Raw genomic sequence first — 53,893 nt, 5'->3', positions numbered from 1 at the left:
TCGTCGAAATGATCAGTGAAGCCGAACAGGCCTTGCTTTCCCTCTTGCGCGCCAATGCGCGGGCCTCGACCGCCGAGCTGGCGCGGCAGCTCGGCGTGTCGCGCACCACGGTGCAGAGCCGCATCGAACGGTTGGAGCAGCGCGGCATCATCACGGGCTATGGGGTCAGGCTGTCGCCGGACTACGAGCAGGGCCTGGTCAAGGCGCATGTGCTGCTCACCGTGACGCCGAAGCTCGCCGACAAGGTGGTGCGCAGTCTCGAGGCGATGCCGCCGGTGCGTACCGTGCATTCGGTGAGCGGCAATTTCGACATGATCGTCATCGTCGACGCGCCGTCGATCCGCGATCTCGACGCGCTGCTCGACAGGATCGGCGCGATGGAGGGCGTGGAGCGGACATCGTCGTCGATTATCCTGTCGACGCGGGTGGACCGGTAGCGCCAAATCTTCCCCCTTCAGAGGAGCGCTATCGCACCGGAGTTTTGAGCGGCTGGCTGGGGTTATACAGATGCGTAAGGCGCCCCAGGGTGGGAGGGTCCCGCCTCAGGTCACCGGCGTTCGCACCGCGGGAAGGCTGACGGTCACGCCAAGACCGGGATTGCGATCCTCGAGCGTTATCGCGGCGCCATGCAGGTCGGCCACGGCCTTGACGAGGCTGAGCCCCAGACCGCTGCCCGGCGTGGTGCGGCTGGCATCCAGCCGGTAGAGCCGGCGGAACACTTTTTCGCGCTCCTCGGCGGGAATGCCCGGGCCGTTGTCGCGGACGTGGATGAGGACATGGCCGCCTTCGCCGGTCACGGAAAGCTCGATCGCGGTGCCCGGCGGGCAGTGTCTCAGCGCGTTCTCGACCAGATTGGCGAGCATCTGCATCAGCAGGTCACGGTCGCCGTGCACATACCATTTCGTGCCCGGAACGACTGTCGTCGACAGGGATTTGCCGTCGTCCTCCGCGACATCGGCATAAACCTCGCCGATGGTCTCGACCACCGGCCCGACATCGAGATCGACGAAGCGCGCCTTGCGGGCGCCGGCCTCGATCTGGGCGATGCGCAGAAGCGCGTCGAAGGTGCTGTTGATCTGCTGGCTTTCGGCGCGGGCGTCGATCAGCTCGGCGGCGATGTCCTCCCCCGACACCGTCTTGTCGGCAGCGGATTCCAGGATCATCTGCAGCCGGTTGAGCGGCGTCTTGAGATCATGGGCGATGTTGGCGCTCACCTCGCGCATGCCGTCGACCAGGGCCGACAGCCGCTCAAGCGCCGCATTCACCTGGGCCGAGACGGCGTCGATGTCGTCGCCGCTGCCGATCAGGGGTATGCGCGCGTCGAGCCGGCCATGCGAGACGTCGTCCATGGTGTTGGCGATGCCGTCGAGGCGCCGCTGCACGCGCGAGGCAAGCACGGCGCCGCCGCCAACCGCCAGAACGGTGATGAACAGCGTCGCCCAGCCGAAGCTCATCAACACGATCCGTTCGAGATCCTCGGTTTCCGAAAGCGAGAAGGCGACCGTCAAATTGTTGTCGCCGACCGTACCGGAATAGGCGCGATACTCGGTGCCGGGCGGCACGCCCGGCAAGTCGACGGCGAACACGGAAAAGCCGTCCGGCAGGCCGGAGGCGGTGAAATCGCCCGCGAGGCGGTTGCCGCCCTTGTCGGTGAGCGAAAAAATCTCGTCCTTGTCCTGGCTGAACTGGGCGTGGTCCCTCACCGCGCTGGTGAGGTCCTCCTCGTCGCTCTCGGAATAGGTCGCCGCGATGAGCGAATAGGTCTCCTTGATCGACTGATCGAGCTGCCTGGCGAGCGAGGCGCTCATCAATTGATAGACGACCGCGCCGGACAGGATGAAGGCCAGCAGGAACAGGAAGGCGAAGGTCAGCGCCAGCCTGAACGGCGTGCTGCGCAGCAGGCGGGAGCGTGCCTCGCTCATCCCAGATCCATGACCGATGCGCCGATCCCGGAGCCGCGCATGCGTCCAAACCTCCCGCGGCAATTCCAGGAAAAGCCTATAGCGCATTTCCATCCGGAATTGCGTGAAAACGGAGAGTTAAAGCAGGTCGTAGAACCTATCAAACGCCGAACCGCTTCAAGTCGGAACATGCAGGCTGTAGCCGGTGTTGCGCACGGTGTGGATCAGCGGCACGTCGAACGGCCTGTCGACCTTGGCTCTCAGCCGGCTGATATGCGTTTCGACGACGCTGGTCTTGGGGTCGAAATGAAAATCCCAGACGCGCTCCAGGAGCATGGTGCGGGTGATGACGCGGCCCTCGCCGCGCATCAGCACTTCGAGCAGGCTGAATTCGCGCGGCTGCAGGTCGATCGGCTGGCCCTGCCGGGTTACCCGGCGCTGAATCAGGTCCATCTCGAGATCGGCGACGCGCAAAGCCGTCTTCTGCTCCTGCGCCGCCGGACGGCGGCCGAGCGCGTTTATGCGCGCAAGCAGCTCGGAAAAGGCGAAGGGCTTGACCAGATAGTCGTCGCCACCCGCTTCGAGACCCTCGACGCGGTCGTCGACGCCGCCGATCGAGGTCAGGAAGATGGTCGGCGTGCGGATGCCGGCGGCGCGCACCGCCTTGATCATCGACAGGCCGTCGAGGCCGGGCACCATGCGGTCGGCGACGATCACGTCATAGGCGTTGCGTGTCGCTGCGAACAGGCCGTCATGACCGTCGCGCAGCAAATCGCAGACATGGCCGGCCTCGGTCAGTCCCCTGACGATATAGTCGGCGGTTCTCGGATCGTCTTCAACAAGCAGAAGTCGCATCGCTGTCCTTGCCGCCTCAACCTCACCGGCATGGTAGCGCCGGCTGCGGCTTTTCTTGGCTGGCTTCTATGTCCTCGTTTGGCCCGGTTCCGGAGGGAAATCCCGCGCCACCCGTTGATGGAATTGCTCTAACCATCTGTTTTTACGCGTTGCCGGGGCGAAGGCCGCAACACATTTTTGCGAGAAGTGCTTTAATCGAGCAGGGCCTGTTCGTCCTCATCGATCAGCCTCTTCAGCGTCATGTAAAGAACGATGATCACGATGCAGCCGAGGAAGGTCAGGCTGGTGGAGGTGGTGCCGAAGCCCATGCCGCCATACGCCACCGGCTGCGACAGCAGGTCGCCGAAGGATGCGCCGAACGGGCGGGTCAGGATATAGGCGAGCCAGAAGGCGAGGGTGGCGTTGAGGCCAAGGAAGAACCAGGCGAGGGTAATCGCCGCGATCACGCCGCCGAAGATGAGGCCGGTGGCGAGATAGCCCAGGTCGAAGCGTTCGGCCACCAGATCGCCGGCGGCCGTTCCGAGCGAAAAGGTGAAGAGGATCGCCAGCCAGTAGAAGATCTCGCGCCGGGTGGTGAAGATGGTGTGGATCGAGAGCGTCTTTTCGCTGGCGTACCAGGCGACGAAGGTCAGGGCGAGGGCGACCGAGAAGACGATCGTCGTCGTCTCCAGCCGCACGCCGAAATTGTCGACGAGATTGTCGGCGACCAAGGTGCCGACGATGCTGATCAGCACGACCGCCAGCCAATAGGCCCAGGGCACGTAGCGCTTCCGCGCGAATTGCAGGGCGAGCGCGACAACCAGGACCCCGGTCATGATGAGCGAGGTGACGGCGAGGCCAAGGCCGAGATTGACGGCCAGATAGTCGGCCGCGGTCTCGCCCATGGTCACCGCCATGATCTTGATCAGCCAGAAATCGAGGGTGACGTCCGGGACCCGGTTCAACTCGGAATCGTGTTCAAGGACTGTCGCGGTCATGGCGATGTTCATTCCGGTCTCTCCGACGATCCATTTGCCGCCTGAAAATCGCATTTGGCGGCGATCGACAGGCTAGGCAGGCGAATTCACCGCAGCCTGTCCGCGCTCTTACAAATTCGTAAGGTCAGCCAAAAACACCCGCCGGCCCTCGCCATCACGTGACAGAGAAGCTAGAGAAGCCTTGGTGCCCCCGCGGCGCCGGAGCGGTGAGAAAGAATGGCCTACACGTCCCTCAAATCGGCGCCGAAAGCGTTCGACCAGCACAAGCGCCTGATCGTCGTGCAGGTGGCCGCCGTCCTTGCCGTGATCCTGCTTTTGTTCAGCAAGCCGGCGCTGGCCGAAGGGTCGAAGGGGCATGAGATCGTCGAGACGATCGGTTTTCTGATGGTGCTGGCCTGCTTCCTCGGCCGGCTCTGGAGCATCCTGTTCGTCGGCGGCAGGAAGAATGACGAGCTGATCGTCTCCGGCCCGTTCTCGATGACCCGCAATCCGCTCTATTTCTTCTCGACCCTCGGTGCGGCCGGTACCGGGCTGATGTTCGGTTCGGCGCTGGCGGCCATCGTGCTCGGCCTGGCGAGCTTCCTCGTCTTCCGTTTCACCGCGCGCAAGGAGGCCGAATATCTCGCCGGCAAGTTCGGCGCGGCTTACGCGGCCTATGCCGAGCGCACGCCGTCCTTCTGGCCGAACCCGCTGCTTTACCGCGACGAGGCGCAGTGGCTGTTTTCGACGAGCGCGCTGCGGAACACGTTCCGCGACGGCCTCTATTTCCTGGCTTTGTTTCCGATCATCGAGGCTGTCGAGTATCTGCGCCTCAGCGGAGACCTGCCGACGCTTTTCACGGTCTATTAGGTTCCCGGCGCGGGTTTGACTGGCGGCTATATGTTTGCCGGCAAGCGCCATACCTTGGAGATTGGCTGAAACGCCCATCGCGATCGTCATCCTATGGCGGAGCAAGGAGCGAAGCGACGCGCGCAGACCATAGGATCATGCCATTACCTTGAAGCGTCACAACGGTGCAGAATTCAGCCTCGGTGCATTCCACGGCTGAGGGCACGGCATGGATTCCAGGGTCTCCGCGACGCCGCTTCGCGGCTGCTCCGCCCTGGAATGACGAAGCTGCGAAGCTTCCGCCAATCTCCAGCGTTACGCGATCACCGCGCCTTACTGCGCGCGGCGCGGCGCGTGCTCTCCAGAAGAATTGCCAGGCAACCGGCGAGAAGCAGGACGCCGCCGACGAGCGGCGGCAGCGCCAGCAATTTCACCGCGGCGGTGATCAGCGCGATCAGGATCAGCGCCAGCAGCGCCAGGCTGCCGTCGTCGACGAACATGCCGATCAGTTCCTTGAAGACGAGACGGATCACGCTCATCGGGCAACTCCTTGCGTGGCCGCCGGGTAAGTGCCGCGCAGCCAGCGAACGATGGCGAAGGATGCGGCGGCAATGACAACGAAGATGGCGAGCAGCGCGAGGTCCTCGCCCGGCCATTCAGCGCCGAGGCCTTCGCCGGTCCAGAACACGCCGAAACTGGTCAGCATCAGCCCGACCATGAATTTCAGCGAATTCTCAGGCACGCGCGCCAGGGGCCGGTGCACGGCAAGGCCGATCAGCATCACCAGCACGAAGGCTGCCAGCGCGCCGAGGCCGGCATAGAGCGTCTGGCCATGCGCGGCGCCGACGGCGATGACGATGAACACCACTTCGACGCCCTCGAGCAGCACCGCCTTGAACGACGCGACCGCCGCCAGATAGTCGGCGCGGCGGTCGGCGGCCTGCCGCTGTAGCGCCGCCGTCTCCCTGGAAAAGGCCTGTTCCTCGTCATGCAGCGCGATGACGCCGGCGCTGCGCAGGATCGCTTTGCGCAGCCAGCGCATGCCGAACAGGATCAGGAGCACGCCGACGACGAATTGCAGGACGGTGATGGGGACGAGGGCCAGCAGCGGCCCGAAGACGAGCACCAGGGCCGCAAGCAGGGCGAGCGCCAGCGCCGCGCCCGTCAGCGCCGGGCGCCAGCTGCGGGTCACGCCGACGGCGAGCACGATGGTGAAGGCTTCGACGACCTCGACGAAGGAGGCCAGGAAAGAGGCGGTCACGGTGGACAATATGGGCGTCAGGCCATGCATCAAGGGCATCGTCCAGTGCTGGGGAATCATCGGGTGACGGGAACGATACAGCGCTCCGACGGCGGCGAGAATGGCAAGCATGAGCCGATCCCGTTCCGCTCGAAGCGAGGCGGGGCCGAACATTTCGAGGACCTCATTGACGGTCTGTATCCATTCGGTGTCCGTTGTATAGCGGCGCTGCCCTGGCTATCTGCTGGTGCAACAAGGAGTTCAAGCGGTCGATGGGCCGCTCCAGCAGGAATGGAGCCATGAAGAAGATCGGATTTCTGTCGTTCGGGCATTGGTCGCCCTCGCCGCAATCGGGGACGCGCTCGGGCGCCGACGCGCTGCTGCAGTCGATCGACCTCGCGGTCGCGGCCGAGGAGCTCGGCGCCGACGGCGCCTATTTCCGCGTCCACCATTTCGCCCGGCAGCTCGCCTCGCCGTTTCCGCTGCTGGCCGCGGCGGGCGCCAAGACCAAGCGCATCGAACTCGGCACCGCCGTCATCGACATGCGCTATGAGAACCCGCTCTACATGGCCGAGGATGCGGGCGCGGCTGACCTGATTGCCGGCGGGCGTCTACAGCTCGGCATCAGCCGCGGCTCGCCCGAGCAGGTGATCGATGGCTGGCGCTATTTCGGCTACGTGCCGGAAGAGGGCAAGAGCGACGCCGACATGGCGCGCCGGCACTCGGAGATCTTCCTCGACCTGCTGCGCGGCGAAGGCTTCGCCCAGCCGAACCCGCGGCCGATGTTCCCCAACCCGCCCGGCCTGCTGCGCCTTGAACCCTTCTCGGCCGGCTTGCGTGACCGCATCTGGTGGGGCGCGGCCACCGACGCAACCGCGGTATGGGCGGCCAAGCTCGGCATGAACTTGCAGAGCTCGACGCTGAAATTCGATGAGACCGGCGAACCGTTGCATGTCCAGCAGGCCAAGCAGATAAGAGCCTACCGCGCTGCCTGGAAGGAAGCCGGGCATGCCAGGGAGCCGCGCGTCTCGGTCAGCCGCAGTATCTTTGCCCTCGTCAACGACATGGACCGCGCCTATTTCGGCGGCAGCGAGGGCGAGGACCATTTCGGCTATATCGAGCCCGAGAAGCGGGCCGTCTTCGGCCGCACCTATGCCGCCGAGCCGCACAAACTGGTCGAACAGCTCAAGGAGGATGAGGCGATCGCCGAGGCCGACACGCTGCTGCTGACCGTGCCCAACCAGCTGGGCGTCGATTACAACGCCCATGTCATCGAGTCGATCCTGAAGCATGTCGCGCCGGCGTTGGGCTGGCGGTGAAGCTCAATCCAGCCGCGGCCAACGAGGCCGCGGCCGGAAAATTTTCGGCATTCGAGAATCCTTTTCGGTAACCATCGCGTCTTGGCAAGGCGAGGCTTTTGCCGGGCGGACTCCGCCGGCCGCGAAAAGGAAAGACAAATGATATTGGTGACAGGCGCGACCGGCTTGAGCGGTCAGATGATTGTTCGTGAGCTGGCACTGGGCCGTGTGCCGGCCAAGGCGCTGATAAGAAGCATGGGCAAGGCGTCGGCCATCGGGCTCGACAAGCTGCCGGGTATCGAAACTGTCGAAGGCGACATGCGGGCAGGCGACGACGTCAAGGCAGCGCTTGACGGTGTTTCGCGGGTGCTGCTGATCTCATCGGCGTCGCAGGACATGCGCGAAACGCAATGCAATTTCATCGACCTGTGCCGGCAGGCCGGTGTTCAGCATGTCATCAAATTCTCCGGAGCGGAATCCGGGATCGGGTTCGATCCGGCCAAATTTCGCTTCACGCGCATGCATGAAGAGATCGAAGACCACCTCGAAGGCTCGGGTCTGGCGTGGACGCATCTGCGGCCGTCACAGTTCATGCAGGTCTATCTCAGGGAGGCCGCGGCCATAAGCCGGGATGGCGAGTTGCGTCTGCCCTTTGCCGATATCGAGCTCGCGCCAGTGGCCATCGAGGACATCGCGAAAGTCGCTTGCCGGCTGCTGCGGGAGGGAGGCCACGAGAGCGAGAGCCTGGACATGACCGGTCCGGAAGCGCTGACGATGAACGAAGTGGCCGGACGGATATCGGCCGCGACGGGAAGGCCAGTCAGATACGTCGCGATCGGTTGGGACGAACGCCGCAGCGCGTTGCTCGGCGGCGGCGCTTCCGCCGATTTTGTCGATGCGCTTTACGAACAGTTGCAAGAGCGTCTCAGTCGGCCGAGGTCCCGCGTCCACCTCGCAACGCACGACGCCTTTGGTGTCCAGCCGACCAGTTTCGCGGAGTTCGCCCGGACCTATGCTCGGGCCTTTTCCGGATAGGCTTCACGAACTCACCTTCAACCCAACCACGCCAAGAATGGTCACCGCCGCAAAGGTCAGCCGCACTGCATCGGTGCTCTCGCCGAACAGCACGATGCCCGCGATAAGCGAGCCGACGGCGCCGATGCCGGTCCATACCGCATAGGCGGTGCCGAGCGGCAGGACGGTCAGCGCTTTGGTCAAGAGCGCGATGAAGACGACCAGAAGCACCAGCGAAACGGCGGCCCAGAGCGGTTCGGTGAAGCCGGCCGATTTCTTGGTCGCGAGCGCCCAGGCGACGTCGGTGACGCCGGAAACGACGAGCAGCAGCCAGGCCAGCGAGGGGCTCATGCGAGCCTCCCAGCGAAATCGGCGGCAAGGCGCCGCACTTCGGCTTCGGTTCGCCTGACGCCGGCTTCCATCGCTTCCGGGTGGCCGATGGTCGGCGAGACGTGGACGATGGCCGCGTCCTTCAGCCCGATAAAGGCGAGCGCGGTGCGCAGATAGGGCGTCGCCAGATCCGGCCGGCCGTAGCTCGGGCCTTCGGTGAAGTCGCCGGAGGTTGCCATCAGCGCGGCGGTCGGCCGGGCGCTGAGCAGCGGCGTGTAGCCCGTCGCCGGATTGAAGGAGAAGCTCAGGCCTGGCTGCGTGACCAGGTCGAACAGATGTTTCAGCCGGTAGGGAACGCCGAGATTCCACATCGGCGTAGAGATCAGGATCGCGTCGGCGGCATCAAGCCGCGCCACGTAATGGCCGATCAGTTTCCAGGCGCGGTTCTGCGCGTCGGTCAAAGGCGTGCCGGAAAGCCTGGCGTATTTGGCGTCGATCGCAGCGCCGTCGAAACTCGGCAGGATGGCGGTCCAGATGTTGAAGTGGTCGACTTCCACCTTCGGCAGCCGCTCTTTCAGCTGCCCGAGGAAATTCTTGGCGGCCTTGCTCGACCAGGAGCGATCGGCGCGCGGCGAGGCCTCGATATGCAGGATGCGGCTCATGTCTTTCTCCTGAGCAGGCTGGTTCGTTTCCGCAGCGCGATATATGTTCGCACCCACGCGAGTGCATTGAGCAATTTTGCTATCCCCATTCGCATGGATGCGAAGATGATCGACTATGACGATGTGCGGCTGGTGGCGGCGATCGCTGCGGCGGGCGGGGTGCGCGGCGCGCAGGTAAGGCTCGGCATCCATATCGCGACGATCTACCGGCGGCTGAGGGAGCTGGAGAAGCGCACCGGCGGCATGCTGTTCGAGCGTCTCGGCGACAATCTCGTGCCGACCGGCAGGGCGGAGCCCTTCCTCGATGCGGCGGAAGAACTGCGCGACCGCCTCGCCGAGGTCGAGCGGCGCGTGGCGGCGCAGGACGACCGGCTGGTCGGGCCGCTCAATGTGACGACCGCCGATACGCTGCTCGACATTGCCTGCGCCTGCCTGAAGTCCTTTGGCGAGGCCCATCCCGGCATCGCGCTGTCGCTGGAGGTGAACAACAGCTTCGCCGATCTCGGCCGGCGCGAGGCGGACATCGCCATCCGCCCGACGCTGACGCCGCCCGAAACGCTGGTCGGACGGCGCGTGGCGCGGTTTTCCTACGCCGCCTATGCCGGGAATGAATCGTCGGAAGGATGGATCGGCTTCGACGCGACCTTGTCCGCCCTGCCGGCGGCGCAGTGGCTGAAGGCGAACGTCCGGGAGGACGAAATCGGGCTGAGGGTCAACAGCCTCACCGCTGCGGCTGCCGCCGCCGAGGCCGGCTGGGGCAAGGCGCTGCTGCCCGACTATCTCGGCGCGGCGCGGCGGTTGTCGCCCGCAGGCGAGACCATCGAAGAGCTCGCCTCGGAGCTGTGGGTGCTCTCCCATCCGGATCTTAAGGGCAATCCGAGGGTGCGGGCGTTCAGCGACTTTTCGGCCAAGTGGCTGAAGACGCGGCTGAATATGGCCAACCCCCCAACCGGGGGGCCCCGATATTGACACCTGGCAAAGTCCGGCTCTACTTTGGCGCGTAATCGGTTACGTAACCGATTACGGCTCAATCAAGTGGAGGAGACTAATGAGCAAGATTTCGAACATGCACGGGCTTGGCCCGTTCTCGCGGCGCCAATTCCTGAAGACCAGCGCGCTTGCCGCCGGCGCGCTCGCTTTGCCGATCGGCCAGGTTTTTGCGGCCGACAAGCCAAAGGTCGGGCTGGTGATGAAGTCGCTGGCAAACGAGTTCTTCAAGCAGATGCAGGCCGGCGCGGAGGACTATGCGGCGAAGAACAAGGACAAGTTCGATTTCGCCGCCGTCGGCATGAAGGACGAGCGCGACTTCGCGGCCCAGGTCGACGCGATCGAGAACTTCATCACCCAGAACTACAACATCATCGTCGTGGCGCCCGCCGATTCGAAGGCCATGGTCACGCCGATCGCCAAGGCGCTGAAGGCCGGCATCAAGGTCATCAACATCGACGTGGCGCTCGACACCGAGGCCAAGAAGAAGGCCGGCATCGACCTCGCCTTCTTCGGCCCGGACAACCGCGCAGGCGCCAAGCTCGCCGGCGACGCGCTCGGCAAGGCGCTGGGCAAGGGCGGCAAGGTCGTCATTCTCGAAGGCAACCCGGAAGCCGACAACGCCAAGGAGCGCAAGCTCGGCTTCGATGATTCGGTGAAGGAGTACGGCCTCGACCTGCTCGATTCAAAGACCGCGCATTGGGAGACCGAGGAAGCCAACACGCTGATGACCAACTTCCTCACCCAGCATCCCGACATCCAGGGCGTGATGGCGGCGAACGATTCGATGGCGCTCGGCGTCGTCAAGGCGATCGACGCGGCCGGCAAGTCGGGCCAGATCAAGGTCGTCGGCTTCGACAACATCCCGGCCGTCGGCCCGCTCTTGAAGAGCGGCAAGATGCTGGCGACCGTCGAGCAGTATGGCGCGCAGATGGCGGCCATGGGCATCGACTACGGCCTGCGCGAGCTTGCCGGCGAGAAGTTCTCCGGCTGGGTCAAGACCGACATCAAGCTGATCACCGCATGAGGCGAGCGAGCCGCCGGGACTCCCTTCCGGCGATCCGCTTCGTCCCGCTCGTCACCGCCGCCGACAGTTCCGGCGGCGGTGGCGAAGCGCCGCTATCGCCGCGGACATGAGCGATTTAGGATTCCGCCTGCCCATGGATGCGATTCTATCCCTTGAAGGGGTTGGAAAGATCTTTCCCGGCGCCGTTGCGCTGAGCGACGTGTCGCTCGCGATCGCGCGCGGCGAGACCCACATCATCCTGGGCGAGAACGGCGCCGGCAAGTCGACGCTGATCAAGCTGCTCGCCGGTATCTACCAGCCGGATTCGGGCACGATCGTCTTCAACGGCCAGCCCTACCAGCCGAAGACGCCGCATGACGCGCAGCAGAGCGGCATCCGCATCGTGCACCAGGAACTGAACCTGCTGCCCTATCTCAGCATCGCCGAGAACCTGATGCTGGAAAGCCTGCCGCGCCGCGCCTTCGGCATCGTCGACCGCAAGGCGCTCAACAGCCGCGCCGTGGCGCTGCTCAAGGAAGTCGGGCTCGACATCGATCCGCGCATACGCGTCGAGGCGCTGGGCGTGGCGCAGATGCAGCTGGTCGAGATCGCCAAGGCGCTGAGCTACGATTCGAAGCTCCTGGTGCTGGACGAGCCGACGGCGACGCTGACGCCGCCCGAGATCGAGCGGCTGTTTGCCATCATCAAACGGCTGAAGGCCCGGGGTGTCACCATCATCTACATCTCGCACCGGCTGCACGAGGTGTTCGAGATCGGCGACCGGGTGACGGTGCTGCGCAACGGCCGGCTGGTCGCGACCCGTGATCTCCACGGCCTCACCGTGCCCGACCTCGTGCGCATGATGATCGGCCGCGACATCGCCGACGAATATGGTTTCGATGACACGATCGTTCCGGGCAAGGTGGCGCTCAGCGTTGCCAATCTGAAGCGCGACGCTTCCACCCCGGAGATCTCCTTCACTGTCCGCCATGGCGAGATCCTCGGCGTCGCCGGGCTGGTCGGCAGCGGCCGCACGGAAGCCATGCGCGCCTTGTTCGGCGCCGACCCGAAGCTCGACGGCATCGTGGAGATCGACGGCAAGCCGGTGGCGATCGCCGCGCCCAAGGACGCGGTGCGGCACGGCTTGAGCCTGCTCACCGAGGACCGCAAGGGCCAGGGCCTGCTGCTCGACATGGCCGTCGACAAGAACATCACCATCACGGATCTCGGCAAGGTCTCACACAACGGTCTGCTCAACCGCAGGGCCGAGGCCGTGGCAGCCAACGATCTGGTCGGGCAGCTGCGCGTCAAGGCAAGCTCGATCGAGCAGGCGGTGCGCAACCTTTCCGGCGGCAACCAGCAGAAGGTGGTGCTGGCCAAGTGGCTGTTCCGCGGCACCTCGACGCTGATCCTCGACGAGCCGACGCGCGGCGTCGATATCGGCGCGCGGCGCGAGATCTACCAGCTGCTGTGGATGCTGGCGGCGCAGCAGAAAGGCATCGTCATGGTGTCGTCCGACCTGCCCGAGTTGATGGGCATGTGCCACCGCATCATCGTCTTTTCCAAGAACAGGATCGTCGGCGAGGTGCCGCGCGCCGAATTCGACCAGGAGCGTATCCTGTCGCTCGCCTATCAGGAGTATGTGCGACCATGAGCGAGACGTCCGAGATAATCGTTTCGGCGCCTGTTTCCCCCGGCCGGGCGAAATTCCTGCGCTTCCTGGTGCGCGATGCCGGGGTGCTGCTGGCGCTTGTGCTGATCACGCTGTTCTTCTCGGCCACCGCCCCCTATTTCGCCACCTCCGGCAACGCGCTGAAGATCTTCGTGCAGATCGCCATCAACACGGTGCTGGCCGCCGGCATGACCTTCGTCATCCTCACCGGCGGCATCGACCTTTCGGTCGGCTCGGTGCTGGCGCTCTGCACGGTGGTCGGGGCCACCGTGATGATAAACGAGAGCCTGTCGCCGGCCGTCGCGATCACGCTGGCGCTGCTCGCCTGCATGGCGACGGGGGCGGCGTGCGGCTTCCTCAATGGCTGGATCTCGACGCGCTGGAAGATCCCCTCCTTCATCGTCACGCTCGGCATGCTCAACATGGCCGCCGGCGCCGCCCGCGTCGTCAGCGACAATTCGACCATCACCGGCCTGCCGCAGAGCTTCGTCGATTTCGGCAACCTCATCATCGGCGGCTTCCTGCCGTCGATCTTCCTGGTGGCGGTGCTGGTGATCGCGGCCGGCTGGTTCGTGCTGCGCTTCACCGTCTTTGGCCGCATGATCTTCGCCGTCGGCACCAATGACGAGGCGGTGCGACTGTCGGGCCACAATCCGGATTTCTACAAGGTCGCCGCCTTCACCATCAGCGGGCTCACCGCCGGCATCGCGGCCATGGTCTATCTGTTGCGCCTCAACATCGGCAGCCCGATCGCCGGCGTCGGCTACGAGCTCAACGCCATCGCCGCCGTCATCATCGGCGGCACCAGCCTCAGCGGCGGCAAGGGCTCGATCATCGGCACGCTGGTCGGCGCGTGCATCCTGCAGGTGCTTTCCACCGGATTGCAGCTGCTCGGCGTCGGCGACAATTTCAAACCCATCGTGATCGGCCTTGTCATCGTGCTCGCGGTCATCCTAGACGCGTACCGGGAGAGGCTGCTGCGGAGGATCCGCTAAGGGGCACCAGGGGCTGAAGGCCATGACGACGATTGCTGATGTCGCACGCCACGCGGGGGTGTCCGTCGCCACCGTCTCGCATGTGATGAACCATACGCGCCATGTCGAGCCGGAAACGGCCGAGCGCGTGCGCGCCGCGATCGCGGCCCTGCGCTACAGCCCGAACTCGGTGGCGCGGAGTCTCAGGCGCGGCGAGACCAAGACCATCGGCCTGCTGCTGCCCGACAATTCCAACCCGTTCTTCGCCAGCGTCGCGCGGCAGATCGAGGATGCCGGATTCGTCTCCGGCTACACGGTGATCCTGTGCAACTCCGACGGCAATGCCGAGAAGGAGGAGCGCTATCTCTCGGTGCTGATGGCCAAGCAGATCGACGGGCTGATCTTCGCCGGCTCGTCCGACCACGCGCGCGTGTTCGCCCGCCTGCTGCCCAGCGTGCCGGCGGTGCTGCTCGACCGCGAGATCCAGTCGGTCAATGTCGATTCGGTGCTGGTCGACCACGACCATGGCGGCTATCTCGCCGGCAAATACCTGGCCGGGCTCGGCCACAAGAAGATCGGCGTCATCGGCGGGCCACGCGATTCCAGCTCCAGCCCGGCCCGCCTGCGCGGCTTCGCGCGGGCGCTTGGCGAGGCAGGCCTCGAGCTGCTGGCGTCGTCGATCGTCGATTCCGACTATCATTTCGCCGGCGGGCGCCTGGCGATGGAGCAGCTCATGGCCCAGGCGCCCGACATCACGGCTCTGTTTGCCTGCAACGACCTGATGGCCATGGGCGCGCTGACGGTGCTGCGCTCGCGCGGATTGCACGTTCCCGACGACATGTCGATGATCGGCTTCGACGACATTCCTTATGCCGTCACCACCTGGCCGCCGCTGACGACGATCGCGCAGCCGGTGGAGAAGATCGGCACGCGCGCCGTGAGCCTGCTGCTCGAGCGGCTGGGCGAACCGGCAGCGCCGTCAAGGCGCGAGGTGCTGGCGCCGGTGCTGGTCGAGCGGGAAAGCTGCGCGGCGCGGGAGTAGGCGCAAGCATTATCAACGCTGGCGCTGCCCCCTCTCCGTCTACGTTCATTTTCTGTGAGTGGCGTGACTGATCGGGCGGAGGCTTGATGGCGAGGTGGTTCCCCCAATCCGTCGCTGCTTCGCAGCGCCACCTTTCCCCCCTCCGGAGGGAAAGGAAGGGAGCCTTGCTGGACGAGCGTTGACGGCAAAAGGCTCGGCGCCCTTCCTCTACCCCGTCGATCGGGGGAGAGGTGGCTCGGCGAAGCCGAGACGGAGTGGGGGTCGACCAGCGCGATTGTCTCGCGCTGTTTGAAGCCGCCTCGGCGACAGGCCTCAAGCCGCTGGCTGTATGGCCGCCCTCTCCAGCATGCCGAACAGGTCGCGCGGCTCGTCGGGGTCGGCGAGCAAATCGAGCTCTTCATAGAGGCCGGTGGCCTGAAGCTGATCGCGGACATAGCGCAGCGCGGAAAAATCCTCCGTGGCGAAGCCGACGGAATCGAACAGCGTGATCTGCTCGGGCGCCTTGCGGCCCGGCGCCTGGCCGGTCATCACCCGCCACAGCTCGGTCACCGGATGGTCGGCGTCGAGCTGCTGGATCTCGCCCTCGATGCGCGTCTGCGGCGGGAACTCGACGAAGATGTCGGAGCGCAGAAGGATGTCGCGGTGCAGCTCGGTCTTCCCGGGGCAGTCGCCGCCGACGGCGTTGATGTGGACGCCGGAGCCGACCATGTTGTCGGTGAGGATGGTGGCGTACTGCTTGTCCGCCGTCACCGTGGTGATGATGTCGACGCCTTCCACCGCATCCTGCCCGGTCGGGCAGATGGTGATGTCGAAGCCTTTGCCGGCCAGGTTGCGGGCGCATTTTTCCGAGGCCGAACGGTCGATGTCGTAGAGCCGCAGCTTGTCGATGCCGAGCAGGGCCTTGAAGGCGATGGCCTGGAACTCGGACTGGGCGCCGTTGCCGATGATGGCCATGGCTTGGCTGCCCTTCGGCGCCAGATATTTGGCGGCGACCGCGGAGGTGGCCGCCGTGCGCAGCGCCGTCAGGATGGTCATTTCGGTCAAGAGCATCGGATAGCCGGAGCCGACATCGGCAAGAACGCCGAAGGCGGTGACCGTCTGGCGGCCCTCGCGCATGTTCTTCGGGTGGCCGTTGACATATTTGAAGCCGTACATCTTGCCGTCGCTGGTCGGCATCAATTCGATGACGCCGTCATGGCTGTGCGAGGCGACGCGCGGCGTCTTGTCGAACAGCTCCCAGCGGCGGAAATCCTCCTCGATATAGCTGGCCAGCTCGGTGAGGAAGCGCTCGACGCCGATGGCGAGCACGAGCTTCATCATGCGGTCGACGCTGACGAAGGGGACAATGGCGAGGCGCGAAGGCTGGGTCATGATCAGAGGCTTCCGGAATGGCTGCGGGTCGGGCGGTCCATGATGCGGCGGCCCATCAGGCTGGCGGTAAGATCGACCATCAGGGTCGCGGTGCGGCCGCGCTCGTCGAGGAACGGGTTCAATTCGACAAGGTCGAGGCTGGAAACGAGGCAGCTGTCGGACAGCATCTCCATCACCAGATGCGCCTCGCGGAAGGTGGCGCCGCCCGGCACCGTGGTGCCGACGGCCGGTGCGATCGAGGGGTCGAGGAAATCGACGTCGAGGCTCACATGCAGGAGGCCGTCCTCCTGCTCGACGCGGGCCAGGAAGGCGCGCAGCAGCGGGGCGATGCCGTGCTCGTCGATGGCGCGCATGTCATGCACGGTGACGCCGGCCTCCGCGAGCGCGCGGCGCTCGGCCGGGTCGACGCTGCGCAGGCCGATGGCGCAGATGCGGGCGGGGTCGACCGCTTGCGGCAGATCCGGGAAATAGCCCTTGAAGCCGGCCTGGCCGCTGGCATAGGCGAGCGGCACGCCATGTAGATTGCCGCTGGTGGTGGTGTCGAGCGTATGGAAATCCGGATGCGCGTCGAGCCACAGCACGAAGAGCGGCCGGCCGCGTTTGGCGGCGCGGCGCGCCACACCGGATACTGTGCCGGCGGAGATCGAATGGTCGCCGCCGAGGAAGATCGGCATGGCGTCCCGCGAAGCGGCGTAGGCGGTTTCGGCGATCGCCGCGGTCCAGGCGGAAATCTCCGGCAGCGCCTTCAGCGCGAGGTTGCCATGGACCATCGGGCGCGCCGCGGCCTTCTCGATCGCGCCCCAGTCCTCGACCTCATGGCCAAGCTCCGAGAGCACCGAGACGAGGCCCGCCGTGCGCAGCGCGCTCGGCCCCATCTCGCATCCCATCCTGCCCGCGCCGTCTTGCACCGGCGCGCCGACGATCCTGCAGCGCATGATTCTCATAGCCCTCGCGATTGATTGGCTGATTGGATCATCAGCCGCTGGCGGTTTGAACAGGCGAAATTGGCATTTCGAGAAGATTAATCTATCATTCTGGGCAAGGGATTTGATCGAAGTGGGCAATCATGGATGCGCTCGACGAAAGACTGGTCACGCTGCTCAGGCACGATGCGCGGCGCAGCGTCTCCGACATCGCCGTCGATCTCGGCGTCTCGCGCGCCACGGTGAGGGCGCGGATGGAGCGGTTGGAAAAATCCGGCGAGATCATCGGCTACACGGTGGTGCTGCGCGCCGACGCGGTCGACCAGAAGATACGCGGCGTGATGATGATCGAGATCGAGGGCCACGCCGCCGACCGCGTGGTCAAGGCGCTGGGCGGTCTCGCCGAGGTCTCGACCATCCACACCACCAACGGCCGCTGGGACCTGGTGGTCGAACTCGGCACCGCCACGCTGACGGATTTCGATGCGGTGCTGCGGCGCATAAGGCTGATCCCCGGCATAACGGGCAGCGAAACGAGCCTGTTGCTGGCGACGCCGCGGACGACGCGGGCAAGGCTGGCGTAGTTTCGCGGCCAGTCGCGGCTTGCCGGCAGGCCCCGCTTGCCCATCACCGTTTCGTGAGAGCCGGGACGAATGACGCTTCGGGAGCGTTAACGGCGCATGAATGTCCGCCGGGTGCTCCGAAGACCCGAGCGCCCTCCTGAAATCCAATGCTTTGGGAGAACATGATGAGACATCTCCTCACGCCGATAGCGGCAAGCTTGTTCATAGCCTCCGCCGGCATCGCCTTGGCCGCCAATGTCCATACCGTAACCGGCACGACAGGTCAGCCCAACCAGACCATCGGCACGCCTCAGACAGGCGACGCCACGCCGGGCCACGCCGCCTCAGCCCCGGGTTCGGCCTTCAACCCGGACGGCAATGCCGGGACGCATTACGCAGGCGAGCAGCCGCAGAATTCGAAGAACCCGAAGAGCGTGTCGCAATATGACGTGGCTGGGTTCCAGCAGTCCCACAATCATTAGAGTTGGCAGGTGGCATGCCTCGGATACTGGCCGAAACGCCCATCGCGATCGTCACTCCAGGGCGGAGCAGGAGCGAAGCTCCGTCGCGAAGACCCTGGAATCCATGCCGTTACCTTCGCCAAGGCGTCCAACGGAGCAGAATTCTGGGCCGCGCCAACGCTTCGAAGTCACGGAATGGATTCTATGGTCTGCGCCGCGTCGCTTCGCTCCTTGCTCCGCCATAGAATGACGAGGTTGGGCCGGCTTCAAGCAATTCCCGGCGTTTGCGCTGATTCACGCAACTGGCCGGGGAAGGCTCGATCACACCGGCAGCCGCCTTACCGGGAACGCATGTTCGTCAGCCGTTCGGATAGTAGCCGCCGTCCGAGCCGTCGCCCATATAGGTTCCCTGGCCGGTGGCACTCTGAAGCCGCTGATCCAGATTGTTGATCTCACCGATCGCCGAACGGCCTCCGGTGGGCCGGATGGCATCCGCCTGCCGCATCAGGTCGCGGGCCTGACCCTCGGAGATCTTGCCGGCCTGCCTGGCGTCACGGATACCTTGTTTCACGCCCAGCAGCTGCTGCGTTGCGGCTCTGGCTTCCGGGTCCGCAGGCACCGACGCCGTGGTCATGGTGTCGACCTGTGCCCTATGGTGGCGGTGCACGGCATAGGCGCTCGAAAGCGGTATGGCCGCGAAGATCGAGGCGGCCGCGATGATCTTTGGGATGAAAGAACGCATGATGACATCTCCTCGTAATGGAGGAAGCGGTAAACCCGCTTTTTCCGAAAGGGCCGTCCGGTCACGTCGTGTCGCGGTGCAGGCCATTCACCGCCGGCGATTCTCGGCCCGGGAAGGAAATATGGAAGCCGGCGCAGCATTGAAATGGACTGGCACGCAAACGTTATCCGATGTGATCAGGGGTTGAATCGCGGTTCGGCGATCCGGCGTCCTCAGGCGACACTGGCGAGCGGGACCGGCGAATTGCCAGCCGGCCCGCCGAATCCCGCATTGGCCTGGTCGGTAAGCTGCTCGGCTTCGTCGCGCGTCAACCCGATCAGCACCCGGCCCTGAATCTCCGCCGGGAGGTCGACAACCAGATCATAGACAAGCCAGTCGTCACATGGATCCTGCATCGCAGCGAACCTCATCGGCGCTCCTTGTCCGGCGCAGCTGAAGGTTTCAGCGTCTCACGGGGAACCGCCGAAACACCCCAAATCTTGGTTTTGACCTGTTCGCCCCGGAACCGCTGCGCACGTCCGCGACACGCGTAGAAGCCGGAACAGGGTTGGATTGTTCCGGCCAGGGCCAGTAAAACATAGATGAAGAGCTGAAATATCCAGAAAGCATGGCCGGGCGCGGCGCCGAGATAAGCTCATTCGCCTGGCAGGCGAGCTCTTCCGCTTCCTCCTGCGTCAGTCCGAGCAGCATCATGTACGATATCTGCGCCGGGTAGCCGGACCACAGGTCATACACCATCCATTGGCCGCACGGATCCTGGAGGGCCGTGAACCTCATGACCGTCTTGCCCCAGCCTGTTGCATCGACGCGATTCCGGACGGAGGTCACGGCGAAGGCGCCGAACTCAACCGCTCACTTTCCGGAATTGCCCTAGCAATGCCCCACGTAAAGACCGCGGGGACACGCCCCGCGAGACTGCCCGGCCGGATTTAATTCCGGCGCTTTCACACAACATATAGTTGTCTGGCGCCCGGCAAAAGAGGCTCTACAGTCCCTTCGGCATGCGACCCAAGTCTGATGGGCGGCGGATACTTCGCGGATGGCGGACGTGCCTCTCTGAAGGAAATATCGCATGGGCCATGTGCTTGATCCCTTCGCCAGAATTCATAGCGAACGGCGAAAACGGCTCTCGCAGACGGCCCAGGCGGCTTCGGGGCCACGCCGGGCCGGGCTCGCCTGCAAAGCCTAAAACGCGAAAAAGCCGCGGAGGTCCGCGGCTTTTCGTTTGCTTGATCCTCGGTGAGGAAACTGGAGCGGGTGAGGCGATTCGAACGCCCGACCCCAACCTTGGCAAGGTTGTGCTCTACCCCTGAGCTACACCCGCTCGCACGGCCTCGGGCCGCAAGCCGCGCCTATATGGCCGAAGAGCGCGGCGATTGCAACAGGGAAATGACGGTCTTTTTCATGCGACTTGCGGGCGACTGCGAGCCAGGCCGACATCGCCAAAGCATTCCGCCCTTTGATGGCAATGGCGGACCGCATTGTTCCGAGGCATTTCGGACTGAACGCTATCCGCGCCGAGCCTGACGGTCACACATTTCTCCTGGAGTTGCCCAGCCTGCCCGGCGCGGCCTTGCGAGAACGGCACCGTTCGCCGTAAACGGCATGACCGCTCTTTTGACCGCGCGAGGACCGATGCCGAAGACCGAAGCCGAGCTCAACCAGTTTCTTGCCGATCTCGGCATTTCCGTTTCGACGGTCAGGCACCCGCCGCTGTTCACCGTCGCCGATTCGCAATCCCTGCGCGGCGAGATTCCCGGTGGCCACACCAAGAACCTGTTCCTCAAGGACAAGAAGGACAATTATTTCCTCGTCACCGTCGGCGAGGAGGCCGTGGTCGACCTGAAGCAGATCCACCATCTGATCGGAGCCGCCAGCCGGGTGTCGTTCGGCAGGCCGGAGATGCTGATGGAGCTGCTCGGCGTCATCCCCGGCGCGGTCACCGTCTTCGGCCTGATCAACGACACGGAGGGCAAAGTGAAGGTCGTTCTCGACGAGGCGTTGATGAGCCACGACATCATCAATGGCCATCCGCTGACCAATGAGGCGACAACCTCGATCGCCGCCGCCGACCTGATCAGATTCGTCGAGGCAACCGGCCACGATCCTGTTATCCTGAAAGTCTCACAATCTTGAAAGTCAGGGCTTGATCGCCACATGGAAGGCGATTGCGAAATCCGACAATGACGCGCCGGGCGCAGACGCCTGGGAGCGCGACCGAAAGGGCGACACGATGAGCGACAACAATCCGTATAGCGGCGCGTTTGGCGGCAATGGCGGCCAGTATGCCCAGACGGTGCAATATGGCGGCGACCGGCCCAAGGTTTCGCTGGGCGAGGCGCCGGCGGCGGCCGACCTGATCAAGGACACGACCACCGCGACCTTCGCCGCCGACGTCATCCAGGAATCGCGACGCCAGCCGGTGCTGGTCGATTTCTGGGCGCCATGGTGCGGGCCCTGCAAGCAGCTGACGCCGCAGCTCGAAAAGGCGGTGCAGGCCGCCGGCGGGAAGGTCAAGCTGGTCAAGATGAACATCGACGACCATCCCTCGATCGCCGGCCAGCTCGGCATCCAGTCGATCCCGGCGGTCATCGCCTTCAAAGACGGCCAGCCCGTCGACGGCTTCATGGGCGCCATCCCCGAAAGCCAGATCGCTCAGTTCATCCAGAAGGTCGGCGGCAAGGGCGGCGGCGCGCCGCAGATCGCGGACGCGCTTGCCGCGGCCGCCGAGGCGCGAACCGCCGGCGACGTGCAGACCGCGGCCGATATCTACGACGCGATCCTCGAGCAGGCGCCCGAGACACTCGAGGCGATCGCCGGCTTGGGCGAGATCCTGTTCGATGCGGGCGACGTGGCGGGCGCCGAAGCAGTGCTCGCCCGGGCGCCCGAGGACAAGAAGGACGCGCCGGCGCTGGCGGCGCTGCGCGCCAAGATGACGCTGGCGGCGGAAGCAGCCGCGCTCGGCAATCCGGCCGAGCTCGAGCGCCGGCTCGCCGCCAACCCGGCCGACCACCAGGCGCGCTTCGACCTGGCGATGATCCAGAACGCGCGCGGCGAGCGCAACGCCGCCGCCGACAATCTGCTGGCGATCGTCAAGGCCGACCGGAGCTGGAACGATGACGGCGCCAGGGCGCAGCTGTTGAAGCTGTTCGAGGCCTGGGGAATGACCGACGAGGCGACGCTCGCGGCACGCCGCAAGCTCTCGTCGCTGCTGTTCTCGTAAAGCGGTTTCGGCGTTTCACGGATTCGCCGGACCGCCTCGCTATTGTTCCGGCGCAATTCCGCACGGAAAACCCGAAACCCGGTTCCCTCTTTCGGGAGACATGCTTTAGGCTTGGTTTTGCGCAATCCCGGGCGGAAGCCGAAGGTTTCCGGAGTTGCCCTCAAAGTTTTTTGCCGGCTCTCGCGGCCGGCAGGCTTGAGCAAAGGATTGCCAGCGCCAGATAAGGGCAGGCTGGCGGAGACGAGTTGCCGGTGCGAGAGGAGATTGCAGGGTGATGCGCTTGCCGGCGTTGCTTTGGGAGGGTTGCGGTGCGCGTCGGTAACGCACTCTACCGGCTGGCCAAGGATTTGCCGACGGCAATCCCGGTGTTTCCGCTCGCCGGAGCGCTGCTTCTGCCCGGCGGCCGCATGCCGCTCAACATCTTCGAGCCCCGCTACCTACAGATGATCGACCAGGCGATGGCCGGCTCGCGGCTGATCGGCATGATCCAGCCGAGCCTCGACGGCGCGTCGCGCGACGACGGCGAGCCGGAGCTGTGCAGCGTCGGCTGCGCCGGGCGCATCATCTCGCTCGCCGAGACGGGTGACGGCCGCTACCTGATCTCGCTGCAGGGCGTGTGCCGGTTCCGCATCGTCCAGGAACTCGGGGCAAAAACGCCGTTCCGGCAGTGCAAGATCGCGCCGTTCCTAGCCGACCTCGAGGAAGACCCGGCCGCCGCCGAGGTCGACCGGCCGGCGCTGCTCAAGGCGTTTCGCGCCTATCTGCAGGCCAACGACCTCGAGGCCGACTGGGAGAGCGTCAGCCGCGCCGAAAATGGCATGCTGGTCAACGCGCTGTCGATGATGGCGCCCTATGGACCGGCCGAGAAACAGGCGCTCCTGGAAGCGCCGGACCTGAAGACGCGCGCCGAGACGCTGATCGCCATCACCGAAATGACGCTGGCGCGCGAGGATGACGAGTTTGGGTCCAGTTTACAATAGTTTGCCGATACGGGGTTGGGTTCATGGCGGACGGACGGGATGGACGAAAAGCCGAGGTCGATCCGAAGCTTCTTGAATTGCTGGCCTGCCCGCTGACCAAGGGGCCGCTGACCTGGGACCCCGAGCGCAGCGAACTGGTCTCGCGCGTGGCGAAACTCGCCTATCCGGTGCGCGACGGCATCCCCATCATGCTGCCTTCGGAGGCGCGCACGATCTCGGCCGAGGACATGCTGACACCACCGCCGCCACGGCTCGGCGGGCCGTCGTGACGGGGATTCCGCAAGCGGCAGCGAGGCGTCGGCCGCTGCAGCACGGAAGTCCGAAATGCTGGCGGGACAGCGCCCCCTCTGTCCTGCCGGACATCTCCCCCACAAGGGGGAGATTGGCAGCTTGGGCGCCGCGCCTTCTTTCGACAGTCCCAATCTGAGCCTACTGAAAATTCCGTCCTTTCGGCATGACCTGTTGCGCGGCGCTCGACAGCGTGGCGACATCCTGGTGGACAGGCAGGCCACGGCTTGCGGCGGATCCAACCGGCCGTTCGGCGGGCTCGATGGCCGGACGATTGGCGGACTCCAGCAGCACGCTCAGCCAGGAGGTCAGGTCCTCGATCCTGTCGGCGACGATGTGGATGACGTCCGATTCATGCTGTAGCTTGCCGGTGACGCGGATGAAGCGCGCGCCCATCACCACCGGACGGAAGCGGTCGAAGACGCGCGGCCAGATGATGACGTTGGCGATCGATTTTTCGTCCTCCAGCGTGAGGAAGATCGCATTGCCCTTGCCGGGACGCTGGCGCACCAGCACCAGCCCGGCGACGGAGACGCGGCGGCCGTCGCGCACCGAGGGCAGGCGGGCATTGGGGGTGACGCCGGCGCGGTCCAGCCTCTCGCGCAGGAAGGCGACGGGATGCTCCTTCAGGGACAGGCCGAGCGAGCGGTAGTCGTGCACGACATGCTCGCCGAGCGGCATTTTCGGCAGTTTCGTTTCCGGCTCCAGCTCGCGCAGGCGAAGCGAGGGCTGGTCGAACAGCGGCAGTTTCTCGGCGGCGCTCTTGCCGTCAAGCGCCCGGACTTCCCAGAGAGCGGCCCGGCGGTCGAGGCCGATCGAGCGGAACGCGTCGGCCTCAGCCAGTCTTTCGATCTCGCCGACATCGAGGCCGGAGCGCAGCCAGACATCCCTGACCGACCGATAGCCGTCGCCGCGCTGCGCGACCACGGCTTCCATGCGTTCCTTGGATAGGCCCTTGATCTGGCGGAAGCCGAGCCGCACGGCATGCGCCGTCCGGATCACGCCGCTCATCGAGGCGTGGCGCTCGAGGATGCGGGATGGATCGAAGGCCGACTCTTCCAGCGTGCAATCCCAGACGGAATGGTTGACGTCGACGTCGCGGATTTCGACGCCATGGTCGCGCGCGTCGCGCACGAGCTGGGCCGGCTGATAGAAACCCATCGGCTGGGAATTCAGGATCGCGGCGCAGAACACGTCCGGATAGAAGGTCTTGAACCAGCAGGAGGCATAGACCAGGAGCGCGAAGGAGGCGGCGTGGCTTTCCGGGAAGCCATATTCGCCGAAACCCTCGATCTGCTTGAAGCAGCGCTCGGCGAACTCCCTCTCGTAACCATTGCCGACCATGCCGTCGATCATGCGCTGGCGGTAATTGCCGATCGTGCCGGTACGCTTGAAGGTGGCCATGGCGCGGCGCAGCTCATCCGCCTCGCCCGGCCGAAAGCCGCCGGCGACGATGGCGATCTTCATCGCCTGTTCCTGGAACAGCGGTACGCCCAGCGTCTTGCCGAGAATCTTTTTAAGTTCCAGGCTCGGGTAGTTAACTTCCTCCTTCTTCTGTCGCCTACGCAGATAAGGATGAACCATGTCGCCCTGGATCGGGCCGGGACGCACGATCGCCACTTCGATGACGAGGTCATAGAATTCACGGGGCTTAAGTCGCGGCAGCATCGACATCTGCGCGCGCGACTCGATCTGGAAGACACCGAGCGTGTCGGCTCTTTGGATCATGGCGTAGACGTCCTCGTCCTCTTCAGGAAGTGTCGCGAGCACATAAGGTCGTCCAAATGGATCCCGAGCTCGTGGATAATGATCGGTGAGCAGGGTCAGGGCGCGCTTCAGGCAGGTCAGCATGCCGAGCGCCAGAACGTCGACCTTGAGGATCTTCACCGCGTCGAGGTCGTCCTTGTCCCACTCGACCATCTTGCGCTCCTCCATCGCCGTCTTGACGATTGGCACGACCTCGTCGAGCCGGTCCCTGGTGATGACAAAGCCGCCGACATGCTGGGAGAGGTGGCGGGGGAAGCCCATGATCTCGTTGGCGCGCTCCAGCACCTGGCGCGACAGCGGATCGGTGCGGTCGAGACCGCCGGCATTGGCTTCCTTTTCGCCGAGCTCGGAAGTCGACCAGCCCCAGATGGTGCTGGACAGCGCGCTGCGGACATCCTCCGACAGGCCCATGGCCTTGGCCACCTCGCGCAGCGCGGAGCGGCCGCGATAGCTGATGACGGCGGCGGCCAAGGCGGTGCGCTTGGCGCTGTACTTCTCGTAGATATAGGCGATGACCTCGTCGCGGCGCTCATGCTCGAAATCGACGTCGATATCGGGCGGCTCGTTGCGCTCCTCCGAGATGAAGCGCTCGAACAGCGCATCGATCCGGTCGGGGCCGACTTCGGTGATGCCGATGCAGAAGCAGATGACCGAATTGGCGGCGGAGCCGCGGCCCTGGCAGAGGATGTCCTTGCTGCGGGCGAATTTCACGATGTCGTAAACGGTCAGGAAATAGCGCGCGTAATTCAGGCGCTCGATCAGGGCGAGCTCCTCCTCGATGCGTTGGATGACATGCGAAGGGATGCCGGCCGGGTAGCGCCTTGCCGCCCCTTCATAGGCCAAACGCGCGAGCTCGGCCTGCGGCCCGAGGCCGGATTCGGTCGGCTCATCCGGATAGTTGTATTCGAGGTCGCTGAGCGAGAAGGTCAATTCGTCGGCGAAGCGCAGTGTCTCCGACAGCGCTTCAGGGTGACGGCGGAACAGGCGCGCCATCTCCAGCGGCGGCTTCAGATGGCGCTCGGCATTCGCCGCCAGCTCCAGCCCGACCTCGGAAACCGGCGTGTTGAGGCGGATCGCGGTGAGCACATCCTGCAGCGGGCGGCGCTCGGCGGCATGGTAGAGCACGTCGTTCGTCGCCATCAGCGGGACGCGCGCATGATCGGCCATCGCCGCCGCCTGCTCGATGCGGAAGCGGTCATTGCCGCCATAATCCGGCGCCACGGCCAATCGGAGCGCCGCGCCGAAGCGATCTTTAAGCCGGCTAATAAATTCCAGATGACCTTCCGCGCCGCCGGACAGATCGGGCAGGATCGCCAGCGACATGCGATCGCCCCATTCGAGCAGGTCGTCAAGCTTGAGCAGCGTCGCGCCCTTCTCGGTCTCGTCGCGCAGATTGGCCTGGGTCAGCATGCGGCACAGATGCCCCCAGCCCTGGCGGTCACGGGGATAGGCGAGGATGTCAGGCGTGCCGTCGCCGAACACCAGGCGGCAGCCGGGATGATAGGGCATCTTCTCCACCTTGGCCTGCTGCCAGGCGCGCACGACGCCGGCGACCGTGTTCCTGTCGGCAAGGCCGATCGAGGCAAAGCCGTAGAATTTCGCCGTGACCACCAGCTCCTCCGGCTTGGAGGCGCCGCGCAGGAAGGAGAAATTCGAGCTTATGCCGAACTCGGCATAAGGAATGGCGGTCAGTGCGTTCATGCGAAGACCCCATGCATGAACCAGCGCGGCGGCGCGGCCTGCGCGGCGCTGCTGTAAAGGCCCTGGCGGTAGAGCCAGTAGCGGCGTCCCTCGCTGTCCTCGATGCGGTAATAGTCGCGGGTCGGCGCCTCTTCCTCGCCGGGCAGCTGCCGCCACCATTCGGCGGCGATGCGCTCCGGCCCTTCGGCGCGGGCGACGCGGTAGAGCGCGCGGCGCCAGCGGAAATTCATCGGCGGTCCCTCGGGGATCTCGGTCGCCGGCACCTCGATCGGCTCGGGCGAGCGGAACAGGCGCACCGGCCGCTCCGGCGGATAGACGGTCATCGGCGGCGCCATCCGTCCGGTTGCCGGGGCGCGCCTTTGCGGCGCTTCCGCGAAAGGCACGGTCTTGACGGCGCGTTCCGGCAGATGGCTCTCGACGATCACCGGCTTCAGCACGGCGGCCTCGCCGAGGCGGGCGCGGACGCGGTCGGCGAAGAGCGCGATGTCGGCATCGTCGTCGGCCGCCTCGCCGGCGAGGTCGCCTTGAACCAGGTCGAAGGCGGCGACCGACAGCACGGAGAGCCGCACGAGGTCGAAGCCGAAGCCGGCGTCGATGCTCTGCTCCAGCGCGGCCAGCCGCTCGTGGAACAGCCTTTGGATCAACCGCGGCTCGCGCATCGGCCGCGAGGTGCCGACGGCGATGCGGCTGACGGCGCCGTCGACGCGAAAGAGAAGCAGCGCCAGCGTCCTTGCGCCTTCGCCGCGGCGCTCGAGATCGGTCTTCAAGGCGATCGCCAGCCGGCTCACGAGCCGCTCGATGTCGTCGGTGAGCACGACCGGCTCGGCAAGATGGCGCTCGACCGAGAGTGGCGCGACGGGAAGGCGCGGCGACACGGCCTCGTCGAGGCGGCCGAGCGCCTGGTCGAGACGCAAAAGCAAGGTGGCGCCGAAGCGGCGGGCGAGCGGCGCGCGGGGCGCCGCCATCACGGCGCCGGCGGTGCGCAGGCCGACACTTTCCAGGCCGGTACGGGTCTCCGGCGCGATGCGCAGCGCCGACAGCGGCAGCGGCGAAAGCAGCGCCTCCTCTTCGCCCCCGGCCACGATGCGGTCGCCATGGAAGCGCGCCGCCGCCCAGGCGGCACCCGGCGTGGAGGCGAGGCCGGCGCGGACATCGAAACCCTGCTGGAAGAAGCGGGTGAGGATCTCGTCCTGCATGGCGCGCTCGCCGCCGAAGAGATGCGTGCAGCCGGTGACGTCGAGGAACAGCCCGTCCCCGCCGTCGATCGCCACCAGCGGCGTGTAGCGGTCGCACCAGTCGGCAAGACCTTCGAGCAGGCGGCGGTCGGCTTCCGGGTCGGCCTCGACCACGTCGATGGAAGGGTGCATGGCGCGGGCATCGGCAATGCCCATGCCGCGCTTCAGCTTGAGCGCCTCAGCCCGCTCGTCGAGGGCCGCGATGCGCTGGGTGTTGTTGTCGCGATGGCTGATCACCAGCGGTGGGTGAGATGGGGGCATGTGATCCGACGGCCGGGAACGCCAGGACCGCCCCAGACGCTGGCGCAGGATCCGCTCCGCGCTGAGATGCGGGAACCACAGCGACAGAATTCTCTGTTCTTTCTGTAAAAGCGTGCTCATTCGGGTTCCACTCCAGTGTGAATTGTCCGGGCAGGGCCGTGCGGCTCTTGCCGATATCGACTTTGAAAGCGGGGCGGCCGATCGAGCCGGCGAGCGGCCCGGCGACCGTCTCGCGGCTTGCCGAAGACGCCGCCGAGACGATGAGGCGCACGGGTGCGGCGGTGGGATCGGCCTCGCCTGCCTGGCGCAGCAGCAGCACGGGGCGGTTGGCGCTTTGGGCCCGCGCATGCAGGCGGCGCGTGGCGGTAAGGTCGAGAAGCCGCGGGCTGCCGCGGGTCTCGAGGATGACCGCGGCGAAAGCGGTCATGCGGGCGGCCTCCTCGGCGATCCACAGCGCGTCGAGCAGTTTTGGGGCCTCGGAAAACAGCAATTGTCCGGGCTCGATGCCGAACAGGGCGTGAAGGCCCCTGGCATAGGGAAGTCCGGCCTCGTGGAAGATCTCCGTCGTGCCGACCCAGAGGATCGGCACGCCCTGCTTCTCCTTGAGGATCAGGCTCACGAGCGACAGCGCGAAGCCGGCGACGGCGCCGGCATCGCGGGTCTCCAGGCCATGGATTTCGCTGAGCGCCGCCTTGGGCAGGCCGCCGCCAAGGGCGGTGTCGAGGCGTTCGATGCCGGTATGCAGGAAGGCGTCCGCCGAAGCCACGGCGAGGCCACGCCGGACAAGCGTCATGTCCGATCCGGTAACATCAGCGGCTACGCCAGGCGCGGGCGCCTGTAGGCGCTCGGGCAGCGTTCCCTCGATCTTCGCGATCTGGCGGCGCAGGGCAAAAACAGTTTCCCGCGCCACGGCGCTCATCGCCATGACGTTCACTTCCGGCAGCAGTTGTTCCTGTTATGTTCCTATAGATTCCAGAGGTGCCCGGGAGAGTCAAGCGGAGTCGCAAGGAATTTATTCCTTAACTCTTTACCCTCGGGGAAGCCTATCCACCGGCTCATTTGCCTCTACCGGCGCGAAAGCCTATATGCCGGGATCAAAGGACAGTTCATGGCCCGTATCTACAAGACCCGCACCTGGCACGACCAGCTCTCGCCGTCGATGGACGAGATGGAGCTTCTGGCGCTGGAGACCTATGCCCATCTGCCGGAAGAGTTCCGCCAGCTCACCGGCGAGATCGTCATCCAGATCGCCGATTTCCCCACCGACGAGATCATGGACGATCTGTCGCTGGAGACCCCCTTCGACCTGCTCGGCCTGTTCGAGGGGCGCGGCATCGCCGAGCGCTGGAACCCGCAGACCGGCGAGGGGCCGAACCGCATCACGCTCTACCGCCGCGCCATCCTCGACTACTGGGCCGAGAACGAGGAGACGCTGGGCGACATCGTCACCCACGTGCTGATCCACGAGATCGGCCACCATTTCGGCCTGTCGGACGACGACATGGAACGGATCGAGGAGGCGGCCGAGCAGGCGGCGGCGGGGTAAGGTGTGTTGATATTCAGGTGAGACCGGCCTGCAAATGGCGGTTTTCTGCGCTTCCGGTGCTCACGTACGAAAAGTACGCTCCGCTCCGGTTCTCGGAAACCACCATTTTCGGCGCGGCCTGACCTGAATCTCAACACACCTTAAAGCACCTCGTCATCGCATCGTTCTTCGTGGCGTCTCCCCCTCATCCGGCCGCTTCGCGGCCACCTTCTCCCCGGTGGGGAGAAGAGGTTGGCGCCGGCGCCAACAGTCTCCTCTCCCCCCTCGGGGAGAGGTCAGCCGAGCGAAGCGGAGGCTGGGTGAGGGGGCGCTTTCCCTACCAGTCGCTCAGCTTGGTGTCGGCTGTGTATTCCTGGCCTTCGACGTCTTTCACCACGGCCTGGCCGCAGCGCATCGACTTGGTCTTCTTGTCATAGGCGTAGGTCGGCGAGCCGAACAGGTGCCAGCCCTTGTTCAGCGCGGCGGTCACCTTGTGGCAGAAGGTGGCGTCGTCCGGGCCGGTGAGGAAGCGGTAGAGTTTCATGGATCTGTCCTGTCGTGCCTAATCCGTCATGACCGGGCGGAAAGCCGGCCTCAAAACGTGCCCGGCGCATCATGCGCCGATGATCGCGGCCTTCGCCAGAAGTTTCTCGGCTTCCGCCAGATGCAGCCGCTCGACCATCCTGCCGTCCAGCGCGATCACGCCCTTGCCGGCATTTTCGGGCCGCGCGAACGCATCCCGGATAGCGCGGGCCCCGGCCAGCGCTTCCGCCGACGGCGAAAAGGCGCGGTTCGCCGGCTCGATCTGGGCGGGGTGGATCAGCGACTTGCCGTCGAAGCCCATGGCAGCTGCCTCCGCGCATTCGCGGGCAAAGCCGTCGAGATCGCGGAAATCGTTGGCGACGCCGTCGATGACATCGAGGCCGCCCGCGCGGGCGGCCAGCACAAGCTGCAGCAGCCAAGGGATGAGGTAGCGGCGGTCGGGCGTCGCCAGGATGCCGGTTGCCTTCACCAGATCATTCGTTCCGGAAACGAAACAATTGAGGCGCGCCGCCGGATCGCGGCCGAGCTCGGCGATGGCGCCGATGTTGAGCAGCGCCCTGGGCGTCTCGATCATCGCCCATAGTTTCACGTTGTCCGGCGCGAAATTGTCGTCGAGCAGATCGCCGGCCTCGAGAATGTCGCGCGGCGTGCCGATCTTGGGCAGCAGAATGCCGTCGGGCTCGGCCTTGGCCACCGCCAACAGGTCGTGGGTTCCCCACTCGCTGGCCAAAGGATTGATGCGCACCACCATCTCGCAGCGCCGTTCGGGGCGCGCAGACAGGATGCCGGCGACCTTGTCGCGCGCGGCTTTCTTGTCGGCGGGCAGGACGGCGTCCTCGAGATCGATGATGACGGCGTCGCAGGCAAGCGAGCCGATCTTGGCGAGCGCCTTGTCGTTCGAGGCGGGAATGTAGAGCACCGAGCGGCGCGGGCTGTAGGGTTCTTGGGCCATAGGCCGATCTATGCCGGGTGACGGCGGATGAGGCAAGGCGGAGCCTCTCTCTCAAGGAGAGCTGTTCTGCACCAAATCTGCAAATCCTTGCTGAAAAGCTCCGGGATTCGGCCGCGCACTTACCGCACCGGCCGGCGAAACCGGCGTCATGCGAACACCTCACACATCCCGCTGGTCGCTGCCGCGCCGGCTCCGCAATGACGGCTGGTGGCTCGTCGAGCCGCAAAGACCATGCCATGGGGCGGGTATCCTGCTTTTCGCCCCGAGGCCGCTCCACTCCCGACCGAAAACAATTTCGCACTTTTCCTTGGAATTGCTCTAATCCTGCCGTCACCCAAGCTTACCCGCCGGGCTATTGATCGATGCCGCACAACATCCTCGTCGCCGACGACGACCCGCATATCCGCGAGATCATCTGTTTCGCGCTGGAAAAGGCCGGCATGAAGACGGCCGCCGTCGCCAACGGCGCCGCGGCGCTCCAGGCGGTCGAGCGGCGGGCGCCCGACCTCATCGTGCTCGACATCGGCATGCCGGAGATGGATGGGTTGGAGGTTTGCCGCAGGCTGAGGCAAAAATCGGACGTGCCGGTGCTGTTCTTATCCGCGCGCGACGAGGAGATCGATCGGGTGCTCGGGCTGGAGATGGGCGGCGACGATTATGTCACCAAGCCGTTCAGTCCGCGCGAGCTGGTCGCCCGCGTCAACGTCATCCTGCGGCGCGCGCGGCCGGCACCGGTCGAGGAAGAGGGGGACGAGCGTCAATTCGCGCATGGCAAGCTCATGCTCGTCCCGGCAAGCCATGAAGCGAGCTTCGACGGCAGGCCGCTCACCTTGACGGCGATCGAATTCGCGATCCTGAAGGGCTTCCTCGCCCGCCCGCTTCATGTGCTTGGCCGCGACGCGGTGATGGCCAATGCCTATGCCTCCAATATCCATGTCTCGGAACGCACGGTCGACAGCCACATCCGCAACGTGCGGGCCAAGCTGGCGGCGGTCGGCTGTCTCGACGCGATCGCGACGGTGCATGGCGTCGGCTTCCGGCTCGGCCGATGCGGTGGTTGAGCAAGGAAAGGTGGCGGCCGCGGCTCGCCACCGTCGTCATCGCCATCCTGATCGTGGTCATGGCGCTGCCGCTGGTCGGCCTGTTCTTCTTCCGGCTCTATGAGAACCAGCTGATCCGCCAGACCGAGGGCGAGTTGATCGCGCAGGGCGCGGTGGTCGCGGCCCTCTATGCCCAGGAGGTGCGCGCGGCCGGCATTCCCCAGGAAAGGCTGGGTTCGCCGATCTCGGCCGATCCGGCGCGGGACAACAACTATCCCTACGATCCGATCGAGCCGCGGCTCGACCTTGCCTCCGACGATGTCATGCCGATGCGCCCCGCGGCGCTTCCCGCCATCCCCGACCCGGCCTTCGCGGCCATCGGCGCCCGGCTCGACGGCATTCTCGACCAAACGCAGAAAACGACGCTTGCCGGCTTCCGCCTGCTCGATCCGCATGGCGTGGTGATTGCCGGCGGGGACGAGGTCGGCCGGTCGCTCGGCGACGTCGAGGAGGTACGGACCGCGCTTTCGGGCCTCTATGCCAGCGAGCTGCGCCTGAGGATCCCCGACCAGCCGGCGCCGCCGCTCTATTCGGTGAGCCGCGGCACCAGGGTGCGCGTCTTCGTCGCCATGCCGGTCGAGCTCGATGGCCGGGTTGCGGGCGTCGTCTACCTGTCGCGGACGCCGAACAACATCGTCAAGCACCTCTATGGCGAACGCGGCAAGGTGACGTTGGCGGCGATCACCATCCTCGGCGGCACGCTCTTGATCGCGCTGGTGTTCATCCGCACCGTCAGCCGGCCGATCTATGCGCTGATCGAGCGGACAAAGCGCATCGCCGCCGGCGATCGCGAGGCGATCAGGCCGCTCGCCCATCACGGCACGCGCGAGATGGCGGCGCTGTCGACGGCGTTCCTCGACATGGCGACCAAGCTGCAGGCGCGCTCCGATTCCATCCAGACCTTCGCCACCCATGTCTCGCATGAGCTGAAATCGCCGCTGACGGCGATCCAGGGCGCGGCGGAGCTGCTGAGGGATTCCGGCGGCGCGATGGACGAGGCCGAGCGCAAGCGCTTCTCCAACAACATCGTCACCGATGCCGGGCGGCTCAATCTCCTGGTTCGCCGGCTGCTCGACCTGGCGCGCGCCGAAAACCTGGAACCGAGCGGCGAAAGCACGACGCTTCATGCCGCCTTGGCATCCTTGCCGGTCGACACGAGGCTGGAAACGAGGCTTGAGGGCGGCGGCGATATCAAGCTCGGCATCTCGGCCGAGAATCTCGGCATCGTGCTCGCCAATCTCATCGACAATTCGGCAAGGCATGGCGCCCGGCAGGTGGCGATCCGCGCCTCGGCCGACAGCGAGCGCGCGTCGGTCCGGATCGGCGACGACGGCGACGGCATCTCGACCGCCAACCGCGCCAGGATCTTCGAGCCGTTCTTCACCACAAGGCGGGAGTCCGGCGGCACCGGCATGGGCCTCGGCATCGTGCTGGCCCTCCTGAAAGCGCATGATGGCACGATCAGGCTGGTTGACTCCGAAGCCGGCACGCGCTTCGAGATCGACCTGCCGGTTGCGTGAGACGCGAACGGCTTTCTACGCAATTCCGGGCGGATGCTTTCCCGGGATTTGCCTTGGCTCGGAGAAAAAATGCGCTACGACATCGTCATCATCGGGGGAGCCATCGTCGGATCCTCGGTTGCCTACTATTTGCGCGAGGAGGGCTTTACCGGTTCGATCGCGCTGATCGAGCGCGACCCGCAGTTCTCCCACGCGGCGACGACCTTGTCGCTCGCCTCGATCCGCCAGCAATTCTCGATCCCGGAAAACATCCGCCTGTCACAGTTCACGCTAAAACTGTTCCGGCGGCTGAAGGAGACTTTTGGTCCCGATGCCGATATCGGCTTTCGCGAGGGTGGCTATCTCATCCTTGCCGGCGCAGCCGGGCTGCCGATCCTCAAGGCCAATCACGAGACGCAGGTCGCCGAGGGCGCCGACATCCTGCTCGAGGACGCCGGGCAGCTGGCGCGCCGCTTCCCATGGCTGTCGGTTGAAGACATCGCCGCCGGTGCCTATGGCCGCAGCGGCGAGGGCTGGTTCGACGCGCACGCGCTGCTGACACTGTTCCGCAAGGCTTTGCGAGACAAGAAGATCGATTTCATCACCGCTTCCGCCACCGGCATTTCACGCGACGGCAATCGCGTAACCAGTGTCTCGCTCGACAATGGCGAGACACTGGAAGCCGGCAGCGTCGTCAACGCCGCCGGGCCGAACGCCGGCAAGGTCGCGGCTTTCGCCGGGCTCGAGTTGCCGGTCGAGCCGCGCAAGCGCAACGTCTTCGTCTTCGAGGCGCGCGAGAAATATGCCGACATGCCGCTGCTGGTCGATCCAAGCGGCATCTATGTGCGGCCGGAAGGCTCGGTCTACCTCACCGGCGGCGCCGAGCCGGAGGAAGGCGATGTCGCGCCCGACCCCAAGGATTTCGACGTCAACTGGCCACTGTTCGAAGAGGTGATCTGGCCGACCTTGGCCACCCGCATCCCGGCCTTCGAGGCGATCAAGCCGACGCGCGCCTGGGTCGGGCATTACGACTACAACACGCTCGACCAGAACGCGGTGATCGGCCCGCATCCGGAGGTTACGAACTTCCTGTTCGCCAACGGCTTCTCCGGCCACGGCCTGCAGCAGGCGCCGGCGGTCGGCAAGTCGATCGCCGAGCTCATCGTGCATGGCGGCTACCGCACGGTGGACTGCAGGGCGTTCGGATATGAGCGGGTGGCCAAAGGACGGGCGTTCCGGGAGCTGAACGTCATCTGACGGACGGCCGCATCGACCGACAGTGCATTGCCGAGCGCGTATCCTCGTGCCGTGTTGTCGAAGATGCACCAGACCTCGGCGGCCGATGCGCTGATTTCGGCAAGTCGTTCGCCGATATCCCGAAGCTGATCGGCCTCGTAGTCCGAATAGTAGACGCGCGGCGCGCCATGGAAACGGAAATAGGCAAGCTCGCGCCAGCCGCCAGGCATAGCCGCGGCAGGCACGGGAGCGGGATCGGCCGCAACGCGCCCGACGTGAAGGCGGCTCAGCAAGGTCTCGGCTTCGGGATCGAACCAACTGGGGTGACGGGGTTCGCAGACCAGGCGCCGGTCGGTCTTCGCGCGCAGCATGGTAAAGAAGTTTTTGACGGTTTCGGGTTCGAACCGCAGGCTGGGCGGCAGTTGAACCAGGAGCAGCGAAAGCTTGGCACCGAGCCCTTCGACTTGGCCCAGGAAAACGTCCAGAAGATCATCGCAACCTTCCAGGCGACGTTCATGCGTCACGGCCCTGGGGAGTTTTGCGGAAAAGCGAAAATGATCCGGGACGGAGCGAGCCCAGCACTCATAGGTTTCCAGGCGATGCGGCTTGTTGAAGGATGAGTTGATCTCCGTGACCGAAAGCCGTGCTGCATAGCGTTCAAGCTGCGAACCGGCTGCCGGGAGAGAAGGCCTATATACTGCCGGTATGCTCCATCCGGCGGTTCCCACGAGACAGCGGCTGTTCTTCATCCCCAAAATCTGGACAGGCAGGATTGCGGGTCAAGGGATAGCTTCAGGCCGTCTGCCGCGCGTCGAGATGGGCCTGCAGCCACCCGAGCACCCGCGCCCAGCCTTCGGCGTGCTCGGCCGCGGCGTCGGGGAAACCCGCGAAGCCGCCGTGGCAGATGGTGAGCCGCGTGCCGTCGCCGATCGGCTCGAGCAGGTAAGCCACCGTCGTTTCCTTTCGGCCGAGCGCCGGATGGTCCCAGTCGTAGCGCCGCGTCTGCACGATGCGGCGCGGCATTTCGATCTCGAGAAATTTTCCGCCGGCGGGCAGCCGTTGACCATCGGCCGTCTCCACGACAACGCTCCAGCTTCCGCCGACGCGCAGATCGGCTCTCCACCCTGTCATGCGGTAGGTTTCGGACGAAGCCCACCAGCGCTCGACGTCCCGAGTGACCAGCGCGGCGATGACCCGGTCCGGCGGGGCGGGAAGCTCGGCCGAGGCCATGACCGTGTCCGCGTTCGCCATGGCCTGCGGCAAGGACAGTTGAAGCATCACATTCCACCTCTGGCCGAATTGTTTCGCTGACGAAACGAACCTTCACCCCTTTGACGGCGGGCGCTCGAAACCCTTGCCGGTCTCAAGCAGGCTCTTGAGGCTCGCCAGCACCAGCGGCCAGCCCCTGGAGACGTTCGGGATCAGCCGGTGCGGGCCGTCGGCCTCGTGGACGACGGCGAGCTTCATCAATTCGCCGTCCGGCTCGATGGTGAAGGTGCAGCGCGTGTAGCCGTCCTCCCTGACCTCAGGCATCCATTCGTTGCGCCATTTGATGACGAGGCGTTTCGGCGGGTCGATCTCGAGGATCTCGCCGGAGTCGGCGACGCGCCCGTCGGGGAAGACCAGCTTCCAGCTCGAGCCGACCTTCCAGTCGCTCTCCTGGTAAGAGCAGAGGAAGAACTGCCGGTTGAACTCCGGATCGGTAAGCGCCTGCCAAAGTTTTTCAGGCGTCGTGCGGATGTAGGTGACATAAACAAAGCTGTTCTCGCTCACGGCTCTTCCCTTTCCAGGCGTTGCTTCAGGTCGCTCAGTGCATTGAGCCGATGGCGCTCGAACTTGCCGATCCAGCGCTCGGCGATCTCGTTGATCGGAACGGGGTTGAGGTAGTGCTCCTTCTCGCGGCCGCGGCGCATGGTGGTGACGAGATTCGCCTCCTCGAGGATCGCCAGATGCTTGGTCACTGCCTGGCGCGTCATATCCATGTGCTCGCAGAGCGCGTTCAGCGTTTGCCCGTTCCTGGCATGGAGGCTGTCCAGCAATTGCCGACGGGTCGGGTCGGCCAAAGCGCGAAAGACGGCATCCATGCTCATGGCTTTAATATGCAACCATTTGGTTGCATGTCAAGCGATGACGAAAATATTCTGCAGCCTGATTGTTGCTTGCCTGAGTTTTCTTGCTTCCCGGTTTGCGCATGTCTTGAGGCGGCTTCGAGTTTGAGCAGCGCCTTCCCCCACTCCGTCTCGGCTTCGCCGAGCCACCTTGTATCTACACGAGAGAGATTTCGTGGGATTGAAGCGGTTGAGCCAAGGTCCGGCCGGCCAGCCGGACCTTGGCTTGGCGAAGTCGCCCGTACCACCTGAGGTTACAGCCGCGGGAGAGCTTGGGATCTTCGCCTTCGTCACGCACGACCGAACAGTCGCTTGGTTCCAACCGTACGTACAAGGCAGGTTACCGTGAACAGGATCATTTGTGGAGTTGATGTTTCCAAGGATTGGCTGGACGCGCATGTCTGGCCGAGTGGGGCGATAGAGCGCTTCGCCAACGATGCAACGGGGATCGCAGCTCTTTGGCTGTTCTGTCGCAGCCACGGCGCGGCCGTTGCGGTGATGGAGGCATCGGGCGGCTATGAGCGGCTTGGCTTCATGCTTTTGTGGGCGCACGGCATGCCATGCGCCCTGGTCAATGCCAGAAGCGTGCGGCGCTTTGCCGAGGCGATGGGCTATTTGGAGAAGACCGACCGGATCGACGCTGCTGTCATTGCCCATTATGGCGCAGTCAAGAAGACGGCTCCGACCCCACCGCCCAGTAATTCCCAGCAGCGCCTTGCTGCGCTGGTTGGGCGGCTTTGCCAGGTTGTCGGCGATGCCACCATCAACAAACAGCGCAAAAGCGCCGCACGCGATGCCGAGGTATGCGCCAGCATCGAGGCCATGCTGGCCTTCCTCAAGCGCGAAGAGCGGCGTCTGGAAGGCGAGATCGCCTCGATGATCGACGACGATCCACTGTGGGCCAAGCTGGGGTCGGCCTTTCGTTCGCTCAAGGGTGTGGCTGGCCGCACTGTTGCCCGCCTGATGGCCGAGCTGCCCGAGATCGGCCTCATCTCCAACAAGGCCATCACCAAGCTGGCGGGCCTCGCCCCTATCGCCAACGACAGCGGCAGGCGCGCCGGCAACAGGCATGTGCGCGGCGGACGAGCCGGACCGCGTGGCATCCTCTTTGTCGTCGCGGCCATCGTCGCCAAGTTCGATCCGCATCTCAAAGCGTTCGCTCAACGGTTGCAGCAGGCGGGAAAGCCCAAAATGCTCATCCGCATCGCACTCGCCAGAAAACTTCTCGTCATCCTCAACGCAAAAGCACGCGACGCGAGAACCGAGTTCGCAAATGCAACTTGACACGCCAGATAGTCGCTCTCCCCCCTCCGGAGGGAGAGGAAGGGAGCCAGCCGGCATAAGCGCGCACCTTTCCTCTCCCCCGTCGATCGGGGGAGAGGTGTCGAGCGAAGCTCGACGGAGTGGGGGTCGATCTGGCTCGCCGGTTCCAGGCAGGAGTCGGCTCCGGTATCGGCGGCGGTTCCGGTCAGCGCTTGCGGGAGAACCAGAAGGCGTCGGTCATGCGCGTCATCCCGATACGCTCATAGAAGCCGACGGCGTCGGGCATCGAGATCAGGCTGATGGCGACCGAAGGGCCGAGCTGGCGCTGCGCCTCATCCATCAGGCCCTTGCCGACGCCGAGCCCCTGCGCCGCCTTCGAGACGGCGAGGTCGGAAATGTAGCAGACCCAGGAGAAATCGGTCATGCCGCGGGCGACGCCGACCAGTTGCCGGTCCGGCCGGTCGAGCCGCGCGGTCAGCACCAGATTGGCGTTGTCGAGCATCGTCTGCAGCCGGGCCTCGTCATCGACGGGCCTGACCTTGCCGAGACCGGAATCGACCAGCACGCGGCGGAATTCCGCGACGTCGAGGGCGGGCTCGCTGGCGTAGAGGACTTTGGAAGGATCGGCCATGCCGCAGATTGCACCAGCCGGCCAGGATTTCGAAGCCGTTTTTTTGAGGTGTTCCAGCTTCGGTGTGCATGCCATGTCCGATATTGGCCCATGCACGCGCACGAACAGTTGCCTTTCATTTGCTGCCGGCTTTGTGTAAACCGTCCCGCAAAATTCCCCGCAAGCCAAGAAGACGGGCAGGTACCATGGACAAATTCACCAAGCTCACCGGCGTTGCAGCGCCCATGCCGATCGTCAATGTCGACACCGACATGATCATCCCGAAGGATTATCTCAAGACGATCAAGCGCACCGGGCTCGGCACCGGCCTGTTCGCGGAGATGCGCTACAATGAGGACGGTTCGGAGAACCCGGATTTCGTGCTCAACAAGCCGGCCTACCGCAAGGCGCAGATCCTGGTGGCCGGCGACAATTTCGGCTGCGGCTCGAGCCGCGAGCATGCGCCCTGGGCGCTGCTCGATTTCGGCATCCGCTGCGTGATCTCGACGTCGTTCGCCGACATCTTCTACAACAACTGCTTCAAGAACGGCATCCTGCCGATCACGGTCAGCCCGGAAGATCTCGACAAGCTGATGGACGATGCCTCGCGCGGCTCCAACGCGACGCTGTCGATCGATCTGGAAGCCAAGGAAATTCGTGGGCCGGACGGCGGCGTGGTCAAATTCGACCTCGACGACTTCAAGCGCCACTGCCTCTTGAACGGCCTCGACGACATCGGCCTCACCATGGAGAAGGCCGCGGCAATAGCGTCCTTCGAGAAGAAGAATGCCGAGCTGCGCCCCTGGGCTTAAGCAGCCTGGAAGCACTGAACGGATAGACCCGGCCGCAAGCGGCCGGGCTCGTGGCGGCTGAATGGAGGGACAGTCATGACACGCTTGCTTCTGGCCGCCAGCGCCTCCGCGGCAATCCTTCTCGCCACGATCGGCGCCAATGCGCAGACCACCGCGCCGGCCGCGTCCGACCAGCCGGCGGCCGATCAAGGCGCGGCCGACCAGGGCAGCGACCAGGCTTCGCCGGATGAGGACAAGCAGGCGCCGATCCCCTTCGAGGGCGGGCAGCTCACCATCACGCAGCCGGAGCAGGACGGCGAGAAGGTGCTGTCCTATGACGGCAAGCAGCTGGCCAGCAATTACGACGTCTTCTTCGACAAGATCGTCAAGATCGGCGACGTCAACGTCGCGCTGGTCGATGTCGGCGACGGCGGCAACCAATGCGGCCCGGCCAAGGTCATCGTCTGGAAGAAGGACGGCGAAATCCAGACCACCACGGTCGAGCAGGACGAATGCGGCGCGCCGCCGGCCGCCGTGTCCGACAGCGCCATCTATTTCGTGCCCTATCTGTTGCCTGGCGATTCCAAACCGGCGCTGCAATGGTCGCCCGCGGAAGGGCTGACGACCTCGGGTAACCTGACCTACACGCCGGAGCCCGGCACCGACTGGAAGGATGTCGACCCGTCGAAATACGACAACATCATCGACGCCTTCCACAACGAGGCCGTCTACAAGGCCGGCCAGGCGCTGCTGGGCAACGACATGCCGGACATGGCGACCAGCCTGCTGGTCGGCGGCGGCACCGAGAAGACGGCGTCCGGCGCCTTCTACGCCACCGGCTGCGTGCCGCATGACTGTGGCGGCAATGACGGCTTCATGGCCGTCGACCCCGCCAAGCAGAAAGTCTATTTCGCCCGCCGCGGCGACAATGGCGAGCCGCAGGCCTGGCCGCCGCTGAAGGACTGGCCGGACGATATCAAGAAGGCCTATGACGACGCGCAGGGGAACTAGAGCGACCATCCGTGCCTTCGTCATTCTAGGGTCTGCGCTCCGCTACGCGTCGCTCCGCCCAGGAATGACGACCGGAGGGAGGCTTCGGCCAATCACCCATGTCGCGCTTACCTTTCCTGACAACGGTCCGCCCGGCTTGGCCCACGACCAGACCGTCTTCCCCTGCTAGAGGGGGCGCAACCATCACGAGGAGGCCCCATGCGCAAGCTCATCTCCACCGGCTCCCCCTTCGAGAAGACCGCCGGCTATTCGCGCGCGGTGGTGCAGGGCGACTGGTGCTTCGTCTCCGGCACGACCGGCTACGACTATGCCACCATGACCATGCCCGACACGGTCGAGGCGCAGACGCGCAATTGCCTCGCCACCATCGCCAAGGCGCTGGCCGAGGGTGGCTTCGACATGGCCGACGTGGTGCGGGCGCATTACTATGTCACCGACCAGGCCCATGTTGACGTGGTCTTCCCGATCCTCGGCGAGGCGTTCGGCGACATCCGCCCGGCGGCGACGATGATCGTGTGCCAGCTCAACAAGCCGGAGATGAAGATCGAGATCGAGGTGACGGCGCTGCGGCGCACGGCATAGGGGCCGTTGCGGCAAACGCGGAGGGCTTCCAGGACAGGCAAAGGCAAGGAGCGGCTCATGGTGAAGGTCAGGCGCATCGTCGCCAATATCGAAACACCCGACATCGCGGCGGCCAAGCGCTTTTACCAGGACGTGCTTGGGCTTGATGTCCTGATGGATCAGGGCTGGATCCTCACTTGCGGCTCGGCCGAGACCATGACGGTGCAGGTGAGCTTCATGGCCGAGGGCGGCTCCGGCACGCCGGTGCCGGACCTGTCGATCGAGGTCGACGATGTGGATGCGGCGCTTGAGGGAATGGGAAGGGCCGGCTTCGCCGTCGAATACGGCCCGGCCGACGAACCCTGGGGCGTGCGGCGCTTCTATGTGCGCGACCCGTTCGGCAGGCTGGTGAATATTCTGTCGCATCGGTAGCTAGGGTTCCTCGCCCCACGAAGTGGGGAGAGGTGGCTCGGCGAAGCCGAGACGGAGAGGGGAGCGCCCTACGAAGGCCCCCTCTCCGTCCGCTTCGCGGACACCTTGTATCTACACGAGAGAGATTTCGTGGGATTGAAGCGGTTGAGCCAAGGTCCGGCCGGCCAGCCGGACCTTGGCTTGGCGAAGTCGCCCGTACCACCTGAGGTTACAGCCGCGGGAGAGCTTGGGATCTTCGCCTTCGTCACGCACGACCGAACAGTCGCTTGGTTCCAACCGTACGTACAAGGCAGGTTACCGTGAACAGGATCATTTGTGGAGTTGATGTTTCCAAGGATTGGCTGGACGCGCATGTCTGGCCGAGTGGGGCGATAGAGCGCTTCGCCAACGATGCAACGGGGATCGCAGCTCTTTGGCTGTTCTGTCGCAGCCACGGCGCGGCCGTTGCGGTGATGGAGGCATCGGGCGGCTATGAGCGGCTTGGCTTCATGCTTTTGTGGGCGCACGGCATGCCATGCGCCCTGGTCAATGCCAGAAGCGTGCGGCGCTTTGCCGAGGCGATGGGCTATCTGGAGAAGACCGACCGGATCGACGCTGCTGTCATTGCCCATTATGGCGCAGTCAAGAAGACGGCTCCGACCCCACCGCCCAGTAATTCCCAGCAGCGCCTTGCTGCGCTGGTTGGGCGGCTTTGCCAGGTTGTCGGCGATGCCACCATCAACAAACAGCGCAAAAGCGCCGCACGCGATGCCGAGGTATGCGCCAGCATCGAGGCCATGCTGGCCTTCCTCAAGCGCGAAGAGCGGCGTCTGGAAGGCGAGATCGCCTCGATGATCGACGACGATCCACTGTGGGCCAAGCTGGGGTCGGCCTTTCGTTCGCTCAAGGGTGTGGCTGGCCGCACTGTTGCCCGCCTGATGGCCGAGCTGCCCGAGATCGGCCTCATCTCCAACAAGGCCATCACCAAGCTGGCGGGCCTCGCCCCTATCGCCAACGACAGCGGCAGGCGCGCCGGCAACAGGCATGTGCGCGGCGGACGAGCCGGACCGCGTGGCATCCTCTTTGTCGTCGCGGCCATCGTCGCCAAGTTCGATCCGCATCTCAAAGCGTTCGCTCAACGGTTGCAGCAGGCGGGAAAGCCCAAAATGCTCATCCGCATCGCACTCGCCAGAAAACTTCTCGTCATCCTCAACGCAAAAGCACGCGACGCGAGAACCGAGTTCGCAAATGCAACTTGACACGCCAGATAGTCGCTCTCCCCCACCTCCGGCGGGGGCGAGGAACCGAGCTTCGAGACATCCTCTTGCGCCCGGCCCGCTTGGCGTTTAGCAAGGCCGCGGTTTCTCCAAATACTATTGGGACGGTTCTCCATGGCTTCGAAAAATCTCTTCCTGCTCGCCGGCGACGGTATCGGCCCCGAGGCGATGGCCGAGGTGAAGAAGCTGATCAAGGCCATGAACGACAAGCTCGGCAGCGGCTTCGTCACCGACGAGGGTTTGGTCGGCGGCTGCGCCTACGACGCGCATGGCGCGGCGATCTCCGACGCCGACATGGCGAAGGCGATGGCGGCTGATGCGGTGCTGTTCGGTGCCGTGGGCGGGCCGAAATGGGATGCCGTGCCTTACGAGGTGCGCCCCGAGGCCGGACTCTTGCGCCTGCGCAAGGACATGGAGCTGTTCGCCAATCTCAGGCCCGCGATCTGTTATCCGGCACTGGCCGCTTCCTCCTCGCTCAAGCAGGAGGTGGTCGAGGGCCTCGACATCCTAATCGTGCGCGAGCTCACCGGCGGCGTCTATTTCGGCGAGCCGAAGCAGATCATCGATCTCGGCAACGGCCAGAAGCGCGGCATCGACACCCAGGTCTACGACACGTTCGAGATCGAGCGCATCTCCGGCGTCGCCTTCGAGCTCGCGCGGACGCGTCGGAACCACGTCACCTCGATGGAAAAGCGCAACGTCATGAAGTCGGGCGTGCTGTGGAACGAAGTCGTCAGCCAGACGCACAAGGCCAAATACAGCGACGTCAAGCTCGACCACATGCTGGCGGACGCCGGCGGCATGCAGCTGGTGCGCTGGCCGAAGCAGTTCGACGTGATCGTTACCGACAATCTGTTCGGCGACATGCTCTCCGACATCGCCGCCATGCTCACCGGCTCGATCGGCATGCTGCCCTCCGCCTCGCTCGGCGCGCCGGATGCCAAGACCAAGAAGCGCAAGGCGCTCTACGAGCCGGTGCACGGCTCGGCGCCCGATATCGCCGGCAAGGGCATCGCCAACCCGATCGCCATGATCGCGTCCTTCGCCATGTGCCTGCGCTATTCCTTCGGCATGGTGGCGGAAGCCGACAGACTCGAAGCCGCCATCGCCGGCGTGCTCGACGACGGCCTGCGCACCAAGGACATCTTTTCGGCCGGCATGAAGGAAGTCGGCACCGTCGAGATGGGCGACGCCATCATCGCCAAGTTCCTGGGATGATTGCATGACCGTCGGCATTCGCTGGGCGAGGGTCGACGATGCCGAAGCGCTCGCCACCCTGCTTTGTGCGATGGCCACGCATTACCGGCAGGCGCCGCTCGATCACAGCAGGGCGGCGGCCACTGTGCGGCAATGGCTTGGCGACGAGAGCCCGGCCTATCCGCATTTCGCCTTGGCCTTCGCGAATGGCGAGCCCGCCGGCCTCGCTTCGGTGGCGATTGCCCACCCAGGCATCGATCTCGAAAGGCTGATGTTCCTGAAGGACCTGTTCGTGCGCGACGGCGCCCGCGACAAGGGCGTCGGCCGCGCGCTCATCGGCTTTCTCGCCGGCTATTGCCTCGGCAAGGGCATCGGTCGCATCGACCTCACGACCGAAGACTGGAACGAGGGCGCGCTGCGCTTCTACGACCGGCTCGGCGCTGAGCGCCATGGCCAGAAGGTTTTTCTTAGGCTGAACGGGCCTGCGCTGAAGGCTCTGGCAGGCGATTAGTCCGGCCGCTTCTTCGCCTTCTTGTGCTTGGCCGACCTGGCCCTGTCGAATTTCGGCTGCCCCGGCTTACCGGCCCAGGGTTTCGCCTCGAGGGAGGGGTGCTGGTCGGTTGCCTCACGCTTTGCGAATTTCGGCTTGCGGGCACCGTCTGCCGCTTTTTGGTCGAAAGACCGCTTGCCGCGATGCGGCTTCTTGTCCGGCTTGGGCGGCTGGTAGCCGGCGCGCGACAGGTCCGGCGTGCCGTCGATGCGCCTGACCGCGATTGAGCCCTGCAGCTTGCGATCGGGGCCGATCGCCGCCATGAACCGGTCGGCCCAGTCGGCGGCGATCTGCACGAAGGTCTCTTCCGGCTGCATCTTGATGGCGCCGATCTCGCGCTTGGACATGCCGGCGGTGCGGCACAGCATCGGGATCAGCCAGCGTGGCTCGGCATTCTGCCGGCGGCCGACCGAGAGCGAGAACCAGACGCTGTCGCCGAAATCGTCGCGGCGAGCGGGTGCTTCCTCCCGGCGCGTGAATTTCTCCTTGGACGGGGAGAACGGGCCAACATCGATCAGCTCCTCGGGCGCGGAACGACTGCCACGGCACAGCCGCACGAAAGCGGCGGCCACCAGCTCGGCGCCGTGCCGTTCGAGGAGGGTGGCGGCGAAGCCGCGCTCCTCCTCCTTCACCGGCTCGCCGAAGGACGGGTCGGCCAGGATGCGCTCGTCGTCGCGCCGCAGCACCTCGTCAGCCGAGGGCGGACTCGCCCAGGTCGCGGTGAGGCCGGCATTGGCGAGCAGCCGTTCGGTGCGCCGGCGGGCATTGCCCGGCACGATCAGCGCGCTCACCCCCTTGCGCCCGGCGCGCCCGGTGCGGCCGCTGCGATGCAGCAGCGTCTCCGGATTGCTCGGCAGGTCGGCATGGATGACGAGATCGAGATTGGGCAGATCGATGCCGCGCGCCGCGACATCCGTCGCGATGCAGACCTTGGCGCGGCCGTCGCGCATCGCCTGCAGGGCGTGGCTGCGCTCGTTCTGGCTGAGCTCGCCGGACAGCGCCACGACGGAGAAATTGCGGTTGTTGAAGCGTGCCGTCAGATGGTTGACGGCGGCGCGGGTGTTGCAGAACACCATCGCGTTGGCGGCCTCGTAATAGCGCAGCACGTTGATGATGGCGTTCTCGCGATCGGCGGGCGCGACGGAGAGCGCCCGGTATTCGATGTCGAGATGCTGCTTTTCCTCGCCGCCGGCCGAGATGCGCACCGCATTGCGCTGGTAGCTCTTCGCCAGCGTGGCGATGGAGCGCGGCACCGTGGCGGAAAACATCAGCGTGCGGCGCCCGGAGGGCGCGGCATCGAGGATGAATTCGAGGTCCTCGCGGAAACCGAGGTCGAGCATCTCGTCGGCCTCGTCCAGCACCACGGCCTTCAGCGCCGACATGTCGAGCGCGCCGCGCGTGATGTGGTCGCGCAGCCGGCCGGGTGTGCCGACGACGATATGGGCGCCGCGCTCCAGCGCGCGCCGCTCGGTGCGCATGTCCATGCCGCCGACGCAGGAGGCAATATGCGCGCCGGTCAGCTCGTAGAGCCATTCCAGCTCGCGCCGCACCTGCAGCGCGAGCTCGCGCGTAGGCGCCACGACCAGGCCCAGCGGCGCTCCGGCAGCGGCGAAACGCTCGGCGCCGCTGAGCAGGGTCGGCGCCACGGCAAGGCCGAAGGCGACGGTCTTGCCGGAGCCGGTCTGCGCCGAGACCAGCGCGTCGGCCTCGCCGAGCTCAGGTTCCAGCACCGCCTTCTGCACCGGCGTCAGCGCCGAATAACCGCGCTTTTCCAGCGCCTCTGCCAGCGCAGGAACAATCGTTTCGAAACTGGACATTCTCTTCTTTCGGAATTCGGGGTTCTGCGCTCGTCATGGAGCACAAGGCCGGCACTGCGCCAGCCAAGGGAGTTTGGGCGTTCGTACTTGCTACAGCCGCCGTTGTACAGAGCAGGCGGCGCCGCCTTTCCCTTCTCCCCTTGTGGGAGAAGGTGGCCGCGAAGCGGCCGGATGAGGGGTGCTCCAGGGAAAGCCAGCGTCTCACTCCGCTGGAACACCCCTCATCCGTCTCGGCGCTAACGCGCCGATCCACCTTCTCCCACAAGGGGAGAAGGAAAAGGGCGCCGATTGACTCTTTCCGCAAACCGCGTAAAAGCCCGCTTCGAACGGGATCATCCTCGATGCGCGGCCTTTTGATGGCTCTTCTTGCATTCGATGTCCCCGGCCGCGATGCACAACATCGGGCCGGGCGCTTCGACGCGTTCGTCCGTTCCAGCAAAACTACGGCCAAAAAAACCACCACCAAAACGGTGTGATTCCCTTGGCCTAACCACCCTCTCCCGGGTCCGGCCCGGGGGACGAAACCCGCATGAGGCCGGCGGGTTTTCTCCAACAACGAAGCGGAGAGGGACAGGAGATATCATATGAGTTTCAAGGTTGCGGTAGTCGGCGCCACGGGCAATGTGGGCCGCGAAATGCTCAACATTCTGGACGAGCGCGGCTTCCCGGTGAGCGAGGTCGTGGCGCTGGCGTCGCGGCGCAGCCAGGGCACCGAAGTGTCCTTCGGCGACCGCACGCTGAAGGTCAAGGCGCTCGACACCTACGACTTTTCCGACACCGACCTCTGCGTCATGTCGGCCGGCGGCAACGTCTCCAAGGAATGGTCGCCGAAGATCGGCAAGCAGGGCTGCGTCGTCATCGATAACTCGTCGGCCTTCCGCTACGATCCGGACGTGCCGCTGATCGTGCCGGAAGTGAACCCCGACGCGGTTGCGCTGTTCTCGCGCAAGAACATCATCGCCAACCCGAATTGCTCGACGGCGCAGCTGGTCGTGGCGCTGAAGCCGCTGCATGACGCTGCCACCATCAAGCGCGTCGTCGTCGCCACCTACCAGTCGGTGTCAGGCGCCGGCAAGGAAGGCATGGACGAGCTCTTCACCCAGACCCGCGCGGTGTTTGTCGCCGACCAGGTCGATGTCAAGAAGTTCACCAAGCGCATCGCCTTCAACGTCATCCCGCATATCGACGTCTTCCTGGACGACGGCTTCACCAAGGAAGAGTGGAAGATGGTGGCCGAGACCAAGAAGATGCTCGACCCCAAGATCAAGCTGACGGCGACCTGCGTTCGCGTGCCGGTGTTCATCGGCCATTCGGAAGCGGTCAACATCGAGTTCGAGAAGCCGATCACGGCGGTCGAGGCGCGCGAGATCCTGCGCGAGGCGCCCGGATGCCAGGTGCTCGATAAGCGCGAGAACGGCGGCTACATCACGCCGCTGGAATCGGCCGGTGAGGACGCCACCTTCATCTCGCGCATCCGCGAGGATTCGACCGTCGACAACGGCCTGTCGATGTGGGTCGTCTCCGACAATCTGCGCAAGGGCGCGGCGCTGAACGCCGTGCAGATCGCCGAGCTTTTGGTCGAGCGCGGCCTGATCCAGCCGAAGAAGAAGGCGGCCTGACGGCAGTTTGTTTTCGCTCACGGGCCGTATCGCCGCTGCCGCGGCTGGCCCTCCGCGAGGGGCGCCGGACGACCGGCGGCCCGCGGTCGCGGGCTCGGCCGTTTGTTTTCGCTCACGGGCCGTACGCCGCTGCCGCGGCGGGCCCTCCGCGCGGGCGCCGGATGATCAGCGGCCCGCGGACGCGGGCTCGGCCTTCGGCCGTTTGTTTTCGCTCACGGACGACGCGGCTGTGCCGTGGCTAGCGGAAGCGGGTGACTTCGGTGAAGGCCTTGCGCCTGACGATGAATTCCCGCAGCAGCGGCAGGAAGAAGGCCTTGCTGAAGCGTCCGATCGGCGGCTCGGGTTCGAGATAGAAGGACTTGCCGACGAGATCGGAGTTGAACTCGTCGAGGATGACCCACAACCGCCGGTCGGCGTCGAGTCCCGCGCGGCGCCTCTCGATGGCGGGGATCTCCACCGCGAACCGGGCCTTCTCCGGCTCCTTGCTGGTGATCGGGAAGAACAGGACAAGATCGCCATCCGCGCGTACAATCCGCACGCCGACGGCGACGGGCCGTTCCTTGCGGCCCTCGGTCTCGCCAGCGCGGGCTTCGGGCGCCCAGAGGGAAGGATAGCGGATGACCGTTGCCGTGCGGATTTCGTCGTAGCTCATGTCCGCCCCGTTTCATCCTCCTGCGCATAGGCTTCGACGGCGCTCTCGAAATCGGCGAAGAGGCCGTCAGACATGGTCTCGATTGTACCGGCAGAGCGACTATCCGACTGGCGCACCAGCCGCGCGTAATCCTCGATGTTGAGAAGCACGAGACGCGGTTTGTTGCGCTGGGTAATCGTCACCGGACGGCGCAGGGCCTCGGCGATAATGTCGCCGGACTTCCGGGAAAGCTCGCTCGTCGAATAGGAACCACCTGACCGGGGCATAGCGACCTCCTATTGTTGCTGATTGCTGCAATATACAGCATTAGCAGCATTTGCGCAAAAGCGATGAAAATGCGCCCACGGGCTGGGCTTCAGGATGGCCGTCCAGGATACACCAAGCCAGTCGCCGGCATGAGATTCCGCAGCGGGGAGGCAGCAGGGTGGATGAGGGTAGCGCCGGTTCTTCCATCTTCTCGTGGCTCAGGCACCGCTTTCCGCCGCTAACTGCCACAATATCGCCAACGCCTCCTCCGCTCTTTCCGCCGACACGAACAGATGGTCGTGATAGAAGGCCGAGACCGGATTGACGCCCATGCCGGCTGCCGCCAGCCGCGTCGTGATGGCGGCGAGAAAGCCGACGGCTTCCAGCGAGGAGTGGATGTCGAGCGTGATCATCCGGCAGCGGAACGTGCCGGCAAGGCCGGCGGCCTTTGCCTCGTCTTCCGTCACGATCAAGGTACGGCCCTCCCTCTCGCGAAATTGCATCACGGGGTCGAGCCCCGCCGGGACCGGCATGCCAGGTGCCAACGTGACGAAGACATGGACATCGGGGTAAAGCCGCGGCGTCATCGATGCCAGCAGCTTCTGCAGGTCCGTCTCGCCGCTCATCCTTCCTTCCTTTCGTCTGGCGCTCCGCGACGTTCTCGACAGTCCCGCTCGAAACGTCAACGGTCCGGCACCCAAACGACATGGCGGTGTCGCTGGCGGCTGAGCCGCAAACTCGTTATCGCCGTAGAGACATAACGGCTCGCAAAGGTTCACCGATGATCGTCCGCCCGCGCCCGACATTTCTGCAGCTGTTCTTCATCATGCGCGGCTCGGTGGTGCCGGGCATCCTGCCGCAGATTCTCGGCTTCGCCCTCTATTCGGCGGTCATCCTGATGCTGGCGCGGCATTTCCAGCTCGATCTCAGCGCTTTCAGCATCGCGCCTTTCGGGCTCGTCGGCGTGACGCTGTCGATCTACCTGTCGTTCCGCAACAACGCCGCCTATGACCGTTGGTGGGAGGCGCGCAAGCTCTGGGGTGCGCTGGTCTTCGAGATCCGCAACCTGGCGCGCGCCACCACCAGCCTGATCGGCGAGCGTGCCGAACAGCGCGCGCTGCTGATGGAGGCGCTCGCCTTCTGCCACCTCTTGCGCGGGCAATTGCGCCGGATCGACAGTATAAAGGACGCGCGCGCCTTCATCGGCGACGAGGCCGACAAGGCGGCCGCCCGCACCAACCCCGCCGACGACATGGTCCGCCGCATGGGCCGGCGCGCCAATGCGCGGCGCGAAGCGGGCGCGCTCGATCCGATCGGCTTCCGCATCCTCGACGAAAGGCTGGCCGCGATCGCCGCCATCCAGGCCGGCTGCGAGCGGATCGCCGGCACGCCCCTGCCCTTCGCTTATACGCTGCTCGTGCATCGCACGGCCTATGTCGTCTGCCTGCTGCTGCCGATCGGTCTGGTCTCGACCACAGGCTGGGCGACGCCGCTGTTCACGGTGCTGATCGCCTACACTTTCTTCGGCCTCGACGCGCTGTCGGAAGAGCTCGAGGATCCGTTCGGCATCGAGGCCAACGACCTTGCGCTCGACGGCCTCTGCCGAGTCTGCGAGATTTCCGTGTTCGAGGCGCTGAACGAGACGCCGCCGAAGATGATCGCGGCCGACAAGTTTTACTTCTCATAGCCGCAGGCGCTTGGGGTGAAGCCCGGGCATGACGAAGGCGTGTAGGATCGCGGCCCCTTCCTCCGTCCTTGGATCGAACCGGCAAATGGCCGGCATTCGCAGCCGTCAGGAGGGAACATCCATGAGCATTTCCGAAGCCGCGCCTGCGTCAAAGGGCGCCTTGTGGACCGGGCGCGCGCTCAGCGCCGTCGTCGTCCTGTTCATGATCTTCGACGGCGTCATCAAGCTGCCGCCGCTCGACATCGTCACCCAGACGATGACCGAGCTCGGCTGGCCGTCCGACGCCAATGTCGCGCGCCTGATCGGCGTCATCGGGCTGGTCTCGACCGTGCTCTATGCCGTTCCGCGCACCTCCGTGCTCGGCGCCATCCTGCTCACCGCCTATATGGGCGGTGCCATTTCGACGCATGTGCGGATCGGCAATCCGCTGTTCTCGCACACGCTGTTCGGCGTCTATCTCGGTGTTATCCTGTGGGGCGGTCTTTATCTGCGCGACCCCAGGGTGCGCGGGCTAATCCCGTTCAGCCGATAGGAGGAGAGAACAATGTTCACCACCATTCTCGTCATCCTTGTCCTTATCATCGCCGCCGTGCTCGCCTATGCCGCGACACGGCCGAACGACTTCGTCGTCTCACGCTCGGCCACCATCAAGGCGCCGGCGGAGACGATCTTTCCGCTGATCAACGATTTCCGGCGCTGGCCGGAATGGTCGCCCTTCGAAAAGCTCGACCCTCAGATGCGGCGCACGCTGTCCGGCGCCGACAGCGGCAAGGGCGCTGCCTATGCCTGGGAGGGCAACTCCAAGGCCGGCAAGGGCCGCATGGAGATCACAAATTCGGTGCCGTCGTCGCAGGTCGCGCTCAAGCTCGATTTCGAAAAGCCGTTCCGGGCCAACAACATCGTCGACTTCTCGCTCTCGCCGTTCGGCGACGGCACCACGGTCACCTGGGCGATGCGCGGCGCGAGGCCCTTCATCGCGAAGCTGATGGGCCTGTTCATGAATTTCGACGCGCTGATCGGCAAGGATTTCGAGGCCGGGCTCGACAATCTGAGACGCCTCGCCGAGCGCTAAAAGCCCTGCGATGTCAATGTGTTGGCGTATAGAACCATGAATCCGGCCGGCCCATAGCCGGCCAATCTTCATCATTGCCGGGATCAATTTAGCTGTTCGTGAGTTTACGGCATGGCGGCGAGGACGGCGCTTGAGAGAGGAACAGCAATGAAGAAAGCAATTACCATCCTGGTGCTGACGATGGCCCTGGGGGCCTGCTCGCAGACGGAGAAAGGTGCGGCGATCGGCGGTCTGGGCGGCGCAGCGGTCGGCGCGGCCGTCGCGGGTGATCCGGTTCAAGGCGCGGTGGTCGGCGGCGCCGTTGGCGCGGTCGCCGGCGCATTGATCGGCCATGCCAGCGAGGCCGGCCAGTGCCGCTACCGTGACCGTTACGGGCGCGTCTACGTCGCGAGATGCCCGTCAGGCTATTGAGACGTCGGGCCGACCCAAAGAAAAACGGCGGGCAATGCCCGCCGTTTTTGTACGCGAAGCAGACCGTGATTACTCGGCGCTGGCGGCTTCAGCCTCGGCCGGCGCGGCGGTCGCGGCCGCCACCGCCGCAGCGGCGTCTTCCTGCGCCTTCTTCAGCAGGGCGGCGCGTTCCTGCGCCTTCTTCCCGGGCAGGGCCTTGTTCGGGTTCGAGCGGGCTTCGCGCTTGGCGATACCGGCCTCGTCGAGGAAGCGCAGCACGCGGTCGGTCGGCTGGGCGCCGTGCGACAGCCAATGCTTGACGCGGTCGGCGTCGACCTTGACGCGCTCGCCGTCCTTCGGCAGCAGCGGGTTCCAGGAACCCAGCGCCTCGATGAAACGGCCGTCGCGTGGCGAACGGGCATCGGCGACGACGACGTGGTAGTAAGGACGCTTCTTCGAGCCCGCGCGGGCCAGTCTGATCTTCAGTGCCATTCTTTTCTCCTAAAAGCTCTGATTTCGTTCATTAACTTCCGGCCATTAGCCGGCTTTGGCAGCGCCGTTGGAAGCGGCGTCTTTAGTCGCGCCGCTGCTCGAAGCGGCGATCTGTTCGTGATGCCGGATCACCTCGCGGACGACGAAGTTCAGGAACTTCTCCGCGAAATCCGGATCGAGATTCGCGTCCTTCGCCAGCTGGCGAAGGCGGGCGATCTGCTGCTGCTCGCGTGCCGGATCGGCAGGCGGCAGGCCATGCTCGGCCTTGAGCACGCCGACCGCCTTGGTGCAGCGGAAGCGTTCGGCCAGCATATGGATGAGAGCGGCGTCGATGTTGTCGATCGAGGCGCGGTAGCCGGCCAGGATGGCGCGTGCGTCGGCCATGTCTTTCTCCTCGTTCATCGCCCCCTCACTTCTTCTTGCCCAAACCCGGCAACCCGCCGCCGCCCGGGAGGCCCGGAAGCTTCATGCCGCCGGGCAGGCCCGGCAGCCCGCCGCCGGGAAGTCCGCCGGGAAGGCCGCCCGGCAGGCCTTTGCCGAGACCGGCGGCCTGCGCCTGCTTCTGCAGGGCCTCGAGTTGCTTGGGATCCATCTTGGAGAGGTCGGGCATGCCCCCCATACCCCCCGGCATCATGCCGCCAAGGCCCATCTTCGAGGCAAGGCCGCCCATCATGCCGCGCATGAGGCCGCCGCCTTTGCCCTTGCCGCCCATCGCCTTCATCATGTCGGCCATGCCGCGATGCATCTTCAAGAGCTTGTTGATCTCGGCCGCATCGGTGCCGGAGCCGGCCGCGATGCGCTTCTTGCGCGAGTGCTTCAGAATATCGGGGTTGGCGCGCTCGGCCTTGGTCATCGAGGAGATGATGGCGAGCTGGCGGCGAAACATCTTGTCGTCGAAGCCGGCGGCGGCAAGCTGGTCCTTCATCTTGCCCATGCCGGGCATCATGCCCATGATGCCGCCCATGCCGCCCATCTTCGACATC

61 protein-coding genes and 1 tRNA gene (1 of these 62 cut by a window edge) are annotated in these 53,893 nt (G+C 65.2%); 33 read left to right on the top strand and 29 right to left on the bottom strand.

Annotated features, from left to right (window positions below):
- Positions 1-8: 8 nt before the first annotated feature.
- Entirely contained in the window at positions 9-437 is a 429-nt protein-coding gene (locus MJ8_RS32005) for an Lrp/AsnC family transcriptional regulator (RefSeq protein ID WP_201412493.1), read from the top strand.
- A 105-nt stretch (positions 438-542) separates the two neighbouring features.
- Here the strand turns inward: MJ8_RS32005 and MJ8_RS32000 are convergent, their stop codons facing one another.
- The 3 genes from MJ8_RS32000 to MJ8_RS31990 form a co-directional block, all read right to left on the bottom strand.
- Complete coding sequence (locus MJ8_RS32000; RefSeq protein ID WP_201412492.1) at positions 543-1,922, bottom strand: sensor histidine kinase; 1,380 nt, start codon at positions 1,920-1,922, stop codon at positions 543-545.
- Between the two features lie 156 nt (positions 1,923-2,078).
- A complete protein-coding gene (locus MJ8_RS31995) occupies positions 2,079-2,756 on the bottom strand; it encodes a winged helix-turn-helix domain-containing protein (protein ID WP_201412491.1) in 678 nt (225 codons plus the stop codon).
- A 191-nt stretch (positions 2,757-2,947) separates the two neighbouring features.
- Entirely contained in the window at positions 2,948-3,745 is a 798-nt protein-coding gene (locus MJ8_RS31990) for a hypothetical protein (RefSeq protein ID WP_225248091.1), read from the bottom strand.
- A 204-nt stretch (positions 3,746-3,949) separates the two neighbouring features.
- On the opposite strand from MJ8_RS31990, the gene MJ8_RS31985 reads away from it, so the two are divergent.
- A complete protein-coding gene (locus tag MJ8_RS31985) occupies positions 3,950-4,582 on the top strand; it encodes a methyltransferase family protein (RefSeq protein ID WP_201412490.1) in 633 nt (210 codons plus the stop codon).
- A gap of 302 nt (positions 4,583-4,884) precedes the next feature.
- Here the strand turns inward: MJ8_RS31985 and MJ8_RS31980 are convergent, their stop codons facing one another.
- Positions 4,885-5,100 carry a hypothetical protein gene (locus MJ8_RS31980; protein WP_201412489.1) on the bottom strand — a complete coding sequence of 72 codons (216 nt, stop codon included), beginning with the start codon at positions 5,098-5,100 and terminating at the stop codon, positions 4,885-4,887.
- Positions 5,097-5,852, bottom strand: a complete 756-nt coding sequence (locus MJ8_RS31975; RefSeq protein ID WP_201415641.1) for a COG4280 domain-containing protein — start codon at positions 5,850-5,852, stop codon at positions 5,097-5,099. Before MJ8_RS31975 ends, MJ8_RS31980 begins: the two co-directional genes overlap by 4 nt.
- Before the next feature lie 248 nt (positions 5,853-6,100).
- Between MJ8_RS31975 and MJ8_RS31970 the strand changes: the two genes are divergently transcribed.
- Both MJ8_RS31970 and MJ8_RS31965 read left to right on the top strand, forming a co-directional pair.
- Positions 6,101-7,120: an LLM class flavin-dependent oxidoreductase gene (locus tag MJ8_RS31970; protein ID WP_201412488.1), complete on the top strand. Its 1,020-nt coding sequence runs from the start codon at positions 6,101-6,103 to the stop codon at positions 7,118-7,120.
- A gap of 165 nt (positions 7,121-7,285) precedes the next feature.
- A complete protein-coding gene (locus MJ8_RS31965; protein WP_263649568.1) occupies positions 7,286-8,134 on the top strand; it encodes an NAD(P)H-binding protein in 849 nt (282 codons plus the stop codon).
- Between the two features lie 3 nt (positions 8,135-8,137).
- Here MJ8_RS31965 and MJ8_RS31960 read toward each other — a convergent pair whose 3' ends face one another.
- A complete protein-coding gene (locus tag MJ8_RS31960) occupies positions 8,138-8,464 on the bottom strand; it encodes a DMT family transporter (RefSeq protein WP_201412487.1) in 327 nt (108 codons plus the stop codon).
- Positions 8,461-9,105 carry an FMN-dependent NADH-azoreductase gene (locus MJ8_RS31955; RefSeq protein ID WP_201412486.1) on the bottom strand — a complete coding sequence of 215 codons (645 nt, stop codon included), beginning with the start codon at positions 9,103-9,105 and terminating at the stop codon, positions 8,461-8,463. Before MJ8_RS31955 ends, MJ8_RS31960 begins: the two co-directional genes overlap by 4 nt.
- A gap of 105 nt (positions 9,106-9,210) precedes the next feature.
- On the opposite strand from MJ8_RS31955, the gene MJ8_RS31950 reads away from it, so the two are divergent.
- The 5 genes from MJ8_RS31950 (at position 9,211) to MJ8_RS31930 (ending at position 14,786) form a co-directional block, all read left to right on the top strand.
- Positions 9,211-10,074 (top strand): LysR family transcriptional regulator, encoded by an 864-nt coding sequence (locus MJ8_RS31950; protein WP_201412485.1) that lies wholly within the window; start codon positions 9,211-9,213, stop codon positions 10,072-10,074.
- A 79-nt stretch (positions 10,075-10,153) separates the two neighbouring features.
- Positions 10,154-11,119: a sugar ABC transporter substrate-binding protein gene (locus MJ8_RS31945; RefSeq protein WP_201412484.1), complete on the top strand. Its 966-nt coding sequence runs from the start codon at positions 10,154-10,156 to the stop codon at positions 11,117-11,119.
- 133 nt (positions 11,120-11,252) lie between these two features.
- Positions 11,253-12,752, top strand: coding sequence for a sugar ABC transporter ATP-binding protein (locus MJ8_RS31940; protein WP_201412483.1), 1,500 nt, complete (start codon positions 11,253-11,255; stop codon positions 12,750-12,752).
- Positions 12,749-13,765: an ABC transporter permease gene (locus MJ8_RS31935; protein WP_140752250.1), complete on the top strand. Its 1,017-nt coding sequence runs from the start codon at positions 12,749-12,751 to the stop codon at positions 13,763-13,765. Before MJ8_RS31940 ends, MJ8_RS31935 begins: the two co-directional genes overlap by 4 nt.
- 22 nt (positions 13,766-13,787) lie before the next feature.
- Complete coding sequence (locus MJ8_RS31930) at positions 13,788-14,786, top strand: LacI family DNA-binding transcriptional regulator (protein WP_201412482.1); 999 nt, start codon at positions 13,788-13,790, stop codon at positions 14,784-14,786.
- Between the two features lie 312 nt (positions 14,787-15,098).
- Here the strand turns inward: MJ8_RS31930 and MJ8_RS31925 are convergent, their stop codons facing one another.
- Positions 15,099-16,157, bottom strand: coding sequence for an ornithine cyclodeaminase (locus tag MJ8_RS31925; RefSeq protein ID WP_201412481.1), 1,059 nt, complete (start codon positions 16,155-16,157; stop codon positions 15,099-15,101).
- 2 nt (positions 16,158-16,159) lie between these two features.
- Positions 16,160-17,092 (bottom strand): arginase, encoded by a 933-nt coding sequence (rocF, locus tag MJ8_RS31920; RefSeq protein ID WP_201412480.1) that lies wholly within the window; start codon positions 17,090-17,092, stop codon positions 16,160-16,162.
- Between the two features lie 131 nt (positions 17,093-17,223).
- Here rocF and MJ8_RS31915 point away from each other — a divergent pair, with 131 nt between their 5' ends.
- Positions 17,224-17,664: an Lrp/AsnC family transcriptional regulator gene (locus MJ8_RS31915; RefSeq protein WP_201412479.1), complete on the top strand. Its 441-nt coding sequence runs from the start codon at positions 17,224-17,226 to the stop codon at positions 17,662-17,664.
- Between the two features lie 164 nt (positions 17,665-17,828).
- Positions 17,829-18,125, top strand: a complete 297-nt coding sequence (locus MJ8_RS31910; protein ID WP_225248090.1) for an adenylate cyclase — start codon at positions 17,829-17,831, stop codon at positions 18,123-18,125.
- A 337-nt stretch (positions 18,126-18,462) separates the two neighbouring features.
- Here MJ8_RS31910 and MJ8_RS31905 read toward each other — a convergent pair whose 3' ends face one another.
- The 3 genes from MJ8_RS31905 to MJ8_RS31895 all read right to left on the bottom strand — a co-directional run bounded on the left by MJ8_RS31905 (position 18,463) and on the right by MJ8_RS31895 (position 20,170).
- Entirely contained in the window at positions 18,463-18,846 is a 384-nt protein-coding gene (locus tag MJ8_RS31905; RefSeq protein ID WP_201412477.1) for a hypothetical protein, read from the bottom strand.
- A gap of 212 nt (positions 18,847-19,058) precedes the next feature.
- Positions 19,059-19,256 carry a hypothetical protein gene (locus tag MJ8_RS31900; RefSeq protein WP_201412476.1) on the bottom strand — a complete coding sequence of 66 codons (198 nt, stop codon included), beginning with the start codon at positions 19,254-19,256 and terminating at the stop codon, positions 19,059-19,061.
- Positions 19,257-20,095: 839 nt separating this feature from the next.
- Positions 20,096-20,170: transfer RNA gene (locus MJ8_RS31895), tRNA-Gly, on the bottom strand.
- 311 nt (positions 20,171-20,481) lie between these two features.
- On the opposite strand from MJ8_RS31895, the gene MJ8_RS31890 reads away from it, so the two are divergent.
- From MJ8_RS31890 to MJ8_RS31875, 4 genes are all read left to right on the top strand, one after another.
- Positions 20,482-20,982: a prolyl-tRNA synthetase associated domain-containing protein gene (locus MJ8_RS31890; RefSeq protein WP_201412475.1), complete on the top strand. Its 501-nt coding sequence runs from the start codon at positions 20,482-20,484 to the stop codon at positions 20,980-20,982.
- A gap of 97 nt (positions 20,983-21,079) precedes the next feature.
- Positions 21,080-22,069: a thioredoxin gene (gene trxA, locus MJ8_RS31885; RefSeq protein ID WP_201415639.1), complete on the top strand. Its 990-nt coding sequence runs from the start codon at positions 21,080-21,082 to the stop codon at positions 22,067-22,069.
- A gap of 308 nt (positions 22,070-22,377) precedes the next feature.
- Positions 22,378-23,049 (top strand): LON peptidase substrate-binding domain-containing protein, encoded by a 672-nt coding sequence (locus MJ8_RS31880; protein ID WP_201412474.1) that lies wholly within the window; start codon positions 22,378-22,380, stop codon positions 23,047-23,049.
- 23 nt (positions 23,050-23,072) lie between these two features.
- Entirely contained in the window at positions 23,073-23,318 is a 246-nt protein-coding gene (locus MJ8_RS31875) for a Trm112 family protein (RefSeq protein ID WP_041009904.1), read from the top strand.
- Positions 23,319-23,478: 160 nt separating this feature from the next.
- Here MJ8_RS31875 and MJ8_RS31870 read toward each other — a convergent pair whose 3' ends face one another.
- Genes MJ8_RS31870 through MJ8_RS32510 form a run of 3 tightly spaced genes read right to left on the bottom strand, consistent with a single transcriptional unit; the run spans position 23,479 to position 29,226 of the window.
- Positions 23,479-26,805 (bottom strand): error-prone DNA polymerase, encoded by a 3,327-nt coding sequence (locus tag MJ8_RS31870; RefSeq protein WP_201412473.1) that lies wholly within the window; start codon positions 26,803-26,805, stop codon positions 23,479-23,481.
- Positions 26,802-28,301, bottom strand: a complete 1,500-nt coding sequence (locus MJ8_RS31865; RefSeq protein WP_225248089.1) for a DUF6504 family protein — start codon at positions 28,299-28,301, stop codon at positions 26,802-26,804. Before MJ8_RS31865 ends, MJ8_RS31870 begins: the two co-directional genes overlap by 4 nt.
- On the bottom strand, positions 28,219-29,226 hold the full coding sequence (locus tag MJ8_RS32510) for an ImuA family protein (RefSeq protein ID WP_225248088.1): 1,008 nt from the start codon (positions 29,224-29,226) through the stop codon (positions 28,219-28,221). Before MJ8_RS32510 ends, MJ8_RS31865 begins: the two co-directional genes overlap by 83 nt.
- Before the next feature lie 183 nt (positions 29,227-29,409).
- Here MJ8_RS32510 and MJ8_RS31860 point away from each other — a divergent pair, with 183 nt between their 5' ends.
- Positions 29,410-29,847 carry a metallopeptidase family protein gene (locus MJ8_RS31860; protein WP_040987958.1) on the top strand — a complete coding sequence of 146 codons (438 nt, stop codon included), beginning with the start codon at positions 29,410-29,412 and terminating at the stop codon, positions 29,845-29,847.
- A gap of 316 nt (positions 29,848-30,163) precedes the next feature.
- Here the strand turns inward: MJ8_RS31860 and MJ8_RS31855 are convergent, their stop codons facing one another.
- Together MJ8_RS31855 and MJ8_RS31850 are read right to left on the bottom strand one after the other, a co-directional pair.
- Positions 30,164-30,370, bottom strand: coding sequence for a DUF1737 domain-containing protein (locus MJ8_RS31855; RefSeq protein ID WP_040987961.1), 207 nt, complete (start codon positions 30,368-30,370; stop codon positions 30,164-30,166).
- A gap of 69 nt (positions 30,371-30,439) precedes the next feature.
- Positions 30,440-31,321: an HpcH/HpaI aldolase/citrate lyase family protein gene (locus MJ8_RS31850; RefSeq protein ID WP_201412471.1), complete on the bottom strand. Its 882-nt coding sequence runs from the start codon at positions 31,319-31,321 to the stop codon at positions 30,440-30,442.
- Positions 31,322-31,683: 362 nt separating this feature from the next.
- Between MJ8_RS31850 and MJ8_RS31845 the strand changes: the two genes are divergently transcribed.
- From MJ8_RS31845 to MJ8_RS31835, 3 genes are all read left to right on the top strand, one after another.
- Positions 31,684-32,382, top strand: coding sequence for a response regulator transcription factor (locus MJ8_RS31845; protein WP_201412470.1), 699 nt, complete (start codon positions 31,684-31,686; stop codon positions 32,380-32,382).
- A 59-nt stretch (positions 32,383-32,441) separates the two neighbouring features.
- A complete protein-coding gene (locus MJ8_RS31840) occupies positions 32,442-33,941 on the top strand; it encodes an ATP-binding protein (protein WP_412177137.1) in 1,500 nt (499 codons plus the stop codon).
- Between the two features lie 69 nt (positions 33,942-34,010).
- The gene (locus MJ8_RS31835; protein ID WP_201412468.1) at positions 34,011-35,177 is read left to right on the top strand and encodes an NAD(P)/FAD-dependent oxidoreductase; all 1,167 of its coding nucleotides are present in this window, start codon (positions 34,011-34,013) and stop codon (positions 35,175-35,177) included.
- Here the strand turns inward: MJ8_RS31835 and MJ8_RS31830 are convergent.
- The 4 genes from MJ8_RS31830 to MJ8_RS31815 are packed head-to-tail and all read right to left on the bottom strand — an operon-like array spanning position 35,096 to position 37,246.
- Complete coding sequence (locus MJ8_RS31830) at positions 35,096-35,905, bottom strand: DUF72 domain-containing protein (RefSeq protein ID WP_201412467.1); 810 nt, start codon at positions 35,903-35,905, stop codon at positions 35,096-35,098. The two genes, MJ8_RS31835 and MJ8_RS31830, sit on opposite strands and share 82 nt — an antisense overlap.
- A 43-nt stretch (positions 35,906-35,948) precedes the next feature.
- Entirely contained in the window at positions 35,949-36,434 is a 486-nt protein-coding gene (locus tag MJ8_RS31825) for an SRPBCC family protein (protein WP_201412466.1), read from the bottom strand.
- Positions 36,435-36,479: 45 nt separating this feature from the next.
- Positions 36,480-36,929: an SRPBCC family protein gene (locus tag MJ8_RS31820; RefSeq protein ID WP_201412465.1), complete on the bottom strand. Its 450-nt coding sequence runs from the start codon at positions 36,927-36,929 to the stop codon at positions 36,480-36,482.
- Positions 36,926-37,246 carry an ArsR/SmtB family transcription factor gene (locus tag MJ8_RS31815; RefSeq protein ID WP_040987974.1) on the bottom strand — a complete coding sequence of 107 codons (321 nt, stop codon included), beginning with the start codon at positions 37,244-37,246 and terminating at the stop codon, positions 36,926-36,928. Before MJ8_RS31815 ends, MJ8_RS31820 begins: the two co-directional genes overlap by 4 nt.
- Positions 37,247-37,609: 363 nt before the next feature.
- Between MJ8_RS31815 and MJ8_RS31810 the strand changes: the two genes are divergently transcribed.
- Positions 37,610-38,548: an IS110 family transposase gene (locus MJ8_RS31810; RefSeq protein ID WP_201412284.1), complete on the top strand. Its 939-nt coding sequence runs from the start codon at positions 37,610-37,612 to the stop codon at positions 38,546-38,548.
- 184 nt (positions 38,549-38,732) lie between these two features.
- Here the strand turns inward: MJ8_RS31810 and MJ8_RS31805 are convergent, their stop codons facing one another.
- Entirely contained in the window at positions 38,733-39,158 is a 426-nt protein-coding gene (locus MJ8_RS31805; protein ID WP_073989898.1) for a GNAT family N-acetyltransferase, read from the bottom strand.
- A 185-nt stretch (positions 39,159-39,343) separates the two neighbouring features.
- Between MJ8_RS31805 and leuD the strand changes: the two genes are divergently transcribed.
- The 7 genes from leuD to MJ8_RS31770 all read left to right on the top strand — a co-directional run bounded on the left by leuD (position 39,344) and on the right by MJ8_RS31770 (position 44,896).
- On the top strand, positions 39,344-39,949 hold the full coding sequence (leuD, locus tag MJ8_RS31800) for a 3-isopropylmalate dehydratase small subunit (RefSeq protein WP_201412464.1): 606 nt from the start codon (positions 39,344-39,346) through the stop codon (positions 39,947-39,949).
- 75 nt (positions 39,950-40,024) lie between these two features.
- The gene (locus MJ8_RS31795; RefSeq protein WP_201412463.1) at positions 40,025-40,939 is read left to right on the top strand and encodes a hypothetical protein; all 915 of its coding nucleotides are present in this window, start codon (positions 40,025-40,027) and stop codon (positions 40,937-40,939) included.
- A 198-nt stretch (positions 40,940-41,137) separates the two neighbouring features.
- The gene (locus MJ8_RS31790) at positions 41,138-41,521 is read left to right on the top strand and encodes a RidA family protein (protein ID WP_201412462.1); all 384 of its coding nucleotides are present in this window, start codon (positions 41,138-41,140) and stop codon (positions 41,519-41,521) included.
- Positions 41,522-41,581: 60 nt separating this feature from the next.
- Entirely contained in the window at positions 41,582-41,932 is a 351-nt protein-coding gene (locus MJ8_RS31785) for a VOC family protein (protein ID WP_201415638.1), read from the top strand.
- A gap of 299 nt (positions 41,933-42,231) precedes the next feature.
- Entirely contained in the window at positions 42,232-43,170 is a 939-nt protein-coding gene (locus MJ8_RS31780; RefSeq protein WP_201412284.1) for an IS110 family transposase, read from the top strand.
- Positions 43,171-43,302: 132 nt separating this feature from the next.
- Entirely contained in the window at positions 43,303-44,406 is a 1,104-nt protein-coding gene (gene leuB, locus MJ8_RS31775; RefSeq protein ID WP_201412461.1) for a 3-isopropylmalate dehydrogenase, read from the top strand.
- A 4-nt stretch (positions 44,407-44,410) separates the two neighbouring features.
- Positions 44,411-44,896, top strand: coding sequence for a GNAT family N-acetyltransferase (locus MJ8_RS31770; RefSeq protein WP_201412460.1), 486 nt, complete (start codon positions 44,411-44,413; stop codon positions 44,894-44,896).
- On the opposite strand, the gene MJ8_RS31765 is transcribed toward MJ8_RS31770, so the two are convergent.
- The gene (locus MJ8_RS31765) at positions 44,893-46,752 is read right to left on the bottom strand and encodes a DEAD/DEAH box helicase (protein ID WP_201412459.1); all 1,860 of its coding nucleotides are present in this window, start codon (positions 46,750-46,752) and stop codon (positions 44,893-44,895) included. The two genes, MJ8_RS31770 and MJ8_RS31765, sit on opposite strands and share 4 nt — an antisense overlap.
- A gap of 341 nt (positions 46,753-47,093) precedes the next feature.
- Between MJ8_RS31765 and MJ8_RS32620 the strand changes: the two genes are divergently transcribed.
- Together MJ8_RS32620 and MJ8_RS31760 are read left to right on the top strand one after the other, a co-directional pair.
- A complete protein-coding gene (locus MJ8_RS32620) occupies positions 47,094-47,228 on the top strand; it encodes a hypothetical protein (protein ID WP_263649565.1) in 135 nt (44 codons plus the stop codon).
- Between the two features lie 108 nt (positions 47,229-47,336).
- Positions 47,337-48,371: an aspartate-semialdehyde dehydrogenase gene (locus MJ8_RS31760; RefSeq protein ID WP_201412458.1), complete on the top strand. Its 1,035-nt coding sequence runs from the start codon at positions 47,337-47,339 to the stop codon at positions 48,369-48,371.
- 238 nt (positions 48,372-48,609) lie between these two features.
- Here the strand turns inward: MJ8_RS31760 and MJ8_RS31755 are convergent, their stop codons facing one another.
- The 3 genes from MJ8_RS31755 to MJ8_RS31745 form a co-directional block, all read right to left on the bottom strand.
- Positions 48,610-49,023, bottom strand: a complete 414-nt coding sequence (locus MJ8_RS31755) for a hypothetical protein (RefSeq protein ID WP_201412457.1) — start codon at positions 49,021-49,023, stop codon at positions 48,610-48,612.
- A complete protein-coding gene (locus tag MJ8_RS31750; RefSeq protein WP_201412456.1) occupies positions 49,020-49,289 on the bottom strand; it encodes a type II toxin-antitoxin system prevent-host-death family antitoxin in 270 nt (89 codons plus the stop codon). The genes MJ8_RS31755 and MJ8_RS31750 overlap by 4 nt, the downstream gene beginning before the upstream one ends.
- A gap of 198 nt (positions 49,290-49,487) precedes the next feature.
- Positions 49,488-49,895: an ACT domain-containing protein gene (locus MJ8_RS31745; RefSeq protein ID WP_201412455.1), complete on the bottom strand. Its 408-nt coding sequence runs from the start codon at positions 49,893-49,895 to the stop codon at positions 49,488-49,490.
- A gap of 155 nt (positions 49,896-50,050) precedes the next feature.
- Between MJ8_RS31745 and MJ8_RS31740 the strand changes: the two genes are divergently transcribed.
- The 4 genes from MJ8_RS31740 (at position 50,051) to MJ8_RS31725 (ending at position 52,439) form a co-directional block, all read left to right on the top strand.
- Positions 50,051-50,956: a bestrophin family protein gene (locus MJ8_RS31740; protein ID WP_201412454.1), complete on the top strand. Its 906-nt coding sequence runs from the start codon at positions 50,051-50,053 to the stop codon at positions 50,954-50,956.
- Positions 50,957-51,077: 121 nt separating this feature from the next.
- Positions 51,078-51,488, top strand: coding sequence for a DoxX family protein (locus MJ8_RS31735; protein WP_201412453.1), 411 nt, complete (start codon positions 51,078-51,080; stop codon positions 51,486-51,488).
- 12 nt (positions 51,489-51,500) lie between these two features.
- Entirely contained in the window at positions 51,501-52,028 is a 528-nt protein-coding gene (locus tag MJ8_RS31730; protein WP_201412452.1) for an SRPBCC family protein, read from the top strand.
- Positions 52,029-52,175: 147 nt separating this feature from the next.
- Positions 52,176-52,439 carry a YMGG-like glycine zipper-containing protein gene (locus MJ8_RS31725; RefSeq protein WP_040987857.1) on the top strand — a complete coding sequence of 88 codons (264 nt, stop codon included), beginning with the start codon at positions 52,176-52,178 and terminating at the stop codon, positions 52,437-52,439.
- Between the two features lie 69 nt (positions 52,440-52,508).
- Here MJ8_RS31725 and rpsP read toward each other — a convergent pair whose 3' ends face one another.
- The 3 genes in view from rpsP to ffh are tightly spaced (at most 45 nt apart) and all read right to left on the bottom strand, a layout consistent with a single transcriptional unit that may run on beyond the window.
- The gene (gene rpsP, locus MJ8_RS31720) at positions 52,509-52,910 is read right to left on the bottom strand and encodes a 30S ribosomal protein S16 (RefSeq protein WP_201412451.1); all 402 of its coding nucleotides are present in this window, start codon (positions 52,908-52,910) and stop codon (positions 52,509-52,511) included.
- A 45-nt stretch (positions 52,911-52,955) separates the two neighbouring features.
- On the bottom strand, positions 52,956-53,312 hold the full coding sequence (locus tag MJ8_RS31715; protein WP_201412450.1) for a chorismate mutase: 357 nt from the start codon (positions 53,310-53,312) through the stop codon (positions 52,956-52,958).
- A 7-nt stretch (positions 53,313-53,319) separates the two neighbouring features.
- Positions 53,320-53,893 carry the 3' portion of a signal recognition particle protein gene (gene ffh, locus MJ8_RS31710; RefSeq protein ID WP_201412449.1) on the bottom strand. The gene runs 1,016 nt beyond the window's last position, so only the last 574 of its 1,590 coding nucleotides appear in the window; its start codon lies beyond the right edge, outside the window; it ends in the stop codon at positions 53,320-53,322.

This window comes from Mesorhizobium sp. J8 (assembly GCF_016591715.1).
GTDB lineage: Bacteria > Pseudomonadota > Alphaproteobacteria > Rhizobiales > Rhizobiaceae > Mesorhizobium.
This window is presented reverse-complemented; position numbering and strand designations above follow the sequence as displayed.

Coding starts and splice junctions, on each gene's coding strand:
- MJ8_RS32005 (WP_201412493.1), top strand. CDS start 9: ATGATCAGTGAAGCCGAACAGGCCTTGCTTTCCCTCTTGCGCGCCAAT.
- MJ8_RS32000 (WP_201412492.1), bottom strand. CDS start 1,922: ATGAGCGAGGCACGCTCCCGCCTGCTGCGCAGCACGCCGTTCAGGCTG.
- MJ8_RS31995 (WP_201412491.1), bottom strand. CDS start 2,756: ATGCGACTTCTGCTTGTTGAAGACGATCCGAGAACCGCCGACTATATC.
- MJ8_RS31990 (WP_225248091.1), bottom strand. CDS start 3,745: ATGAACATCGCCATGACCGCGACAGTCCTTGAACACGATTCCGAGTTG.
- MJ8_RS31985 (WP_201412490.1), top strand. CDS start 3,950: ATGGCCTACACGTCCCTCAAATCGGCGCCGAAAGCGTTCGACCAGCAC.
- MJ8_RS31980 (WP_201412489.1), bottom strand. CDS start 5,100: ATGAGCGTGATCCGTCTCGTCTTCAAGGAACTGATCGGCATGTTCGTC.
- MJ8_RS31975 (WP_201415641.1), bottom strand. CDS start 5,852: ATGCATGGCCTGACGCCCATATTGTCCACCGTGACCGCCTCTTTCCTG.
- MJ8_RS31970 (WP_201412488.1), top strand. CDS start 6,101: ATGAAGAAGATCGGATTTCTGTCGTTCGGGCATTGGTCGCCCTCGCCG.
- MJ8_RS31960 (WP_201412487.1), bottom strand. CDS start 8,464: ATGAGCCCCTCGCTGGCCTGGCTGCTGCTCGTCGTTTCCGGCGTCACC.
- MJ8_RS31955 (WP_201412486.1), bottom strand. CDS start 9,105: ATGAGCCGCATCCTGCATATCGAGGCCTCGCCGCGCGCCGATCGCTCC.
- MJ8_RS31950 (WP_201412485.1), top strand. CDS start 9,211: ATGATCGACTATGACGATGTGCGGCTGGTGGCGGCGATCGCTGCGGCG.
- MJ8_RS31945 (WP_201412484.1), top strand. CDS start 10,154: ATGAGCAAGATTTCGAACATGCACGGGCTTGGCCCGTTCTCGCGGCGC.
- MJ8_RS31940 (WP_201412483.1), top strand. CDS start 11,253: ATGGATGCGATTCTATCCCTTGAAGGGGTTGGAAAGATCTTTCCCGGC.
- MJ8_RS31935 (WP_140752250.1), top strand. CDS start 12,749: ATGAGCGAGACGTCCGAGATAATCGTTTCGGCGCCTGTTTCCCCCGGC.
- MJ8_RS31930 (WP_201412482.1), top strand. CDS start 13,788: ATGACGACGATTGCTGATGTCGCACGCCACGCGGGGGTGTCCGTCGCC.
- MJ8_RS31925 (WP_201412481.1), bottom strand. CDS start 16,157: ATGACCCAGCCTTCGCGCCTCGCCATTGTCCCCTTCGTCAGCGTCGAC.
- rocF (WP_201412480.1), bottom strand. CDS start 17,092: ATGCGCTGCAGGATCGTCGGCGCGCCGGTGCAAGACGGCGCGGGCAGG.
- MJ8_RS31915 (WP_201412479.1), top strand. CDS start 17,224: ATGGATGCGCTCGACGAAAGACTGGTCACGCTGCTCAGGCACGATGCG.
- MJ8_RS31910 (WP_225248090.1), top strand. CDS start 17,829: ATGAGACATCTCCTCACGCCGATAGCGGCAAGCTTGTTCATAGCCTCC.
- MJ8_RS31905 (WP_201412477.1), bottom strand. CDS start 18,846: ATGCGTTCTTTCATCCCAAAGATCATCGCGGCCGCCTCGATCTTCGCG.
- MJ8_RS31900 (WP_201412476.1), bottom strand. CDS start 19,256: ATGAGGTTCGCTGCGATGCAGGATCCATGTGACGACTGGCTTGTCTAT.
- MJ8_RS31890 (WP_201412475.1), top strand. CDS start 20,482: ATGCCGAAGACCGAAGCCGAGCTCAACCAGTTTCTTGCCGATCTCGGC.
- trxA (WP_201415639.1), top strand. CDS start 21,080: ATGAGCGACAACAATCCGTATAGCGGCGCGTTTGGCGGCAATGGCGGC.
- MJ8_RS31875 (WP_041009904.1), top strand. CDS start 23,073: ATGGCGGACGGACGGGATGGACGAAAAGCCGAGGTCGATCCGAAGCTT.
- MJ8_RS31870 (WP_201412473.1), bottom strand. CDS start 26,805: ATGAACGCACTGACCGCCATTCCTTATGCCGAGTTCGGCATAAGCTCG.
- MJ8_RS31865 (WP_225248089.1), bottom strand. CDS start 28,301: ATGCCCCCATCTCACCCACCGCTGGTGATCAGCCATCGCGACAACAAC.
- MJ8_RS32510 (WP_225248088.1), bottom strand. CDS start 29,226: ATGGCGATGAGCGCCGTGGCGCGGGAAACTGTTTTTGCCCTGCGCCGC.
- MJ8_RS31860 (WP_040987958.1), top strand. CDS start 29,410: ATGGCCCGTATCTACAAGACCCGCACCTGGCACGACCAGCTCTCGCCG.
- MJ8_RS31855 (WP_040987961.1), bottom strand. CDS start 30,370: ATGAAACTCTACCGCTTCCTCACCGGCCCGGACGACGCCACCTTCTGC.
- MJ8_RS31850 (WP_201412471.1), bottom strand. CDS start 31,321: ATGGCCCAAGAACCCTACAGCCCGCGCCGCTCGGTGCTCTACATTCCC.
- MJ8_RS31845 (WP_201412470.1), top strand. CDS start 31,684: ATGCCGCACAACATCCTCGTCGCCGACGACGACCCGCATATCCGCGAG.
- MJ8_RS31840 (WP_412177137.1), top strand. CDS start 32,442: ATGGCGCTGCCGCTGGTCGGCCTGTTCTTCTTCCGGCTCTATGAGAAC.
- MJ8_RS31835 (WP_201412468.1), top strand. CDS start 34,011: ATGCGCTACGACATCGTCATCATCGGGGGAGCCATCGTCGGATCCTCG.
- MJ8_RS31830 (WP_201412467.1), bottom strand. CDS start 35,905: ATGAAGAACAGCCGCTGTCTCGTGGGAACCGCCGGATGGAGCATACCG.
- MJ8_RS31825 (WP_201412466.1), bottom strand. CDS start 36,434: ATGCTTCAACTGTCCTTGCCGCAGGCCATGGCGAACGCGGACACGGTC.
- MJ8_RS31815 (WP_040987974.1), bottom strand. CDS start 37,246: ATGAGCATGGATGCCGTCTTTCGCGCTTTGGCCGACCCGACCCGTCGG.
- MJ8_RS31805 (WP_073989898.1), bottom strand. CDS start 39,158: ATGGCCGATCCTTCCAAAGTCCTCTACGCCAGCGAGCCCGCCCTCGAC.
- leuD (WP_201412464.1), top strand. CDS start 39,344: ATGGACAAATTCACCAAGCTCACCGGCGTTGCAGCGCCCATGCCGATC.
- MJ8_RS31795 (WP_201412463.1), top strand. CDS start 40,025: ATGACACGCTTGCTTCTGGCCGCCAGCGCCTCCGCGGCAATCCTTCTC.
- MJ8_RS31790 (WP_201412462.1), top strand. CDS start 41,138: ATGCGCAAGCTCATCTCCACCGGCTCCCCCTTCGAGAAGACCGCCGGC.
- leuB (WP_201412461.1), top strand. CDS start 43,303: ATGGCTTCGAAAAATCTCTTCCTGCTCGCCGGCGACGGTATCGGCCCC.
- MJ8_RS31770 (WP_201412460.1), top strand. CDS start 44,411: ATGACCGTCGGCATTCGCTGGGCGAGGGTCGACGATGCCGAAGCGCTC.
- MJ8_RS31765 (WP_201412459.1), bottom strand. CDS start 46,752: ATGTCCAGTTTCGAAACGATTGTTCCTGCGCTGGCAGAGGCGCTGGAA.
- MJ8_RS32620 (WP_263649565.1), top strand. CDS start 47,094: ATGCGCGGCCTTTTGATGGCTCTTCTTGCATTCGATGTCCCCGGCCGC.
- MJ8_RS31760 (WP_201412458.1), top strand. CDS start 47,337: ATGAGTTTCAAGGTTGCGGTAGTCGGCGCCACGGGCAATGTGGGCCGC.
- MJ8_RS31755 (WP_201412457.1), bottom strand. CDS start 49,023: ATGAGCTACGACGAAATCCGCACGGCAACGGTCATCCGCTATCCTTCC.
- MJ8_RS31750 (WP_201412456.1), bottom strand. CDS start 49,289: ATGCCCCGGTCAGGTGGTTCCTATTCGACGAGCGAGCTTTCCCGGAAG.
- MJ8_RS31745 (WP_201412455.1), bottom strand. CDS start 49,895: ATGAGCGGCGAGACGGACCTGCAGAAGCTGCTGGCATCGATGACGCCG.
- MJ8_RS31740 (WP_201412454.1), top strand. CDS start 50,051: ATGATCGTCCGCCCGCGCCCGACATTTCTGCAGCTGTTCTTCATCATG.
- MJ8_RS31735 (WP_201412453.1), top strand. CDS start 51,078: ATGAGCATTTCCGAAGCCGCGCCTGCGTCAAAGGGCGCCTTGTGGACC.
- MJ8_RS31730 (WP_201412452.1), top strand. CDS start 51,501: ATGTTCACCACCATTCTCGTCATCCTTGTCCTTATCATCGCCGCCGTG.
- MJ8_RS31725 (WP_040987857.1), top strand. CDS start 52,176: ATGAAGAAAGCAATTACCATCCTGGTGCTGACGATGGCCCTGGGGGCC.
- rpsP (WP_201412451.1), bottom strand. CDS start 52,910: ATGGCACTGAAGATCAGACTGGCCCGCGCGGGCTCGAAGAAGCGTCCT.
- MJ8_RS31715 (WP_201412450.1), bottom strand. CDS start 53,312: ATGAACGAGGAGAAAGACATGGCCGACGCACGCGCCATCCTGGCCGGC.